Source organism: Microbacterium azadirachtae, from assembly GCF_000956545.1.
Lineage (GTDB): Bacteria > Actinomycetota > Actinomycetes > Actinomycetales > Microbacteriaceae > Microbacterium > Microbacterium azadirachtae.
Genome location: NZ_JYIT01000064.1, coordinates 1 through 56798, shown reverse-complemented (window position 1 = coordinate 56798; position 56798 = coordinate 1). Strand labels below are relative to the sequence as shown.

56 protein-coding genes, 1 tRNA gene and 1 rRNA gene (1 of these 58 running past the window's edge) are annotated in these 56798 nt (G+C 69.5%); 27 read left to right on the top strand and 31 right to left on the bottom strand.

What is annotated here, in order from left to right:
• The 20 genes from RL72_RS05210 to RL72_RS05115 all read left to right on the top strand — a co-directional run.
• Positions 1 to 127, top strand: partial view of a DUF2637 domain-containing protein gene (locus RL72_RS05210; protein ID WP_052674200.1) — the end only. The gene continues 632 nt to the left of window position 1, outside the view; 127 of the gene's 759 nt are visible here — the last part of the coding sequence; its start codon lies off the left edge, out of view; the stop codon is at positions 125 to 127.
• 547 nt (positions 128 to 674) lie between these two features.
• Positions 675 to 1553 carry a hypothetical protein gene (locus tag RL72_RS05200; RefSeq protein WP_082072089.1) on the top strand — a complete coding sequence of 293 codons (879 nt, stop codon included), beginning with the start codon at positions 675 to 677 and terminating at the stop codon, positions 1551 to 1553.
• The gene (locus tag RL72_RS05195) at positions 1540 to 2655 is read left to right on the top strand and encodes a ParB N-terminal domain-containing protein (protein WP_045249755.1); all 1116 of its coding nucleotides are present in this window, start codon (positions 1540 to 1542) and stop codon (positions 2653 to 2655) included. The genes RL72_RS05200 and RL72_RS05195 overlap by 14 nt, the downstream gene beginning before the upstream one ends.
• Before the next feature lie 115 nt (positions 2656 to 2770).
• Positions 2771 to 3373 carry a hypothetical protein gene (locus RL72_RS05190; RefSeq protein WP_045249754.1) on the top strand — a complete coding sequence of 201 codons (603 nt, stop codon included), beginning with the start codon at positions 2771 to 2773 and terminating at the stop codon, positions 3371 to 3373.
• Between the two features lie 13 nt (positions 3374 to 3386).
• The gene (locus RL72_RS05185; protein ID WP_045249753.1) at positions 3387 to 4556 is read left to right on the top strand and encodes a M23 family metallopeptidase; all 1170 of its coding nucleotides are present in this window, start codon (positions 3387 to 3389) and stop codon (positions 4554 to 4556) included.
• Complete coding sequence (locus tag RL72_RS05180; protein WP_045249752.1) at positions 4553 to 4819, top strand: DUF6112 family protein; 267 nt, start codon at positions 4553 to 4555, stop codon at positions 4817 to 4819. The genes RL72_RS05185 and RL72_RS05180 overlap by 4 nt, the downstream gene beginning before the upstream one ends.
• A gap of 90 nt (positions 4820 to 4909) precedes the next feature.
• Positions 4910 to 5182: a DUF6112 family protein gene (locus tag RL72_RS05175; RefSeq protein ID WP_045249751.1), complete on the top strand. Its 273-nt coding sequence runs from the start codon at positions 4910 to 4912 to the stop codon at positions 5180 to 5182.
• Between the two features lie 18 nt (positions 5183 to 5200).
• Positions 5201 to 6526: a TrbL/VirB6 family protein gene (locus RL72_RS05170; RefSeq protein WP_045249750.1), complete on the top strand. Its 1326-nt coding sequence runs from the start codon at positions 5201 to 5203 to the stop codon at positions 6524 to 6526.
• A gap of 3 nt (positions 6527 to 6529) precedes the next feature.
• A complete protein-coding gene (locus RL72_RS05165; RefSeq protein WP_045249749.1) occupies positions 6530 to 7996 on the top strand; it encodes an SCO6880 family protein in 1467 nt (488 codons plus the stop codon).
• Between the two features lie 63 nt (positions 7997 to 8059).
• Complete coding sequence (locus RL72_RS05160; protein ID WP_045249748.1) at positions 8060 to 8872, top strand: hypothetical protein; 813 nt, start codon at positions 8060 to 8062, stop codon at positions 8870 to 8872.
• On the top strand, positions 8869 to 10362 hold the full coding sequence (locus tag RL72_RS05155) for an ATP-binding protein (protein ID WP_045249747.1): 1494 nt from the start codon (positions 8869 to 8871) through the stop codon (positions 10360 to 10362). Before RL72_RS05160 ends, RL72_RS05155 begins: the two co-directional genes overlap by 4 nt.
• A gap of 35 nt (positions 10363 to 10397) precedes the next feature.
• On the top strand, positions 10398 to 11396 hold the full coding sequence (locus RL72_RS05150; protein WP_156156707.1) for a zinc-ribbon domain-containing protein: 999 nt from the start codon (positions 10398 to 10400) through the stop codon (positions 11394 to 11396).
• 550 nt (positions 11397 to 11946) lie between these two features.
• Positions 11947 to 14133, top strand: a complete 2187-nt coding sequence (locus RL72_RS05145) for an LPXTG cell wall anchor domain-containing protein (RefSeq protein ID WP_248700385.1) — start codon at positions 11947 to 11949, stop codon at positions 14131 to 14133.
• Between the two features lie 131 nt (positions 14134 to 14264).
• Positions 14265 to 15266, top strand: coding sequence for a DNA processing protein DprA (locus tag RL72_RS05140; protein ID WP_045249745.1), 1002 nt, complete (start codon positions 14265 to 14267; stop codon positions 15264 to 15266).
• Between the two features lie 71 nt (positions 15267 to 15337).
• Complete coding sequence (locus tag RL72_RS05135) at positions 15338 to 15901, top strand: hypothetical protein (protein ID WP_052674198.1); 564 nt, start codon at positions 15338 to 15340, stop codon at positions 15899 to 15901.
• A complete protein-coding gene (locus RL72_RS05130; protein ID WP_045249744.1) occupies positions 15898 to 17703 on the top strand; it encodes a TraM recognition domain-containing protein in 1806 nt (601 codons plus the stop codon). The genes RL72_RS05135 and RL72_RS05130 overlap by 4 nt, the downstream gene beginning before the upstream one ends.
• Positions 17704 to 17739: 36 nt before the next feature.
• Positions 17740 to 18189, top strand: a complete 450-nt coding sequence (locus tag RL72_RS05125; RefSeq protein ID WP_045249743.1) for a single-stranded DNA-binding protein — start codon at positions 17740 to 17742, stop codon at positions 18187 to 18189.
• Between the two features lie 98 nt (positions 18190 to 18287).
• The gene (locus tag RL72_RS05120; RefSeq protein WP_248700386.1) at positions 18288 to 18800 is read left to right on the top strand and encodes a hypothetical protein; all 513 of its coding nucleotides are present in this window, start codon (positions 18288 to 18290) and stop codon (positions 18798 to 18800) included.
• Positions 18790 to 18984: a helix-turn-helix transcriptional regulator gene (locus RL72_RS19420; protein WP_428838619.1), complete on the top strand. Its 195-nt coding sequence runs from the start codon at positions 18790 to 18792 to the stop codon at positions 18982 to 18984. Before RL72_RS05120 ends, RL72_RS19420 begins: the two co-directional genes overlap by 11 nt.
• Positions 18977 to 20173: a tyrosine-type recombinase/integrase gene (locus RL72_RS05115; protein WP_045249742.1), complete on the top strand. Its 1197-nt coding sequence runs from the start codon at positions 18977 to 18979 to the stop codon at positions 20171 to 20173. The genes RL72_RS19420 and RL72_RS05115 overlap by 8 nt, the downstream gene beginning before the upstream one ends.
• A gap of 180 nt (positions 20174 to 20353) precedes the next feature.
• On the opposite strand, the gene RL72_RS05110 is transcribed toward RL72_RS05115, so the two are convergent.
• Positions 20354 to 20427, bottom strand: a tRNA-Pro gene (locus RL72_RS05110).
• Between the two features lie 120 nt (positions 20428 to 20547).
• On the opposite strand from RL72_RS05110, the gene RL72_RS05105 reads away from it, so the two are divergent.
• The 4 genes from RL72_RS05105 (at position 20548) to RL72_RS05090 (ending at position 23710) form a co-directional block, all read left to right on the top strand.
• Positions 20548 to 21132: a GNAT family N-acetyltransferase gene (locus tag RL72_RS05105; RefSeq protein ID WP_045249741.1), complete on the top strand. Its 585-nt coding sequence runs from the start codon at positions 20548 to 20550 to the stop codon at positions 21130 to 21132.
• Between the two features lie 58 nt (positions 21133 to 21190).
• Complete coding sequence (locus tag RL72_RS05100) at positions 21191 to 21907, top strand: lysoplasmalogenase family protein (protein WP_045249740.1); 717 nt, start codon at positions 21191 to 21193, stop codon at positions 21905 to 21907.
• Positions 21904 to 22287, top strand: coding sequence for an RNA-binding S4 domain-containing protein (locus tag RL72_RS05095; protein ID WP_045249739.1), 384 nt, complete (start codon positions 21904 to 21906; stop codon positions 22285 to 22287). Before RL72_RS05100 ends, RL72_RS05095 begins: the two co-directional genes overlap by 4 nt.
• A 64-nt stretch (positions 22288 to 22351) precedes the next feature.
• A complete protein-coding gene (locus tag RL72_RS05090) occupies positions 22352 to 23710 on the top strand; it encodes an HNH endonuclease signature motif containing protein (protein WP_045249738.1) in 1359 nt (452 codons plus the stop codon).
• 38 nt (positions 23711 to 23748) lie between these two features.
• On the opposite strand, the gene RL72_RS05085 is transcribed toward RL72_RS05090, so the two are convergent.
• Positions 23749 to 24726, bottom strand: coding sequence for an NUDIX domain-containing protein (locus RL72_RS05085; RefSeq protein ID WP_045249737.1), 978 nt, complete (start codon positions 24724 to 24726; stop codon positions 23749 to 23751).
• Between the two features lie 114 nt (positions 24727 to 24840).
• Here RL72_RS05085 and RL72_RS05080 point away from each other — a divergent pair, with 114 nt between their 5' ends.
• The gene (locus tag RL72_RS05080; RefSeq protein ID WP_045249736.1) at positions 24841 to 25275 is read left to right on the top strand and encodes a GNAT family N-acetyltransferase; all 435 of its coding nucleotides are present in this window, start codon (positions 24841 to 24843) and stop codon (positions 25273 to 25275) included.
• Positions 25276 to 25294: 19 nt separating this feature from the next.
• On the opposite strand, the gene der is transcribed toward RL72_RS05080, so the two are convergent.
• The 22 genes from der to RL72_RS04970 all read right to left on the bottom strand — a co-directional run bounded on the left by der (position 25295) and on the right by RL72_RS04970 (position 49066).
• Entirely contained in the window at positions 25295 to 26815 is a 1521-nt protein-coding gene (gene der, locus RL72_RS05075) for a ribosome biogenesis GTPase Der (RefSeq protein WP_045249735.1), read from the bottom strand.
• A complete protein-coding gene (gene cmk / locus RL72_RS05070) occupies positions 26808 to 27530 on the bottom strand; it encodes a (d)CMP kinase (RefSeq protein WP_045249734.1) in 723 nt (240 codons plus the stop codon). Before cmk ends, der begins: the two co-directional genes overlap by 8 nt.
• Complete coding sequence (locus RL72_RS05065; protein ID WP_045249733.1) at positions 27523 to 28644, bottom strand: prephenate dehydrogenase; 1122 nt, start codon at positions 28642 to 28644, stop codon at positions 27523 to 27525. Before RL72_RS05065 ends, cmk begins: the two co-directional genes overlap by 8 nt.
• Entirely contained in the window at positions 28641 to 29459 is an 819-nt protein-coding gene (locus RL72_RS05060) for a pseudouridine synthase (RefSeq protein ID WP_045249732.1), read from the bottom strand. Before RL72_RS05060 ends, RL72_RS05065 begins: the two co-directional genes overlap by 4 nt.
• Positions 29459 to 30085 carry an SMC-Scp complex subunit ScpB gene (scpB, locus tag RL72_RS05055; protein ID WP_045249731.1) on the bottom strand — a complete coding sequence of 209 codons (627 nt, stop codon included), beginning with the start codon at positions 30083 to 30085 and terminating at the stop codon, positions 29459 to 29461. Before scpB ends, RL72_RS05060 begins: the two co-directional genes overlap by 1 nt.
• Complete coding sequence (locus RL72_RS05050; RefSeq protein ID WP_045249730.1) at positions 30075 to 30950, bottom strand: segregation and condensation protein A; 876 nt, start codon at positions 30948 to 30950, stop codon at positions 30075 to 30077. The genes scpB and RL72_RS05050 overlap by 11 nt, the downstream gene beginning before the upstream one ends.
• Complete coding sequence (locus RL72_RS05045) at positions 30934 to 31797, bottom strand: ParA family protein (protein WP_045249729.1); 864 nt, start codon at positions 31795 to 31797, stop codon at positions 30934 to 30936. Before RL72_RS05045 ends, RL72_RS05050 begins: the two co-directional genes overlap by 17 nt.
• 31 nt (positions 31798 to 31828) lie before the next feature.
• Positions 31829 to 32551 (bottom strand): gamma-glutamyl-gamma-aminobutyrate hydrolase family protein, encoded by a 723-nt coding sequence (locus RL72_RS05040; RefSeq protein WP_052674202.1) that lies wholly within the window; start codon positions 32549 to 32551, stop codon positions 31829 to 31831.
• Between the two features lie 22 nt (positions 32552 to 32573).
• Positions 32574 to 33353, bottom strand: coding sequence for a 3-oxoacyl-ACP reductase (locus RL72_RS05035; protein WP_045249727.1), 780 nt, complete (start codon positions 33351 to 33353; stop codon positions 32574 to 32576).
• Positions 33354 to 33386: 33 nt separating this feature from the next.
• Positions 33387 to 34790 carry an aldehyde dehydrogenase family protein gene (locus RL72_RS05030; RefSeq protein ID WP_045249726.1) on the bottom strand — a complete coding sequence of 468 codons (1404 nt, stop codon included), beginning with the start codon at positions 34788 to 34790 and terminating at the stop codon, positions 33387 to 33389.
• Positions 34791 to 34824: 34 nt separating this feature from the next.
• Positions 34825 to 36216 (bottom strand): glutamine synthetase family protein, encoded by a 1392-nt coding sequence (locus tag RL72_RS05025; RefSeq protein ID WP_248700383.1) that lies wholly within the window; start codon positions 36214 to 36216, stop codon positions 34825 to 34827.
• Positions 36217 to 36230: 14 nt separating this feature from the next.
• Positions 36231 to 36953 carry a FadR/GntR family transcriptional regulator gene (locus RL72_RS05020; RefSeq protein WP_052674197.1) on the bottom strand — a complete coding sequence of 241 codons (723 nt, stop codon included), beginning with the start codon at positions 36951 to 36953 and terminating at the stop codon, positions 36231 to 36233.
• A gap of 7 nt (positions 36954 to 36960) precedes the next feature.
• Complete coding sequence (locus tag RL72_RS05015) at positions 36961 to 38508, bottom strand: amino acid permease (protein ID WP_045249725.1); 1548 nt, start codon at positions 38506 to 38508, stop codon at positions 36961 to 36963.
• A 134-nt stretch (positions 38509 to 38642) separates the two neighbouring features.
• Positions 38643 to 39545 (bottom strand): site-specific tyrosine recombinase XerD, encoded by a 903-nt coding sequence (xerD, locus tag RL72_RS05010; protein ID WP_045249724.1) that lies wholly within the window; start codon positions 39543 to 39545, stop codon positions 38643 to 38645.
• A 17-nt stretch (positions 39546 to 39562) separates the two neighbouring features.
• Entirely contained in the window at positions 39563 to 40159 is a 597-nt protein-coding gene (locus tag RL72_RS05005) for an NUDIX domain-containing protein (protein ID WP_045249723.1), read from the bottom strand.
• A 1-nt stretch (position 40160) separates the two neighbouring features.
• Positions 40161 to 41846: a CTP synthase gene (gene pyrG, locus RL72_RS05000; protein ID WP_045249722.1), complete on the bottom strand. Its 1686-nt coding sequence runs from the start codon at positions 41844 to 41846 to the stop codon at positions 40161 to 40163.
• Positions 41847 to 41872: 26 nt separating this feature from the next.
• Positions 41873 to 42811, bottom strand: coding sequence for a carbohydrate kinase family protein (locus tag RL72_RS04995; RefSeq protein WP_045249721.1), 939 nt, complete (start codon positions 42809 to 42811; stop codon positions 41873 to 41875).
• Positions 42808 to 44271: a glycoside hydrolase family 32 protein gene (locus RL72_RS04990; protein ID WP_248700382.1), complete on the bottom strand. Its 1464-nt coding sequence runs from the start codon at positions 44269 to 44271 to the stop codon at positions 42808 to 42810. Before RL72_RS04990 ends, RL72_RS04995 begins: the two co-directional genes overlap by 4 nt.
• Before the next feature lie 26 nt (positions 44272 to 44297).
• A complete protein-coding gene (locus tag RL72_RS04985; protein WP_045249719.1) occupies positions 44298 to 45710 on the bottom strand; it encodes a glycoside hydrolase family 32 protein in 1413 nt (470 codons plus the stop codon).
• An 88-nt stretch (positions 45711 to 45798) separates the two neighbouring features.
• A complete protein-coding gene (locus RL72_RS04980; protein ID WP_045249718.1) occupies positions 45799 to 46686 on the bottom strand; it encodes a carbohydrate ABC transporter permease in 888 nt (295 codons plus the stop codon).
• Entirely contained in the window at positions 46683 to 47540 is an 858-nt protein-coding gene (locus RL72_RS04975) for a carbohydrate ABC transporter permease (RefSeq protein ID WP_045249717.1), read from the bottom strand. Before RL72_RS04975 ends, RL72_RS04980 begins: the two co-directional genes overlap by 4 nt.
• A 113-nt stretch (positions 47541 to 47653) precedes the next feature.
• Positions 47654 to 49066, bottom strand: coding sequence for an ABC transporter substrate-binding protein (locus RL72_RS04970; protein ID WP_052674196.1), 1413 nt, complete (start codon positions 49064 to 49066; stop codon positions 47654 to 47656).
• A gap of 181 nt (positions 49067 to 49247) precedes the next feature.
• On the opposite strand from RL72_RS04970, the gene RL72_RS04965 reads away from it, so the two are divergent.
• Positions 49248 to 50267 carry a LacI family DNA-binding transcriptional regulator gene (locus RL72_RS04965; RefSeq protein ID WP_045249715.1) on the top strand — a complete coding sequence of 340 codons (1020 nt, stop codon included), beginning with the start codon at positions 49248 to 49250 and terminating at the stop codon, positions 50265 to 50267.
• A gap of 28 nt (positions 50268 to 50295) precedes the next feature.
• On the opposite strand, the gene recN is transcribed toward RL72_RS04965, so the two are convergent.
• The 6 genes from recN to RL72_RS19730 are packed head-to-tail and all read right to left on the bottom strand — an operon-like array spanning position 50296 to position 55680.
• A complete protein-coding gene (recN, locus tag RL72_RS04960; RefSeq protein WP_045249714.1) occupies positions 50296 to 51981 on the bottom strand; it encodes a DNA repair protein RecN in 1686 nt (561 codons plus the stop codon).
• Entirely contained in the window at positions 51978 to 52901 is a 924-nt protein-coding gene (locus RL72_RS04955) for an NAD kinase (RefSeq protein WP_045249713.1), read from the bottom strand. Before RL72_RS04955 ends, recN begins: the two co-directional genes overlap by 4 nt.
• On the bottom strand, positions 52898 to 53698 hold the full coding sequence (locus RL72_RS04950) for a TlyA family RNA methyltransferase (RefSeq protein ID WP_045249712.1): 801 nt from the start codon (positions 53696 to 53698) through the stop codon (positions 52898 to 52900). Before RL72_RS04950 ends, RL72_RS04955 begins: the two co-directional genes overlap by 4 nt.
• Positions 53695 to 53859: a hypothetical protein gene (locus tag RL72_RS20035; protein WP_169748211.1), complete on the bottom strand. Its 165-nt coding sequence runs from the start codon at positions 53857 to 53859 to the stop codon at positions 53695 to 53697. The genes RL72_RS04950 and RL72_RS20035 overlap by 4 nt, the downstream gene beginning before the upstream one ends.
• Before the next feature lie 37 nt (positions 53860 to 53896).
• On the bottom strand, positions 53897 to 54928 hold the full coding sequence (locus tag RL72_RS04945; protein ID WP_045249711.1) for an HAD-IIA family hydrolase: 1032 nt from the start codon (positions 54926 to 54928) through the stop codon (positions 53897 to 53899).
• A complete protein-coding gene (locus RL72_RS19730) occupies positions 54925 to 55680 on the bottom strand; it encodes a hypothetical protein (protein ID WP_248700381.1) in 756 nt (251 codons plus the stop codon). The genes RL72_RS04945 and RL72_RS19730 overlap by 4 nt, the downstream gene beginning before the upstream one ends.
• On the opposite strand from RL72_RS19730, the gene RL72_RS19725 reads away from it, so the two are divergent.
• A complete protein-coding gene (locus tag RL72_RS19725) occupies positions 55669 to 56670 on the top strand; it encodes a hypothetical protein (RefSeq protein WP_156156706.1) in 1002 nt (333 codons plus the stop codon). The two genes, RL72_RS19730 and RL72_RS19725, sit on opposite strands and share 12 nt — an antisense overlap.
• A 45-nt stretch (positions 56671 to 56715) precedes the next feature.
• On the opposite strand, the gene rrf is transcribed toward RL72_RS19725, so the two are convergent.
• Positions 56716 to 56798: ribosomal RNA gene (gene rrf, locus RL72_RS19080) — 5S ribosomal RNA — on the bottom strand; the annotation flags it as partial.

The window sequence follows — 56798 nt, the reverse complement described above, 5'->3', positions numbered from 1 at the left end:
CCTCGGCGTGCACCCCTCGACCATCGGCCGCTGGTTCACGAACCAGACCATACGCGAGCCGGAACCCACGATGACACACGCGCCAAACCGAGACCTCGAGAATGGGAGACCCACAAATGGACGCTGAGCATGAGGATGCCTCTGAGGGCCGGGGCGGGCCGTGGTCGCGGTTGCACCCAGCGCTCGCCACGGCGATGGACGCTGGACGCGCCGAAACAATCGAACTACACGAGCCAAGCACGGCCGTCGACCTGGAGCGGTCGATGCTCGCCGTCCAGAGCGACCCGACCGTCACTGCGGATCCCGCTGAGTTCGCGGCTGACGCGGTTGCGGAGGCACGTCGGCGGACGCAGGTGCGGTGGGCGCGGCCGACGGATCTCGCGATGCAGGCCGGTGCTCGAGCGACCGGATGGGGACTCGATCTGCGCGCCGAACTCGGGCAACGACTCCAAGACGCCACACGCGACAGTCAGCGCCTCCATAGGCGAGGAGACCGGAAGCGGTGGCACCTGGATCTGTCAGTCTCGGGGCGGCACCGGCAGTCACGTCAGGAGCCGGCGCGTTTGGGGATGGACCTGAGGTGATCCGTTGTGAGCGCAACCACTCCCCTCGCACGGGAACTGCCCGCCCCTGGGAGCCTCCTGTGCACCTTCCCTGTAGGAGGTGCCATCACCATGACGAAGACCAACACCAGAATCCCCGACCAGAAGTCCCAGACATCCGGGGCCCGGCGGGGGTTCGAGCATTCCGAAGGCCTGCGGACACCGCTGATCCGACTGCACGAGGAAGGCCGCTGGGCGTGGCGGCACGACCCCGAAGTCGCCGCGCTCATGCGCCACGCTGCTAGGAAGTATGCGGCGCTCGCACGCCGACACGGATTGGATCCGTGGGAGGCCGCGGCGGCGGCGTTCGATGCGATGCGCACCGGCTCCGTCCGCCGCGCCGAGGACCCATGGGCGGTCATCACCCGGGCCGTGCAGGTCACCTGCATCGCCGAAGAACGCGCCAACGGGCTGCTCTGCTCCGTCCACCAAGCACGACGCCCGAAGTATTCGGCACATCACGATGCGGAACGCTTCTCCGACCGGGAGACCCCACTCACCGACTACCACCCCGCATTCCGCACCATTGCCGCATCCGCCGTTGACGGAGACGAGGAGAACGAGACAGTCAGTCGGGTCGAGGCCGCGGTCTCGGAATGTGTGACCTTGTTCCGATGCCTCGGGTGGCCCTTGGAGATGGCGCGGTCCGGCATCGAGTACATCGTGGCACGCCTGGCGGAGTCTTCGTCGCGGATGTCGGCGTTCGAGTCGCTGCGGCGCGACTATCACGCTCGCGCGTTCCTCGATCTGCCACCCGCGTCGTGGCTGACGATGCTGCGGGTCGTGCTGGGGAGCCCGGACCCGAACCTCGCCCACACGCGCGCATCCCGCGGGATCCTGCACCGGCTCGTGAGCGGCGAACCCCTCGAAGCGCTGCTGCTCGACGCAGGGCTGGTAGCCGAGGTGTTGCGGGCGGTGCCAGCGGGTGGTGAGTATCGTGGCTGCCAGTAGTCCCGGACACATCGAGCTGGAACGGTCCCTCGATTCCATCCAGATCGGCAAGCGACATCGCACCGATCTCGGCGACCTGGACTCGCTGATGGAGTCCATCGAGCGTGAGGGTTTGTTGCAGCCAATCACGGTCACTCCGGACGGGGTATTGGTGTGCGGGCGACGCCGGTTGGAGGCTCTGCGTCGACTCGGCCGGCGCACGACGAACGTGTGGGTGCGGTCGGGGATCACGGACCGGCTGAGCCAACTTCTCGCGGAGCAGAACGACAACGCGCTGCACAAGCCGCTCAGTCTGATTGAGGCGGAATCGCTGTACCGAGAGTTGAAGGTTGTGGTGGCCGAGGACGCCGCCCGCCGGCAGGAGGCCTCCCGGTTCGGCAGCGCCGTGCGGGAGGGTCGGGATTCTGCGGGAGTCTCCGGTGCCGTCGATTCGACGGCACCGCGTTCGGCCGGTGAAGCCCGGGTGCAGGCGGCCCGGATGGTGACCGGGCGCGGCTCGCAGACGATGCTGGAACAGATCGGCCGGTTGAAGGATCTCGCGAACGACGATTCCCGCCCCGACCACATCCACGTCCAGGCCGCCGAAGAGCTTGCCCGGATCGAGGCGGGCGGGAAAGTGCACGGCGCGCACCTGCGCATGAACGCCGCGCTATCCCTCGACGAACTCGACCGGATCGCCGCCGACCCCGCCCAGTCCGAGCTCGTGCGGACCCAGGCCGCCGCGTCCGCTGCCCAGGTGCGCGGCGCGGGTGCGGCCGATACGAGGGCGACGGAGCTCGCGGCTCTCGCCGCGGATGCGATCGCGCGCGTCACCGCGGAGAACCGCGCCAAGACCAAGCGTTCCGCCCTAAAGCCGGCGCGCCCGGCGTTGTCGTCGGTGGTGTTGCCGCCGCGGGCGTTCGTCGCCTTGTGGGCGGACATGCAGGGCTGGACGGCTCGATACGACGCGGACAACATCGCCACGTCGCTGACCGCGGTCGAGTGGGAGCAGGCGGAGACGGTGCTGGCGGAGACGATCGCGTTCTTCACGCGCATCCGCGACGCACGCAACCAGGCCGACGCCTCACCTCAACCCGCCGCCGCTGACGTGCGGACGGCCTGACCGGCGGGAACAGTCGGCGCACCTGCCGAGTATCGATCCGCTTCGATCTCGGGAGGCCCTCATCCGTCACATCTCTGAGCCCGGCGAGAAGTCACGTCGCCTCCCCGTCGTTCTCATGGCGACGGGCGCCGTACTGCTCGTCTTCGTCGGCGTCGGCATCTACGGCCTGCTCCGCGGCCCCGACACTCCAACGCCCGCCCCATCACCCGAGAGCTCAACGCCAGTCACGCCGGACACGACGCACGCCTCTGCGCCTATCGAAGCCGAGACCGAGCCAGAGCGATTCGCACGCACGATCGCGATGCGCCTGTTCGCCTGGGACACGGCGGCCGGGCGTGATGTGGATGAGTTCAAGCAGCCGCTGATTGATGTCGCCGACCCCGAGGAGGCGCCGGGGCTCGTTGCGGATCTGCGCGGCTATTACCCGGATCGGGAGATCTGGGCGAAGCTCCGCGACGCGCACACACGGCAATGGCTCACCATCGACACCCTCACCATCCCGCCCACTTGGTCGGCCGTCACCGAGCAGGCGCGAGGCCTGATTCCGCCTGGGGCTGCCGCATTCACGATCACTGGGACCCGGCATCGGGCCGGCATCTGGGAGGGGCAGGCGGTCGCGGACGCGCATCCGGTGTCGTTCACGATCTTCATCGCCTGCCCGACAGATGGTGCTTGCCGGCTGCTACGGCTCTCGGCCGTCGACCAGCCGATGCCGTGACCGAGATGCGCTGATGGTGAAGAAGCTGCTCATCCTCGTTCTGGTGCTGTTCTGTGTTGGGCCGTCGGCCGCGGTCGTGACAGTCGCGGCGTTCGCTGGCCCGCTCGGGTTCTGCACCACCGGGTCCCTGACCGTGGCCGAGATCCCTGACGAGCTGACCACTGCGACGGCGGACGGCGTATCGGTGACGCTCGAGAAACGGCAGCTCACCCACGCGGCCACGATCATCACTACCGGGGCGAGCATTCCCGGGGTCGGGCTGGCCGGGGTCCGGGTCGCGCTCATGGCCGCCCTCACCGAGTCTCGGCTGCGGATGCTCGCCAACACGAGCACATACCCGGAGTCCGGGTCGTTTCCGAATGATGGGAACGGGTCCGATCACGACTCGCTGGGCCTGTTCCAGATGCGGCCCGCGGCCGGCTGGGGCACCGTCGCCGAACTCATGGACCCGACCTATCAGGCGCGGGCGTTCTTCGGCGGGACGGACGGCCCGAACTACCCCTCCCCGCGCGGACTGCTCGACATCCCCGGCTGGCAACAACTCGACCCCGGATCGGCCGTGCAGGCAGTCGAGGTGTCGGCGTTCCCGGACCGGTACCGGAACTGGCAGCCCGTCGCCGACGCGATCCTCGCCGCTCTCACCAAACCCGCCCCCGGCGGCAACTCAATGGACCCGGGGCCGGTGCCGGAGAGCTCGCGGATCGTGTTCCCGCTCCCCGCCGGCTCCTACACGAACACCGACAGTTTCGGGTGGCGCACCGACCCCTTCACCGGGGAGCGTGCGTTCCACTCCGGCAGCGACCTCGCCGCCCCGGCCGGCACCCCGATCTACGCGATCGCCTATGGCCGTGTGACGGTCGCGGAGTACACCGGCGGGTGGGGCGGGCTCATCGTGATCGAGCACACCGTCAACGGCGCACGGGTCGCGTCCTACTACGCCCACATGTGGGACGACGGCATCTTCGTCACGGGCGGGGAGACCGTCACCGCGGGGCAGCACATCGGCGATGTCGGCTCCTCCGGCCGCTCCACCGGCCCACACTTGCATGTCGAGATCCGCCCCGGCGGGCAAGGCCAGCCGCCGGTGAACGCCGTCGACTGGCTCACCGCACACGGGGCCCAGCCCGGCGACGGCACCAGCGCACCGGCGGGATGCCGAACCCAGGTCGGAGGCAGATCATGAACGTCTTCCCGGACTTCGGGGCGGTCGGCGCGTCCGGTGAACTCGCGAGCGTGATCGGGGCGCTGCTCACGATCATCCTCATCGCCGCCGTACTCACCCTGATCGTCTCCGCGATCTTCTGGGCGATCGCCTCCTCAACCGGGAGCCCGTACGCGGCGCAGAAAGCCCGCGTCGGGGTGTTCGTCGCGATCGGCACCGCGGCACTCGCCGGCGCCGGCATCACCTGGACGAACTTCCTCCTCACCCTCGGGGACCACATCTAACCCGACCTGCGACACCGGTCCCTGCTTCGGCGTGGTGTGTGCACCTGTCTGGTGGACGAGCCGCGTCCGCTTCCAGGCAGGAGGACAGTCGTGATCGATATCGACCCGAACAGCAACGGGCTTCCCGGGATCGCGCAACTGCGCGACATCGTCGGCGCAGTGATGACCGTCGGCCTCATCCTCTCCGTGCTCGCGCTCATCATCTCCGCGATCGTCTGGGGCTTCGGTGCCAACAGCAGCAACCCGCACCTCGCGTCCCGCGGGAAGACCGGCGTGCTGGTGTCCTGCGGTGCCGCGATCCTCTGCGGTGCGGCGGTAACGCTCATCAACTTCTTCTGGACCGTCGGCCAGGCCGTCAACTAACTGGGGCGCTGATTCAGGGTGAGTATCTGCGACGTTCCCGGCATCTCGACCGTCTGCACCGCGATCGGCGACGGCCCCGCCGGCGTGTTCTTCGGCTGGATCGCGTCCGCGATGGGCCTCGCCGTGTCAACGCTGTTCCGGGGCATGTGGGACGTGTTCTCCACCACGACCGCCGTCGATATCGCCTCCGACGGGTACGTGAAGGTGTACAACATCCTCTTCGGGATCGCCGTGTTCATCACACTGTTGTTCTTCTGCTTCCAACTCATCACCGGCCTCGCCCGCCGCGACCCGACCGTCCTCACCCGCGCCGCCCTCGGGCTCGCGAAGTCGGTGCTCGGCTCCTTCGTCCTCATCACCCTCACCGCGCTGCTCTTGGAGATCACGGACCAGCTCTGCGTCGGGATCATCCAGGCCACCGGGCAAACCATTCAAAGCATCGGTGACCGGCTCGCGCTCCTGATCGCCGCCGTCACCGTCACCACGGTGGCCGGCGGGGCGGGGGCGTTGCTGACGATCTTCCTCGCGGGCCTCATGATCGCCGCGATCTTCATCCTCTGGTTCTCTCTCCTCATCCGCAAAGCCCTCCTCCTTGTCGCGATCGTGTTCGGGCCGATCGCGCTCGCCGGTCTCACCTGGGAATCGGCGCGCGGCTGGTTCGGGAAATGGGCGACCTTCGTAGTCGCCCTGATCGCGTCGAAACTCGTCGTGGTCGTGATCTTCCTCATCGCCACCGCACAAGTCTCGGCACCGATCAGCATCGATCTGAAGTCGCTGTCGGAACCGATCGCGGGCATCGTGCTGCTGTTCATCGCCGCGTTCGCCCCCTACATGGCATACAAGTTCTTGTCGTTCGTGGGGTTCGACATGTACCAGGCGGCGTCGATGGAGCAGGAAGCGAAGAACGCCCTCAACCGTCCCATCCCGCTCCCGTCCAAGCCCAGCGGCCCGGCCCCGAAGCAGGTGCTCGACAGCCCGGAGCCCGGCTCGGGCGGCACGCCCCCGGCACCGGTACCCGCGGTACCCGCCGCGACCAAAGGGGCCGCTGGCGGTGGTGCGGGCGGGAGCGCTGCGGCGGGCGGCGGCGCCGCCGGCAGCACCGCCGCTGCGGGGCCCGCGGCCGCGGTCGTCGCGGGCGCGCTGGTGGTGAAGGAGGCTGCGACGGCTGGGCCGAAGCTCGGTGGCGCTTTCGGCAGCGCCGCGGACAGCCATGCGGACGCCGCGTCCGAACAGGGAGCCCCGCCGCCGCACGGTGCGGCGCCGGTGCTGCAGCCGCCCGCCGTGCTCCCGCCGCCATCTCGACCGTCCGGTGGCTCCGCGCCCGTCCCGCGGGTGAAGGAGTGACCGATGACCGCCACCAGTACGGGTGAGCCGTCGTTCGAACTGCGGCCGGTGCAATTCTCCCGCCTCACGCGCCGCGGCATCCTCCTCGGCCTCTCGCTCCCACAGCTCATCGTCCTCGCCACCGCGCTGATCATCATCGTGGTTGGTCTGTACACGAACGGCGGTGCCGGGCTCGCCTGGTCATCCCCAGCCTGGACGCTGCTCGTCACGATCGCCTGGGTACCTATCGGCGGCCGGAAGATCATCGAATGGGTACCCATCACCCTCCGGTGGATGCTCCGCACCCGGGCGAAGCAAACCACGTACCGGCGGAGGGTCGTGAAGCCGCGCCCCGCCGGCACCCTCGCCCTCCCCGGGGATCTCGCAGCTTTGCGGGAGTGGGAGGACCCGGAGACGGGGGCGACGATGATCCATGACCCGCACGCGCAGACCCTCACCGCGATCTGCGGGGTATCGCACCCCGCGTTCGTGCTCCTCGACCCGGGCGAGCAGCAGCGCCGCGTCACCGGCTGGGGCAGAGTCCTCGCCGCCGCCTGCCGCTCCGGCAGGATCGCACGCATCCAAGTACAAGAACGCACCCTCCCCGACTCCGGCAGCGGACTTGCGGAATGGTGGCGCGAGCACGGCCGCGACGACGATTCCTGGGCTGCGACCACCTACCGGGAGCTCATCGAACGCGCCGGCCCCGCCGGGGAACGGCACGCGACCACGATCTCCCTCGCCCTCGACATGCGCGCCGCCGTCCGGCAGATCCACTCCGCCGGCGGCGGGATGAAAGGCGCGGCAGCGGTGCTCAGGCAGGAGATGCAGTGGTTCCAGACCGCTCTGCGCTCCGCCGAACTGCACCTGACCGGCTGGCTCACCCCCGGGGATGTCGCGCTGATCCTCCGCACCGCCTACGACCCCGCCGCAGGCCCCGCACTCGAACGCCACGGGGACCTCGGCCGCGACCTCGCCACGGCTGGCCCGGTCGCCGTCACCGAGACCTGGGACCGGCTCCGCTCGGACAGTGCGCATCACGCGGTGCTGTGGATCAGCGAATGGCCAAGGGCACAGACGCTCCCAGGGTTTCTCGCCCCGGTGATCCTCACCGGCGGAGTGCTGCGTTCGTTGTCGTTGCACTATCTGCCGGTGCGGGCGGATCAGGCCGCACGGGATCTGCGGAAGAAGAAGACCGAGATGATCGCCGACGCCGCCCAACGCCGCAAGATCGGCCAAGTCGAAGACACCCAAGCGACCGCCGAATACCAGGACGTGCTGCAGCAGGAATCCGAACTCACCGCCGGCCACGGCGTACTCCGCGTCGTCGGCCTCGTCTCGATCTCCGCCCCCACCATCGGCGAACTGGACGCGGCCGTGTCCCAGGTGGAGCAGGCCGCGATCCAAGCCTCCTGCGAAACCCGCCGCCTCGTCGGCCAACAAGCACAAGCATTCACCGCCGCCGCACTGCCCCTCTGCCGCACCATCTGAGCTCGGCGACCGCGGGTGCACCTGGCTCGTACCCCGTAGTCCTGATCGTGAAGGAGCCCTGTCATGCCGACCTTCGATGATGCCCCCGCTGATGCCGCCGAGATGTCGGAGGCTATGCGCGGACTCGCACACGCCACCCGTCGCGTCGACCGGCCCGAGCAGGTGTACCCGGTGCTCGGTGATCTGCTCGGCTCCGTGCGGTCTCTCGAACAGATCCTCGGCCAGCTCGCGACCGCGCACGACACCCTCAGCGACCGGGCGACCGACGACGCCGGGGACGGGCCCTCCGGACGCAGCGATGCCACCGCCACCGCAACCGAACTCCGCGCCGCAGCAGCGCTGATCAGTCAGGCTGAACGCCGCCTCGATGCGGGCATGGGTGCGGCCGGACGCATCGCCTGGCACCCCGAACCCGTACCGGGCGTGCGGCGGGAGTTCATCAACGTCGTGTTCCTGCAAGGTGAGGAAGCCGACCAGATCATCGACATCATCACTCTCCACGGTGCTGATCAGGCAATCGAGCAGCTGGCGGGGTACGACTTCGGAGACGAGACTGTGGAGGCCGCGCTCGAGAACGGGTACGTCTACGACCAGCCGCCTGTCGGACAGCTCGACAAGACCGCAACCCGAGACGCGTACACGCTCGTCTACAACCCGTTCGTGGGCCACGTCGGCCTCTACCGGCAACGCGACGCCCTACCCGATCCTGTGCTCATCGGCCTCGAAGACCCGCCCCGGCACGCCGCCCCCAGCACGACAACGGAGCCGGCGGCAACTCAGGGTGCGGAGCGCTCCCGGCGGGAACGACTCGACACCCCGGCAGTGAACCGACCATCCATCGGGAATCACTCCGCCTGGCGCGGTCTCGGCCGATGACCAGCGACCAGGAAGACGCCGAGACGGGCGAACTGCACACCTCGGTGCTCGTCGGCCCGCAGGGCGAACCCCGCAAGCAGCGGCGAGCCCGTGAGCAGGCCGCCGCACGCATCCGCACCGAGGCCCGCACCACAGCGCGGCGAGCGGCGAAGGCAGCGTCTGACGCGGAAAGGGAAGCGCGGCGCGGCACCGACTATCTCCCTCGTGCCGGTGAGGACGGCGCGGCAGCGTTGCGGACACCCGGACGGCTCCGGCTATCCCGGCATCAGGACACCAGTGCGACGCTCTCGGGGCACTATCCGTTCCTCGCCGAAGGCGGCCTCGGCTCCGCCGGCACGTTCATCGGCCAGGACCTCTATTCCGGCGGCTCGTTCGTGTACGACCCGTGGGAGCTGTACCGGCAGGGGGTCATCACCGCCCCGAACCTCATCCTCGCTGGAATCGTCGGTTCCGGGAAGTCCTCCCTCGCGAAAGCGCTCTACACGCGGGCGCTGCCGTTCGGGCGGCGCGTCTACGTGCCCGGTGATCCGAAAGGCGAACACACCGCGGTCGCCCACGCCGTCGGCGGACGCGCGATCGTCCTCGGCCCCTCACTCCCGACCCGGCTCAACCCGCTCGACGAGGGCTACCGTGCCGCACACGTCCCCGACGCGGACTGGGCAGCACAAGTCGCCGCGCGGCGGCGCGATCTCATCGGCGCACTCACCGAAACCGTGCTCGACCGCCGACTCACCCCAGTCGAGCACACCGCGATCGACCTCGCCCTCGCCGACGCCGTCCGATCCTCCGAAGTGCCCATCCTGCCGATGGTCGTCGACCGCATCCTCTCCCCCTCCACCGCAGATGATTCCGACGGGCGGCTCACCGAAGACGGCCGCATGGTCGGGCACGCGCTACGCCGCCTCGTCGCCGGCGACCTCTCCGGCCTCTTCGACGGCCCCTCCACCGAGAAGTTCGACCCCACCCTCCCAATGCTCTCCCTCGACCTGTCCCGCGTCGCGGAGAACTCTGCGCTACTCGCGGTGCTGATGACCTGCTCGGCAGCCTGGATGGAAGCCGCCCTCCAAGACCCCTCCGGCGGGCAACGGTTCGTGATCTACGACGAAGCCTGGCGACTCATGTCCCACCCCGCGCTCCTCGCCCGAATGGACGCGCAATGGAGACTCGCCCGCCACTACGGACTCGCGAACCTCCTCATCTTCCACAAACTCACCGACCTCGAAAACGTCGGCGACCAGGGCTCACGCATGCGCGCCCTCGCATCCTCGCTCCTCGCGAACGCGGAAACGCGAATCGTGTACCGGCAAGAGTCCGACCAACTCGGCGTCACCGCACAAACCCTCGGCCTCACCGGCACCGAACGCTCACTCCTGCCCGGCCTCGGAATCGGCCAAGGGCTGTGGAAGATCAAGGACCGCAGCTTCGTCGTGCAACACCAGCTCCACCCCGCCGAACTTGAACTGTTCGACACTCGGGCTCGGATGCTCTAGAAAGTAACGTCGGTGACTTATGCCATCCTGATGCCGTGATCGAACGGCCCATTGACTTCACGCGACCGCGCCGGATGAAGTGTGGCGCGTGTACCCACGAATGGGACGCGACTGTCGACTGGCTGGACCGCTTCGACCAAGGCAAAGAGGGCTGCCCAGCATGCGGCACGGACTGCCGAGGCGAGGACCGTCCCGATTTCACCGCCGCTCCCGATGATCAGGCACACGACGAGGCCGCAACTCGCGACTTGACCTGGTATCACTCATCGACGCACGCAGTATGGCCCGATCGTGACTTCGACGCCGCCTCTGATCTGACGGAAGAGACCAGGCACCGCATGGAATCGATGGGTTCTCGCCCAGGGGCCGTTGAACGATGGGCCGCACGCCAGAAGTCGAAGGCCCTGCATGTCGGCACGTACGAGGCCGCCATCGAGAACATGTTCCGCCGCATCGACGACGAAGACGGATCAGCGGATCAGTTCTTTCTACACCGGGTGCGGCTCCGCCAGGACTGCATGATCGAGCCGGGTGTGCATCCTGAGCCCACCGATTTCGTTGGCAACGCCTACCTCGCCGAGGTGTGCGAACCAGGCGTGAACGTACTCCGCTACGTGAACGTCCACGAGGACGCCTCGCGAATATCCCTCGCCCTCGACATCAACGCGATCGATGCCGTACAGAGCATCCCGATTCCGCTCCACATCGCCCGAGACGAAGCATGGATCATCGACGCGACGAAACGCCTGAACCATGCGAACCTGCGACCACCCGAGCCCATGGCTTCCAGGCCCCAACGGTTCCGGCCGCGGACGATTCCCGCGTTGATATCCGAAGGGCGCCAGCTCGTCACGGAAGTTGGAGCAGAACTGCCGGTGAACTTGCGAGATCGGCTCGATCTGGAGATCGACGCAGAGAGCTTCACGTCCGATCCCCACGCCTTCGCAGCACGACTGCTGGGCATTGTGCGGCTCGTGCTGGATCCTGAGCCGGTCCTGGCCGTTCTCGACGCTCAAGACTGGCGCACCGTGTAGCGCACTCGCGCGAACCGGTGGGTGCACCTGACTGGTGCCGTCGTCGCTCTGGCGATGGTCTCCATTCCTCGTCAGGAAGGCCATGCGAATGTCCAGCACCTCTCTCGTTCCACCAGATACGTCGCCGCCCCCGGCCCGCGCCACGGCCCGAGTGGCGGCAGCCGCCACAGCGCTGCTTCTGCTGCTCTGCAGTTTGTTGTTCCCGTCTTCAGCTCAGGCTGCGGATCATGGTCCCGGGTTCGGTGAGGGGCTGACGTTCATCGGCGCGTATGTTTCGCACAGCCGGCAGGCGTACTGCATGGATCTCGACGCAACTCCGCCCGGTGAGGGCACACAGGCACCCACGCTCACGACAGCTTTGGACGGGCTTACTCGACAGCAGTTGGCGGAACTGAACTATGTGATGGGGCGTTGGGGCGATTCCGCGGATCCAACGATCACCGCGGCAGTGCAGCTGTACGTGTGGTGGGTCGCGGACGCACCGACCTTTGCGAGTCGGGGCGGTGATCCTCACTTCTTCGGTCTGATCCCGGACGGGTCCCGTGACCAGGTGACCGCGAATCTCGCGATGATGCGCGAGGCGGCCCCTCGCGACGCGGTCATCGATCCGTCGATCAACATCAGCGTGGCAATGGTGGAGCAGTATCGAGGGACGGTGACGGTGCAGGGTGCGCCGGCGTCGTTGACGGGGAAGGTGACGCTGACGGGCGGGACCTTCGAGGACGGAACGACGCAGAAGATCCTCGGCGCTGGGGACTATCCGGTGATCGGGACTCCCCCGCCTGGCGCCCCCGAGTACCGCATCGGTGCGTCGATCACGACGGACGCTGTCGGGTACGGGGCCGGAGTGGATCTGTTCTACACGCCAGGCGCGCAACGCATCCTTGGAACCGCAACGTTCGCCCCGCTGACCGCAACCGCCGAGTCTCCGGCGATCCCGCTGGACTTCCAGCCGGTCATCGAAACGCAGGTGTCGTCGAAGTTCGTGCAGGCCGGCACCCCGTTCACCGACCAGCTCACGGTCACGGTCACAAAGCACTCATGGATCACGGTGAACGGCAGCCCGGTGCCGGTGCTCGCCGAGGGCACCCTGTACGGTCCGTTCGACGCGCAGCCGGCCGAAGCGAACGCACCCCCGGGAGGTGCTCCCGTGCTCGGTACCGAGTCGCTGACGCTCACGCATCCCGGCGCCTACGTGTCGCCGGGGACGCTCGTGGCACCGTCGTCGGGGTTCTACACGTGGGTGTGGAGCATCGACAAGCAGAAGCAGGGCGAGAACGTGAAGTACCTCACCGATTCGTTCACCGACCGATTCGGACATGTCGCGGAAACGTCGGTGGCGCCGTTCCAGCCGGAGGCGGTGTCGAAGGCGAACGAGCGTCTCGTGAAGCCTGGCGATGCCGTGACGGACACGATCACGGTGTCCTCGACGAACGGGGCGTGGCTGAAGCAGAACGGGGCCCCGATCCCGGTCATCTTCGAGGGCACCGCCTACCAGGTGCCCGGCACCCTCCCGCCCGTCCAGGGCGGGGAGATCCCCGAAGACGCGGCGCCGGTGGGCTCGGTGCAGGTCGTCACGGAAGGCCCCGGCACTTACACGTCGCCCGCGGTGACGCTGCCGGATGCGGGGTTCGTGACCTGGGTGTGGGAGGTCAGGAAGAGCTCGCAGCCGGAATGGGTGCGCCCGTTCCTCGCCGCCGACTGGCGCGACGACTACGGCATCAACGTCGAAACCCACAGCGTGCGGTGGCCGATCTCGATCACGTCGGAAGTGCGCGAGTACAACGTGCACAAGAGCGGGCGGGCGTTCGACCGCATCACCGTCACCGGGTTCCCCGACAACCATCCCGACTTCACCGGCGACGGCTACTGGGGTCCGGACGCGAAGGAGTTGACGCACACCGTCTACGGCCCCTTCGCCACCGATACGGAGCTGACGTCGGATCTGCCCCTCGAGGATGCTCCGGTGCTGACGACGGTCACGACGCCCGCGAAGAACGGGGTCTACGACATCGGCTACACCGATGAGGATGCGATCCGGCCTGCGAAGCCCGGCTACTACGTGATCGTCACCTCGTTCGAGGGCGATGATCGGGTGCACCCGTTCGTGAGCTCGCCGACGGATATCTGGGAACGCTTCTTCGTCCCCGGCCCGGAGCAGCCGGTGTCGGTGGTGACGCAGGCACAGGAATCCGCGTTCGTAGGCGACCCGTTCTCGGACACCGCGCTCGTGCAGGGCACGGACATCCCGAAGGGCGCATACCTGATGTTCCGCGCCTACGGCCTCCAGCCGCCCGCCGACGCCCCGGTGTGCGAGGTGCCGTTCTTCGCCTCGGCGAAGGTCCCGGTCACGCAGGCCGGCCACTACCGCTCCGGCGAGACGACGGTGAAGAAGCCGGGGAACGTGTACTGGGTCGAGACCCTGTACGACCAGGACGGGAAGGTGATCGCGGCCGGGAAGTGCGGTGCGCCAGGTGAGACGACCGTCGTGGCCGAGCGCCCACCGGGAACCCCGCCGACGCCCCCGGTTCCGCAGCCTCCATTGCCGAAGCCGCCGACGTCCCTGGCGGAGACGGGTAGCGACGGGTGGATGAGCTTCGTCTGGGGCGGGATCGCGGCAGCGCTCCTCGCGACCGGCGGAACGCTCTGGTTCGGGCGCAAGCTCGCGCTCTACCGGGAGCGCAACGGCTACGTCAGGGAGGAGGACACCGGTATCGATGACCTGATGAACGAGTAAGCGCACCCCCAATACGACGGGCGGAACCGCGCAGCCCCTTCCCCCGGAGGGCCGGCCCGGTTCCGCCCGTTCTCGTATGCCCGCCCGGCGCACCTGCCCCCTGAGAAACAGTTTCAGGGAGGGCAGAGGTCATGCAGGACAGCGACGATGCACGCGCGCGGATGGAGATCGCCGCGCTCACCGAACCCTGGCATACCGTCACCGGTCAACTGCTCCGGATCATCGGCCCCGCCGAGACCCTCGCGCTGCTCCGGAACCCGCGCATTCCGCTTCCCGCCCAGGTCGACCCGGTGCTGGGGACTCAGTGGCGAGAGGCGACCGCGGCTCGGCTGTTCGATGGTCTCGCCGACCAGGTGGCCCGCCTCACCGACCAGCATCAGCTCCGCGTCCTCACGCCCGGCCGGGCGGGGTGGCCGGCGTCGTTCGCGGATCTCGGTGACCGGGCCCCGGTGATGCTGTGGGCGAAGGGGAATCCCGAGCTGCTCACCTCTTCACTGTCGTCACGGGTGACGTTTACCGGGGCGCGCGCTTCTTCCTCGTATGGGGAGCACGTCACGCGGGAACTCGTGTCGGATCTCTTGCGGGGGCCGCGGATCGTCGTCGCGGGCGGCGCGTACGGGATCGATGCCGCCGCGCACCGTGCTGCCCTCGCTGCCCGCTCCGCTTCCACGATCGCCGTCCTCGCCGGCGGCCTGGATCGCCCCTACCCGTCCGGGCACGCGGAACTCTTCGGAGACATCGTCGATGCCGGCGGAATCCAGATCAGCGAGACGCCACCGGCGACGGCGCCGACCAAGTGGCGATTCATCGCCCGCGCCCGCCTCCTCGCAGCCCTCGGCGGCGCGAGCATCATCCCCGAGGCTGGATACCGGTCCGGGTCGCTGCTCGTAGCCGCCCGCGCGGCCGAGCTTGGACGCCCCGTCGGCACTATCCCCGGCCCCATCACCTCCGCCGCATCATCCGGCTGTCACCGGCTGCTGCGGGAAGGCCTCGCCGAGGTCATCACCCACGCAGGCGACATCACCGAACTCCTCGACCCCGCCCCACCATCGTTCCTCAGCCCTGCAATCCAAGAAGTCGCCCGCCGAGCCGCACCGGATGCAGGTAAGACCGCTCGCCGCGCCGCCCTCTGAACCACCCATGGCCGCACGCCCGTGACCGAGCGACGGTGCGGTGTCCCTCTGTGATCTCGAAGGAGAACAGCATGTCGAAGCGCGCCCGCGCGCAAGCCGATACGTCCGTGGTGGTGATGGTGCGGATGGTCGTCCAGGATGACGGCACCTTGCACGTCACCGTCGATGGTGCCCCGTATCTTCCAGCGGAGTTCGCGCCACCGTGGCGACGCGCTTCCTACCCGCACATCGTCGATGCAATCAGCGATGGGCGGCCCGGGCAGACGCTCCGCCTCGACGTGATCGAAACCGACGGCAGGGTCATCACCGACTACCGCGTCCCACCCAAGCCGCGACGTACGGCCGCGCCACCAGCGCCGACTCCCGTGCCGGCGCAGCAACACGTCAATCAGACCGTCGAGGCCGCACAGCGCCAGTCCGAGCCGGTGCGACCGAGACTGGCAGAGTTCACCGGGTCCGGATTCGTGCCCGGTGAGGACGTGGCCGTGGCAATCGTGATCGCACACACCGAGACCGGCCCGGACGGGATCTCCCGCACGCTGATCGATGCCCGCTACCTCGATCACGCGCCGACACGAGAGGTGATCCTGCTCGGCCGGATCTCCGGCACCATCTGCATCGGCCAACCCACATGAGCAGTCCGATCCGGCCGACCGGGACGCTCGGCGACGAACTCACCAACGCCGCCCTCGTCCTCCTCGCCGGCCTTGGCCTGATCGCTGTGCTCCTCCATGCCGCGGGGAACATCGCCGCGTTCGTCACCGGGATCCCGCAACCGGAAGCCGGCCTCGGTGCCGGCGCCGGAGTGCTGCTGCGGCCAGGTGATCCCGCTGACGCCCTCGACGCTCCCGGACTCAACCCTGTCGTGTATTGGCTGATCGCCGGGGCGCTGATCCTCGGCGCCGGGGCTGCCGCCTGGTGGGTCTGGATCCTGCTTCGCCATCACTCGCGGCGGCAGGTGATGGACCCGTACCGGATCGCCGGGATCGCGACCCGCGCCGAAGTCACGCATGCCGGTTCGCCGCGGGCGCTGCTTGCCCGGGCAGGAAACCTGCGCCCTTCCCTCGACCAGCCGGAGCCGGCGGATGTCGGGTATCGGATCGGGGCCTCCCGCGGGATCGAGGTGTGGGCGTCGGTCGAGGACTCGATCTTGCTGATCGGGCCGCCCCGCTCTGGGAAGGGCGTCCACATCGTCATCAACACGATCCTCAGCGCGCCCGGCGCGGTCATCACGACCAGCACCCGGCCTGACAATGTGACCGCGACGATCCGTGCCCGTCAGAAGGTTGGCCCGGTCGCGGTGTTCGACCCGCAGCACCTGGCCGATGGCATCCCGGCGGGGCTGCGCTGGTCGCCTGTCCGCGGCTGCGCGGACCCGCTGACTGCGATGATCCGCGCGTCGGGGTTGGCTTCTGCGACCGGGCTCGGGAAAGGCGGCGTTGAAGGCGGTGACTTCTGGGAAGCGAAGACCCGCGTCGCCCTCCAATGCCTGCTCCACGCCGCCGCCCTCGACCATCGACAGCCAGCCGACCTGTTCCGGTGGACGCTCGACCCCGCCGCCGCCGGCGATGCCGTCTCGATCCTCGCCGCGCACCCGATGGCGGCCGGCGGCTGGGCAGAAGCGCTGCAGGCGATGATCGACGCCGACCCGCGAACCCGGGACTCGATCTGGCAAGGCGTCTCCCTCGCACTCGCTGCCCTCGCGGACCCGCGCGTGCTCAACGCCGTGACACCCGCCCCGGACGAGGTGTTCGACCCTGAGGTGTTTCTGGAACAGCGCGGCACGCTGTATCTCCTCGCGACCGCCGCAGGTGCGAACAACAGTGCACCCCTGGTGGCGGCACTCATCGAAGACGTGGTGGAAGCCGCACGCCGGCTCGCGGCACGCAGTCCGGGCGCCCGGCTCGACCCGCCGCTGCTGCTCGCGCTCGACGAGGTCGCGAACCTGTCCCCGCTACCCTCGTTGCCGACGCTCATGGCCGAAGGCGGCGGGACCGGGATCACGACCATGCCCGTCCTGCAATCCCTCGCCCAAGCCCGGGAGCGGTGGTCCGAGAACGCGGCGCACGCGATCTGGGATGCCGCGATCGTGAAGATCGTCCTCGGCGGCGCCTCCAACAGCCGCGACCTCCAAGACCTCTCAACCCTCATCGGGGAACGCGACGAAATCACCGACTCCACGACCGTCGGCGACCACGGCTCCCGTTCCGCGCAACGCTCCATCCGCCGGGTCCCGATCATGCCGCCCGACACGATCCGCCGGCTCCCGTTCGGCACCGGACTCGTGCTCCTCCGCGCGGCACCCCCGATCGTCACACGGTTGCGTCGCTGGACCGAGCGCACGGACAGTGCGCAGCTCGTCGCTGACCGTGCCGAGGTCGAAGCGCAGTTGCATTACCGCGGGTTCGCGGGCGACGGCGGCGCACCTACGGAGTAGAACCGCGACCGGCGCGGCGCAGGCAGGAGAAATGCGATGGACATGCGATCCAAGACCTCAGTAGCCGGGTACCTCGCCGGAACCCCGCAGTTGAAGCGGCTGCAGAACGGACTACTGCTGTTCGTGACCCAGCTCGGCCAGAAGCAATACCAGCGCCAGGACGACGGCACCTTCACGCTCACGGGCACCGCCTATGTCGGGCTCACCGTTCTGGGTACCCGAGCCGAGACCGCCTTCGAGCTGTTCACCGAGGGCGACGATGTGATCGCGCTCGGCGAGTTCCACTCCCGGACGTTCGAGCGTCGCGGAGAGAGCGTCGATCAGATCCAGTTCCGTGCCGACAAGCTTCTCTTCGATACCTCGCATCCGCGCTACACGGTAACGCGAAGCCCTCGCCCGGTCGACGCCGCGCCTACGCTGCCCGCATCGTCCCCGTCGGCGGCGGTCGAGTTTCGTGCTCCGGCCGCGATGGTGCTGGGGCGGTGACCAGCGTGAGCGAGATCCCGCCGCCTCCGACGCCCAGCGACGAGCCCGAGGCAGAGTTCGATCCCGAGATCGAGGAAGACGACCTGTACGACCAGCTCATGGCCGGCACCGCGCTCCCGGAGCCACCGCGCCCGATCAACTGGAATCTCCTCTCCTCGGGCGACGCCGAAGCGGAATGGTTGGCGCTGAACCAGTGGGTTGACTGGCTCCGCCGCACCTACGGTCTGCCTGCGTCGGTCGTGCCTCCGTTCTGGCACCGGCACCCCGAGCTGGTATGGGAGTTCTCGGCTCTGCATCTGTACTGGATCGCGAGCTACGACCCCGACCAATCGGCCTCCGGGCCGATCGCCTGGCACACCGACTTCGCGGCGACCCGCGACCGGCTCCGCGAATGGGTCGCTACCTGCGGCACCCGGATCGACCGCGACCGCCCGACACGGCAGACCATCTGGCCGGGCGAGGACCCGCAGGGACCGATCGAAGACGAGACGATCACGGATCGCGCAGAGGACTTCATCGACTTCGTGGCGGCGGACGTGCAGGCGCGTCAGGAGATCGAAGACGAGTTCCTCCGTGCACAGCGGTCAGCCGATGATGTTCGTGACGACTGATGCCGTCGAACCGCTCTGGAATTCCCGCGAAGCCGCCGAGTTCCTGAACGTCTCACAAGCAACGCTCTCCCGATGGCGCAGCCAGCAGGAGGGGCCACCGTTCGTGCGGGTCGGTGGCGTCGCCCGCTACAACCCGCCGACAGTACGCGCCTGGGTTCTGGAATGCGAGGCCGACCATGGCTGACCCGCGCAAGCACCAGATGCCGCCGCTCGGCGTGAAGCTCACCGAGAGCACCGAAAAGCGAGGAACCGGGCTGCTCGCGCGCGTACGCTGGACCGATCCTCACACCAAGAAGCGTCCCAGCCGATCGGAGTTCGTCGCGACCTCGGAAGAAGCGGAAGCCTTCTTCGAGAAGATGCGGCAGTCCACCGAGACAGGCGCGAACACCCTCATCACGCTCAAGGACTATGTGGATTCCATCGGCGACCGGTGGCAGCGCGGTCTCGACCCCACGTCCACCGTTGAAGGCTATGACGTCGGTCTGCGACTACGCGTGCTGCCCGCCCTGGGGCATCTGAAAGTCAGCAGGATCAGCACCGGCCTGATCGACCGCACGATCGACCGCTGGGAAACCGAACACGGGCCATCGACGGTGAAGAACAGCATCGCCCCTCTCGTGCGCGTCCTTGATGTCGCAGTACGCGACGAGGTGATTCCTTCCAATCCGGCGCGCACACGCGCACGCCGGACATATGGCAAGGACGACAACCGTCAGACCGGTGGTTTCCGAGTGCTCGCTATCCCGGATCTCGACACGCTGAATCGGCTGGCAGAGGGTTGCGGCGAGATTCATCAAAGCTACTCCGACCACGTCATGCTCTGTGCGCTGCTCTCGGCAAGAGGATCAGAAGTCGCTGGCTTGCGAGTCGGGGATATCGACTGGGCCAACCGGGTCGTGACGATCGAACGACAGACCTACCCTGGCAAAGGAGGGCTGGTCACGAAAGAGACCAAAGGCCGTAGAACGCGCTACGCACCGATCCTCGACACGCTCGAACCGATCTTGATCAGGCTCTCTGCAGGCAAGGAACCTGACGAGCCGCTATTGCGCGGGCCACGACGCGGGGTTATCACAACCGCAACATTGCGCGACGCCACCAACTGGGATGCGCTCGTCACCAATCTCGGTCTCGAGAACCTGAAACGCCACGGTCTCCGTCACACCGGAGCAACCTGGCTCGCGGACTCCGGCGTCCCATTGCACGTGCTGCAGCGCATCCTCGGCCACGCCTCGATCGAGACCACCAAGGGCTACCTTCATCCGGATCACCGGCACCTGAATGAGGCCGCACAGCTCGCCAACCAGTTCCTCGCCAAACCAACGCGCAGGCGCAGGAAGGAGAACCCTCAGCACCCTTCACCACGTCTCTGAACTGGTTCACTCGCTCGTCTCGGCAACGAGGCGGGCAGTGTGCTGCCAGAAAATTGGCCCACTAAATCTTCACTTTTTGGCCCACTAGGCTGGCTAAGCTGCGAGGAACACCCAGCCCCGCACTTACGCGGGAAGAACAAAAGCCCTGATGAGAAGGCAATTTCTCATCAGGGCTTGCGGTCGGGCTGACAGGATTTGAACCTGCGACCCCTTGACCCCCAGTCAAGTGCGCTACCAAGCTGCGCCACAGCCCGTGGACGACCGCGCCGGAGCGCGGGCAACTCCCCCATCGTAGCCGACTCCCGGGGGCTCCGCGAACCGGTGCAGTCCCGGGCGCGGCGCGGATGTCGGCGGCCGCGCGTAGGGTCGACGGCATGACCACGATCACGACGAAGGCAGCGACGCCCACGGAGTGGGATGACGTGCAGCGGGCCCTCACCGGAGGAGGCGACGGCGCCTCCTGCCAGTGCGTCTGGCCGTTGCTGCGCAACAAGGACTGGAACGCCACGACCAAGGAGCAGCGCGTCGAGATCCTGCGCGACGAGATCACGAACGGTCCCCCGCCGGGCATCGTCGCGTACGTCGACGGCGAGGCCGCAGGCTGGATCCGCATCGGTCCGCGCCCCGCGCAGGCGCGTCTGGCGTACACGCGTGCGATCGCCGCGGCCACGCAGGAGCCGTTCGAGGACGGCAGCGTCTGGGCCGTCACCTGCTTCTCGGTGCGGCGCGACCATCGCGGCAAGGGGCTCAACGCGGCACTGCTCGCAGCCGCCGTCGAGTACGCGCGCGATGCGGGCGCGCGTCTCGTCGAGGGCTACCCGGTCGACACCGCCGCGGTGAAGGTGTCGTCGAACGACCTGTTCCACGGACCACTGTCCACGTTCGTGGGCGCCGGCTTCTCGGTCGTCGGCGAACTGCGCTCAGGGCGCCCGCTGGTCGCTCTGGATCTCGCCTCCTGACCGACGCGTGGATCCGGATCCGTCCGAGCGCAAGGCACCACGCTCCTACGATGGAGGGATGCAGAGCCGCACCCGACTTCGCGCCCTGTGGCCGTTCATCCCGTACTTGGGGATGTCGCTGATCCACGTCGCCTCGAACGCGATGCACGGGCCGCTGACGACGCCCACGAAGGCGCTGCTGATGCCGCTGCTCGCCCTGCCGGTGCTGCTGGCGTGGAAAACCCTCGCCCCGCGCGCGGCCGTGATGCTGCTGCTCGCGGCGCTGTTCTTCTCATGGCTCGGCGACGAGGCCGGGCTGTTCTTCCCCTTCGCCCCGGAGCTGCCGCTGATGCTGGGGTTCTTCGGGCTCGCCCACATCGCCTACATCGCGCTCTTCCTGCGTCATCTGCGCGTGCGACGCCTCCCGCTGTGGACCGTGGTCTTCGTGCTCTGGTGGCTGCTGATGATCATGGTGCTCGGGCCGCACACCGGGTCGCTGCTCGCGGCCGTCGGCGCCTACGGCGTCGTGCTCGCCGGAACTGCAGCGACGTCGGCACGCTGCGGATCGATGATCGCGTGGGGCGGCGCCTTCTTCCTCTCCAGCGACACGATCCTCGCCTTCCGGCTGTTCCTCCCCGATGCCATGCCGGACTGGACCAGCCCCGCGGTGATGGTCACCTACACGATCGGCCAGGGTCTGATCGTGGCGGGTGCTCTCCGCGCTCTCCGCCACGGCGGGGACGCCGTCGACACCCGGCTCCCCGCCGCCGACGGCACCCGGGAGGCGATCGCATGAACGCCGAGCCCTGGGCGAACGGCCCCGTCCGCATCGACAGCTGGCTGTGGGCGGTGCGCGTGTTCAAGACCCGCTCCGCGGCGACCACCGCCTGCCGTGCCGGACACGTGCGCCTCAACGGGGACCGCGTGAAGGCGGCGCAGACCGTGAAGATCGGCGACGAGCTGCGGATCCGGATCAGCGGCTTCGACCGCATCCTGATCGTGCGGCAGACGCTCGTGAAGCGCGTGGGCGCTCCGTTGGCCGCCGTCGCGGCCGAGGACCGCACGCCGCCACGCGACCCCGTCGCCGCGGCAGGCCTGCGGGACCGCGGGGCGGGTCGGCCGACCAAGCGGGAACGGCGCGACATCGATCGTCTCCGCGGCCGCGAATCTCCCTGACCACGGCTGGCGAGTTATCCACAGGGCATCCCACACTTTCGAACGCATGTTCTAAGCTTGCGGTATGCCACGACACACTCGCCCACCGGTCGCAGACCGCACCGTGCTGCTGGACGCGTGGGTGGCGAAGCGGGCCCGGATCGCCCGCCTCGAGGCGGAGGCAGCGGATCTGCTCGCCACACGAGCGGCGCTGTTCGATCAGGATGTCGCGGAACACCCCGTGCATCGAGACATGGCGCGCCGTTCGATGATCGCCGAGTACGCCGCAGCCGGTCACATCGGATCCGGCGCCGTGGAGAGCGCGTTCGCCGATGCCGAGGCACTGTCGATGCACTTCCCCGGTGTGCATGACGCGCTGCGGCGCGGAACGATCGCGGTGCAGCACGTACGGGCGATCCTGTCGGCATCCGATCCGGTCCGCGATGCGGTACGCAATCGGCGCATCGACGCGGCGGCGTTCGTGACCTACGAGCAGGCATGCCTCGCCGTAGCGGAGCGGGACTCCCCAACGCGCACCCGAGTGACCGCCCGGCAGATCGCCGCGGTCATCGCGGGAGGATCGCTGAGCGAGCGGCACCGCAGGGCCCTCGACGAACGCTGCGTGACCGTACGCCCCCTGGACGAGGGCATGGCTCTGCTCACGGCTGTGCTGCCCGAGGTGTATGCGGTCGCCATCAAGGACCGGCTGCGCCGTGTCGCCAAAGCGATCACCGGGACATCGCGGGACAGGGCTCCGGGTAAGGCCTCGGCATCGCCTTCCCCCGATGCGGCTTCCATGATCCCTGACGGCGCCGATCGCGAGGAACGGTCGGCCTCTGACGAGCTCTTCCCCGCAACAGGCGGTCGCACCGGAGCGCAGCTCGAGGCGGACGCGCTCGTCGACCTGCTTCTCGCCGCCGATCCCTCGGACGTGCTCGGCGCAGGCCCGGACTCGATCCGCGCCACGGTGCAGGTCACCGTTGCGGCGACAACGCTGACCGGCGAGGACGAGCGGCTCGCCGAGCTCGACGGGCACGGCCCGCTGCTTCCCGACATCGCCCGGGAATTCGCACGAACCGTTACCGGGTGGAACCGGTTGTTCCTGGACCCGGAGGGAGTCATCACCGCGGTCGACCGCTACACGCCGACGGAGGCGATGAAAAGACTCCTCCGGGCGCGGGACCAGCGCTGCCGGTTCCCCGGGTGCCCGATCCCCGTCACGCGATGCGAGATCGACCACAACCACGACTACGCGAAGGGCGGGCGGACCGAGCCATCGAACCTCGCGGACTTCTGTCCGAGCCACCATCCGCTCAAGCATCCGGATCTGCACGAGGTCCTGCGCTGGACGGCGCATCAGCTCCCCGACGGCGCCGTGCGCTGGACCAGCCCACTCGGCCGCAGCTATGACGACCACCCGCCGCGACGGGTCATGTTCACATGACCGCGCTCACCCGACGGGCTGAACGCCGGCCGACTTGCTCAGTTCCCGGCGGTCGGCACCGACGATTCCGCGACGGGCACCTGGTCGAGCTGATCGAGCAGCCACCGCACGGGGCGCACTTCGGCGGGGTCTCCGTCACCCGGCAGCGCCTCGATCCGTTCGGTCAGGCCGCGATCGCTCGTGACCGCGAACACCCGGTCCCCGGCCGCGACGTGCTCTGCCACGACCGCGACGATGCTGTCGTCGCCCGCCGCCGGCGCCCGGACGATCTCCACGGCGCACGCCACGTCGTCGCGATCCTCGGGATCGGCGACGTCCCTGGCCGCCCCCTCGGTGACCAGCACCACGCGCGGGTGCCAGCGCGTGGAGTCGAGGGCGACGCGCGACGCCTCGACCCCGCGCTGGGCCCAGACGTCGAGACGGTCGCGCAGTCTCGCGGTCGCGCCCGCGCGATCTTTCCACCAGCCGTCGGGAACGGATCCGACCACGTTCGCCGCATCGACCACCACGACGGGGCGTACGGTCAGCAGCGCACGCAGCTCGGGCCACGCCGACGCGAAACCGGGGTGGAGCGGCCGGGCGTCGACCTCGTCGACGGGCACCCACTCGAGCGCAAGGCTCTCGGGATCGCTGATCACCGGCTCGAACGGCACCACCACGTCGGCGACGACGGTCGTGTAGCTCCAGATGCCGAGCTCCATCACGCTCTCGAACCGCGCCCGCACGGCGCCGTCGGGAACACCGGCCTCCTCCTGCGCCTCTCGGATCGCCCCCTCGCGCGCGGACTCGTCGGCGTGCTTCGCGCCGCCCGGGAGCGCCCAGGTCCCGCCGTGGTGGGACCAGGCGACCCGGTGCTGCAGCAGGACTCCGCGGTCGGGATCGTAGGCGAGCAGACCCGCCGCGCCGAACCGCCCCCAGTAGCGCTCTCCCGTCGGCGACACCACCCAGGCGTCACCCGAATCGAGCGGCCCGAACGGGCGCCGGGGTTCGCCGGGAGCGGGGGGAACGATCGTCACTCTTCCAGCCTTTCACACGCCGTCGAGCGGTGGCCGAGTGCGACGGCAAGTTGCAGACACGACGCCGACGGCTCGCGGCGGCCGGGCGCCCCGGCCCTTGCAAGAATGGTGCACATGAGCGCAGCCCAGGAATCCGACGCCTACGAACTCGACGACGACCCGACGCGGATCCAGGTCGACGCGGTGTGGGAGTGGCTCTCGACCGAGGCGTACTGGGGTCGGTGGCGCACCCGCGCCGACGTGGAGACACAGATCGCGAACGCGTGGCGGGTGGTCGGCGTGTACCGCACCGACACCGGCGAGCAGGTCGGTTTCGCCCGCGCCGTCTCGGATGGTGTCGGCTTCGCCTACGTCGCCGACGTCTACGTGCTCGACGAGCACCGCGGCCACGGTCTGGGCAAGCGCCTGATGCAGCTCATGATCGATGACGGTCCCGGTGCGGACATGCGCTGGACACTGTTCACGAGCGATGCCCACGGCCTGTACCGGCAGTACGGGTTCACCGAACCCGATCGCACCGCGATGGTGCGCCCGGCCCGCATCGCCTGAGCGACGCGGGCCGCGTGCCTCAGCGCTGCCGGCGCTCGCGCACCCGCATGTTGATCACGATGGGCGTGCCCTCGAAGTCGTACAGCTCGCGCAGGCGCCGCTGGATGAACCGGCGGTAGCCCGGGTCCAGGAAGCCGGTCGTGAACAGCACGAATGTCGGCGGTCGCGTCGACGCCTGGGTGCCGAACAGGATCCGCGGCTGCTTGCCGCCGCGCAGCGGGTGCGGGTGGGCGGCCACGAGCTCGGTGAGGAAGGCGTTGAACTTGCCGGTGGGGATGCGGCGGTCCCAGTTCTCCAGCGCGGTCTCCAGCGCCGGCACGAGCTTGTCCAGGTGACGGCCCGTCTTGGCCGAGATGTTCACGCGGGGCGCCCAGGCGACGTGCGCCAGGTCCTGCTCGATCTCGCGCTCCAGGTACCGCCGGCGGTCCTGGTTCTCCATGTCGTCGTCGAACAGGCGGTCCCACTTGTTGAACGCCAGCACGAGCGCCCGGCCCGATTCGAGCACCAGGTCGATGATGTTGAGGTCCTGCACGCTGATCGGCTGGCTCACGTCGAGCACGACCACAGCGACCTCGGCCTTCTCCAGCGCGGCCGAAGTGCGCAGCGACGCGTAGAAGTCCGCGCCCTGCTGCAGGTGCACGCGGCGGCGGATGCCGGCGGTGTCGACGAAGCGCCACATCTTGCCGCCGAGCTCGACGATCTCGTCCACCGGGTCGCGGGTGGTGCCGGCGAGATCGTTGACGACCACGCGCTCCTCCCCCGCCGCCTTGTTCAGGAGGGACGACTTGCCCACGTTCGGACGCCCCAGGATCGCGACGCGACGAGGTCCGCCGATCTCCTGCTTCGCCACCGCGGAGACCTCGGGGAGCTTCTCCATGATCGCGTCGAGCAGGTCCGCGACTCCGCGACCATGGATCGCGGACACCGGGTACGGCTCTCCGAGACCGAGGTTCCACAGAGCTGCGGCCTCGGGCTCCTGCCGGGCGTCGTCGATCTTGTTCGCGACCAGGAACACCGGCTTGCCGCTCTTGCGCAGCAGCCTCACGACGTGCTCGTCGGTCGAGGTGGCCCCGACCATCGCGTCGACGACGAAGAGCACGACGTCGCTGAGGTCGATCGCGACCTCAGCCTGCGCGGCGACCGAGCGGTCGATGCCCTTCGCGTCCGGCTCCCAGCCGCCGGTGTCGACCAGCGTGAAGCGGCGGTCCATCCACTCGGCCTTGTACGTGACGCGGTCGCGGGTCACCCCCGGGGTGTCCTCCACCACTGCTTCGCGGCGGCCCAGGATGCGGTTCACCAGCGCGGACTTGCCGACGTTGGGCCGGCCGACGATCGCGACCACCGGCAGCGCCGGCAGGATCTCGATGCCGTCCTCGCCACCGACGAGGCCGGCCAGCAGCTCGGCGTCCTCGTCGTCCAGCTCGTAGTCCTCGAGGCCGGCGCGCAGAGTCGCGGCGCGCGACTCGACGAGCTCCTCGTCCATCGCGTCCAGCTTCTCGGCGAGGCGGTCCTCGCCGCCTTCGTACTCTTCGTCAGCCATGATCGGCTCCTCGCTGCGCCTCGGGCGCACATCTCTCGATCACCGCGATCACGGCGTCGATGGTCTGGTCGAAGTCGAGGTCGGTCGAATCCACGACCTCCACGCCCTCTGCGGCGGTGAGGAAGTCCACCACCGCGCTGTCCTTGGCGTCGCGCCGATGCAGCGCCGCCGCGACCGCGGCCGCGTCCTCCGCATCGAGCTCCGCCGCCCGCCGTGCGGCGCGCACCTCGGGCGCCGCCGTGAGCAGGATCCGCACCGGTGCGTCGGGGGCGACGACGGTCGTGATGTCGCGCCCCTCCACCACCACGGCGGGGTAGTCCGACTCTCGCACGATGCGTCGGAACGCGTCGTTCACCTGCACGCGGACGGCGGGCACGCGCGCGACGCCGCTCACCGCCCCCGACACCCGCGGCTCGCGGATCGCCGTCGTGACGTCCACATCGCCGACGTGCACGAGACGGTCATCGGGATCCAGTCCCTGACGGAAGGGGAAGTCCGCGGCAGCCGCGAGCACCGCGTCCTCGTCCGCGGTGTCCGCGCCACGGTCCAGAACGTGCCAGGCCAGTGCGCGATACGCGGCCCCCGTGTCGAGGAAGCCGTAGCCGAGGCGTCGCGCGACGGCCTTGGAGACGCTGGACTTCCCGGATCCAGCGGGTCCGTCGACCGCGACGATGAAGGGCGTCGAGGTCCCCGAGTTGGAGGTCGAGTCAGTCATCCGGCATGCTCGCAATCCGCCATCCCCTGGCCTCCAGTCCCTCGACCGCACCGCGCAGCGCCGCCGGGGCGACGCTGATCTCGGCGAGACCGAACTGCGCGCCGGGAGAGTGCTCCAGGCGCAGGTCCTCGACGTTGACCTCGAGCTCGCCGAGCTCGCCGAACAGGCGTCCGAGCTGGCCCGCGGTGTCGTCGATCATGACCACGAACGACTCGAATCGGCGGTTCTGGCCGTGCTTGCCCGGCAGTCGCTCGACGCCCTCGTTGCCGTGCCGGATGGTCTCGGCGACCGTGCGCCGGGAGCCCGCCCGGTCGGGATCGCGCAGCGCGTCCGCGACGTCGGCGAGGTCGGCGGCGAGCGCGTCGAGCACCGAAACGACGGGAGCGGCGTTCGCCCCGAGGATCTGCACCCACAACTCGGGCGCGGACGCGGCGATGCGCGTGGTGTCGCGCACTCCCTGTCCGGCGAGGCGGAGCGAGCCGTCCTCGGCGTCGGCGAGGCGCGCGGCGAGCAGGCTCGCGACGACCTGGGGCACGTGGGAGGTGAGCGCCACCGCACGGTCGTGCTCCTCCGGGGTCATCTCGAGCGGCATCGCCTCGAGATCGAGCGCGAGCCCTTCCACGAGAGCGAGATCCGCAGGACGCGTCTCCTCGTCGCGGCACACCACCCAGGGGCGGCCGATGAAGATGTCGGCGCGTGCGGAGATCGCTCCCCCGCGCTCGCGTCCGGCGAGCGGGTGGGATCCGATGTAGCGCGTCAGATCGACGCCGCGCTCGCGCAGCGCACGCAGCGGTTCGAGCTTGACGCTCGCGACATCCGTCACCACGGCGTCGGGGTAGCGCGACAGCTCGGCCTCGATCACGTCGGCCGTGACGTCCGGCGGCACGGCGACGACGACGAGCGCGGGGGCGTCGTCGTCCCGCGCTGCGCGACCCGCTCCGTAGTCGATGGCCAGGCGCAGCTGCGCCGGCGACGTGTCGGAGAGCGCGACATCGACGCCCTTCGCGGTGAGCGCGTGCCCGATGCTGGCGCCGAGCAGCCCCGCGCCGACGATCCGGACGGTTCCGGAAAGTCTCGCGGCACGCTCGAGGGGCGTCCTGCTCGTGTCGCTCACTCGTTCTCCTGTGCGTCTCCGCGCGGGCTCGTAGGATCTGAAGCGCCGCCCGCGGGGGATTCCTGGCGCGACAGGGTCAGAAGCGCGCCGAGTTCGATTTTAGTCAGTTCGCGCGACTTCCCCGCCGGGAGGGTTCCCAGGTGCAGCGGGCCGAACTGGCGGCGCACGAGTTCCGTGACCGGATGTCCGACAGCGGCGAGCATCCGGCGCACGATGCGGTTGCGTCCGGAGTGCAGGGTGAGCTCGACGAGGCTGGATCCGCCTCCGGCTGCCGAGCCCGCCGAGGCGTCCAGCAGGCGCGCCTTGTCGGCGGCGATGGGGCCGTCTTCGAGTTCGATCCCGCGTGTGAGCTTCGCGATGGTCTGCGGGGTGACCCGCCCGTCGACCTTCGCGATGTAGACCTTGGTCACGCCGAACGACGGGTGCGCGAGCACGTGCGCGAGGTCGCCGTCGTTCGTGAGGATGAGCAGGCCGCTGGTCTCCGCGTCCAGGCGTCCGACGTTGTAGAGGCGCTCCTCGTACTCCCGGGTGAAGCGGCGCAGATCCGGGCGCCCCTTCTCGTCCTTCATCGACGAGACCACGCCGGTGGGCTTGTTGAGCATCACGTAGCGCTTGCCGGTGTCCAGCTGCACCGCCGTGCCGTCGACGTCGACGAGGTCCTTCTCGGGGTCGATCCGGGTCCCCAGCTCCGTCACGACGGATCCGTTCACCCGGATCCGTCCTTCGACGATGTACTGCTCGATCACGCGTCGCGAGGCGACGCCCGCGTTCGCGAGCACCTTCTGCAGGCGCACGCCATCAGGAAGTTCGGTCATCATGCCCTTTCGGTGAATCCTTCCGAGCCGTCGTCGAGCAGCGGGGAGATCGGCGGCAGCTCGTCGAGCGAGTTGATGCCGAGGTTCTGCAGCAGCAGGTCGGTCGTGCCGTAGTTGATCGCGCCGGTCTCGGAGTCCTGGAAGAGCTCCGTGATGAGACCGCGTCCCACCAGCGTGCGCACCACGGAGTCGACGTTCACGGCCCGGATCGATGCGACCTGGCTGCGGGTCACGGGCTGCTTGTAGGCGATCACGGCGAGCGTCTCGAGCGCGGCCTGCGAGAGCCTTGCGGGCGCCTGGCCGCCGACGAAGTCCGCGACGAGGTCGTCGTAGTCCTCGCGCACGTACAGCCGCCAGCCGCCGCCGACCTCGCGCAGCTCGAAGCCGCGACGCGGCCCCTGGCCCCGGCCGTCGTACTCGTCGACGAGCGACTCGATCGCCTGCCGCACGGCGGGCACCGGTGCGCCCACGGCGGCGGCGAGCGAGACCAGGCTGTGCGGCTCCTCGATGATGAGCAGGATCGCCTCGAGGCGCTCGGTCAGGGGCGCCTCGGCGGTCGCCGCCCGGACCTCGTCCGTCGGCCCGTCCGTCACCGGCACGGCCCCTGTCGATCGGTCATCGGTCATAGTCGGCTCCCAACGTCGCCAGCATCTCGTCGGACCAGTGCTCCGCCGACCAGCGCAGGGTCAGCTCGCCGAGCGGCTCGAGCTGCTCGAAGCTGAGCGCGGCGTGGCGGTACAGCTCGAGCACGGACAGGAAACGCGCCACCACGATCCCGGGCTCGGTGGCGCCCGCGACGATCTCGCGGAAGGTGACGGACTCCGCGCTGCGCAGCAGGGTCACCACGATCGCCGCCTGCTCGCGGATGCTCACGAGCGGCGCGTGCAGGTGGTCCAGGCCGACGGTCGGGATCTCCTTCGGAGCGAACGCCAGCAGCGCGAGAGTGGCGAAGTCGGAGGCGGTCAGCGTCCAGACCAGCTCGGGGGTGCGCGCACGGTGCTTCTCGTCGAGGCGTACCGCGCGGGCGTGCCGCCGGTCCTCGTACTGGAGGCTGCGCGCGAACCACGCGGAGACCTCCTTGAACGCGCGGTACTGCAGCAGACGCGCGAACAGCAGATCCCTGGCCTCGAGGAGGGCGACGGATTCCGCATCGACCAGCTCGCCCTGCGGCAGGAGGCCGGCGACCTTCATGTCGAGCAGCGTCGCGGCGACGACCAGGAACTCGCTCGTCTCGTCGAGATCGGCCCCTGAGCCCGTCGAAGGGTCCGGGCCTAGCTCGCGCAGGTAGGCGATGAACTCGTCGGTCACCTTGCTCAGCGACACCTCGGTGATGTCCATCTCATGCTTCGAGATGAGGGTGAGGAGCAGGTCGAACGGCCCGTCGAAGTTCGAGAGGGACACCCGGAACCCGGTATCGGGCTCGAGTCCCGTCCCGCTGCCGGCGGCCGGCCCCTCGACAGGCTCAGGAGCCGCGTCAGGCGACGGCGCCACGCGCGACCAGCTCCCGGGCCAGTCGCAGGTACGCCTGTGCGGCGGGATGCTCCGGCGCGAACTCGGTGATCGGCACGCCCGACACCGAGGCGTCGGGGAACTTCACGGTGCGCCCGATCACGGTCTCCAGCACGTCGTCGCCGAACGCCTCGACGACCCGCTCCAGCACCTCGCGGGAGTGCAGCGTGCGCGCGTCGTACATGGTGGCGAGCAGGCCGTCGAGCTGGATCGACGGGTTGAGCCGGTCGCGCACCTTGTCGATGGTCTCGATGAGCAGGGCGACGCCGCGCAGCGCGAAGAACTCGCACTCCAGCGGGATCAGCACGCCGTGGGCCGCGGTGAGGGCGTTGACCGTCAGCAGCCCGAGCGAGGGCTGGCAGTCGATGAGGATGACGTCATACTCCCCCGCCACCTGGCGCAGCACGCGCGAGAGGATGGTCTCCCGGGCGACCTCGTTCACCAGGTGTACCTCGGCCGCGGAGAGGTCGATGTTGGCCGGGATGAGGTCGAGGCCCTCGACGCCCGTGTGCACGATCGCGTCGTGCGCGTCGCGCTTGGTGTCCAGCAGCAGGTCGTAGACCGTGGGGATGTCGTGCGTCGGGATCCCGAGACCGGCGGAGAGCGCGCCCTGCGGGTCGAAGTCCACCGCGAGCACCTTGCGTCCGTATTCGGCGAGCGACGCCGCCAGGTTGATCGACGTGGTCGTCTTGCCGACGCCGCCCTTCTGGTTGCAGAGCGCGATGATGCGCGCAGGGCCATGCGCCTTCAGCGGGGCGGGGATGGGGAATCCCTGGTAGGGACGGCCGGTCGGCCCGATCGGGGTGTCGTCCTTCGTCTTCTTCGCCACGTCTCTCCTGCTCGGTCGTGCTCGGACGAGTCTAGCCGTGCCCCCGGTTCCGCACGCGCTCCCGCGCCGCGGCGACCAATCCGTCGAACAGAGCGGGGTCGTCGTGCGTCTCGGGATGCCACTGCACCCCGACCGCGAACCGATCCCCCTCCCCCTCGATCGCCTGGAGCACGCCGTCCGTGTCGTGGGCGACCGCACGATAGCCGGGGTGCTGCGCGACGGCCTGATGGTGGTGCACAGGGACCGTGAGCTCCGGCGCCACCAGCTCCGCGACCCGGCCCTCCGCGTCCACGCGCACCTCGGCCGTGCCGTACGAGGTCGGTCCGCCGGCGTGCCGGTCGTGCCCCACGACGTCGGGCAGGTGCTGCACGAGAGCACCGCCGGACGCCACGGCCATGAGCTGCATACCCCGGCAGATCCCGAGCAGCGGCAGCCGGATCCGCTCCGCCTCGGCCAGGAGCGCGAGCTCCCAGGCGTCGCGGTCGTCGTACCAGCGCACCACGCTCGGATCGGGCTGCTGGCCGTAGCGCTCGGGGTTCACATCGGCGCCCCCCGCGATGAGGATGCCGTCGAGCCGGGCGAGCACGGCGGCGGCCGCATCCGGGGCGGCGACCGGCGGCAGCAGGACGGGGATCCCGCCGGCGCGCTCGATCGAGCGCGCGTAGTCGCTCGGCAGCAGATCGGCCTCGACCTGCCGCCAGGTGCCCCAATCGGCGGCCTGGCGGTAGGTCGTGAGCCCGATGATCGGAGTCACGGTCCCCGAGCCCGTCGAAGCGTCAGTCAAAGTCCGAATCCAGCGGCGTGACGTACGCGTTCGAGAGCCCTCCGTCGACGAGGAAGTCCATCGCGGTGATGAAGCTCGACTCGTCGCTGCCGAGGAAGGCGACGGCGTTCGCGATCTCCTCCGGCTCGGCGAAGCGCCCCATCGGGACGTGCACGAGACGCCGCGCGGCGCGCTCCGGGTCCTTCGCGAACAGCTCCTGCAGCAGCGGCGTGTTCACCGGGCCGGGGCACAGCGCGTTCACGCGGATCCCCTTGCGGGCGAACTGCACGCCGAGCTCGCGGGTCATCGCGAGCACGCCGCCCTTCGACGCCGTGTACGAGATCTGCGAGGTCGCCGCGCCCATGATCGCCACGAACGACGCGGTGTTGATGATGGATCCGCTGCCCTGCTCCAGCATGTAGGGCAGCACCGCCTTGCAGCAGTAGTAGACGCTGGTGAGATTCACGTCCTGCACCAGGTTCCACGCCTCGATGCCGGTCTTCAGGATCGAGTCGTCCGAGGCGGGCGAGATCCCGGCGTTGTTGAAGGCGATGTCGATGCGGCCGTAGGTGTCGTGCGCGACCTTGAACAGGTTCTCGACCTCGGCCTGGTCGGTGACGTTCACCTTCACGAACGTACCGCCGAGCTCTTCCGCGATGCGCGGGCCGTTGGTCTCGTCGAGATCGCCGATCACGACCTTCGCACCCTCCGCGACGAACTTCTTCGCCGTCGCCAGTCCGATGCCGCTGCAGCCGCCGGTGATGACGCCGACCTTGCCTTCGAGCTTTCCCATTCCTGTGTTGCCTTTCGCTGTGTGGGGAGGGATTCAGTACGTCGTCGAGATGAAGACGTTCTTCACCTCGGAGAAGGAGTCCGGCGCGTCGGGTCCGAGCTCGCGCCCGAGTCCGGACTGCTTGAACCCGCCGAACGGGGTCCAGTAGCGCACCGAGGAGTGCGAGTTGATGGAGAGGTTCCCGCTCTCCACGCCGCGGGCGACGCGCAGGGCGCGGCCGATGTCCCGGCTGAAGATGGATCCGCTCAGTCCGTACTCGGTGTCGTTGGCCTTGGCGATCGCGTCGGCCTCGTCGCGGAACGGCATGACCGCGAGCACCGGGCCGAACAGCTCCTGGGACCAGACGGGGTCCGCGGCGTCCCGGGGCAGCACGACCGCGGGGGCGAGCCAGAATCCGCCGTCCCCGTCCGCGCCCGCACCGCTCTGGCCGCGGAACGCGATGTCAGCGCCGTCCAGGTGCGCGGCGACCGCATCGCGCTGCGCGGCCGAGACCATCGGTCCCATCTCCGCGTCCTCGGCGGTCGGATCCTTCACGCGGAAGCCCTCGACCGCGGGCTGCAACAGTTCGAGGAACCGCTCGTAGACCGTCTCCTGGACGAGGATCCGCGAGCGTGCGCAGCAGTCCTGGCCGGCGTTGTCGAGGCCGCCCCCGGGGGCCGCCGCAGCCGCGGCCTCCAGGTCCGCGTCGTCGAACACGATGTTCGCGTTCTTGCCGCCGAGCTCGAGCGTGAGGCGCTTGACCTGATCCGCGCAGCCGCGCATGATCCCCTTGCCGACCTCGGTCGACCCGGTGAAGCACACCTTGCGCACGAGCGGGTTGGTGACGAAGCGATCGCCGACCACGCTGCCCTTGCCGGTGATCACGGTGAACACGCCCTCGGGGAGGCCCGCTTCGAGGGCGAGCTCGCCCAGGCGCATCGCGGTGAGCGGGGTGAGCTCGGCCGGCTTGAGCACCACCGTGTTGCCTGCGGCGAGCGCGGGGGCGAACCCCCAGCCGGCGATCGGCATCGGGAAGTTCCAGGGCACGATGATGCCGACCACGCCGAGCGGCTCGTGGAAGGTCACGTCGATGCCACCGGGCACGGGGATCTGCTTGCCGAAGTGCCGCTCCGGGCTCGCACTGTAGTAGTTCAGCACGTCGCGCACGTTGCCGGCCTCCCAGCGGGCGTTGCCGATCGTGTGGCCCGCGTTGGCCACCTCGAGCGCGGCGAGCTCGTCGATGTGCGCCTCCACGACCGCGGCGAACGACCGCAGCAGCCGCGCCCTCTCCCCCGGCGCGACCGCGCGCCAGGCAGGGTAGGCGCGATGAGCGCGCGCGATCGCCGCATCGGTCTCGCCCAGATCGGCGAGACCCACGTCCGCCACGGGGCGGCCCGTCGCCGGGTTGAGGACGGTGAAGGCGCCGCCCGCGCCGAATCGAGAAGAAGGGATCCTCATGCCCACAGCCTTTCGAAGTCTCCGATGAACGCGTTCACAGCCGCTCGAAGCCGCGGCGCAGCTCCCAGTCGGTGACGGCCGCGTCGAAGGCGGCGATCTCCACGTCGGCATAGTTCACGTAGTGCTGCACGACGTCCTCGCCGAACACCTCGTTCGCGATCGCGGACTGGGCGAGGGCCTCACGCGCCTCGTGCATCGTCGACGGCACCGTCGGCGCCCCGGACTCGTAGGCGTTGCCCCGGGTCTCCGGCTCGAGCGCGAGCTCGTGCTCGATGCCGTAGAGGCCGCCGGCGAGCATCGCCGCGAGGCCCAGGTACGGGTTCATGTCGCCGCCCGGGAGGCGGTTCTCCATGCGGGCGCCCGCCCCCTTCCCGACCAGGCGCACCGAGCTCGTGCGGTTGTCGATGCCCCAGGCGATCGCGGTCGGGGCGAACGACCCCTTCACGAAGCGCTTGTAGGAGTTGATGTTGGGCGCGTAGAAGAGCGTGAAGTCCCGCATCGTCGCCAGGACCCCGGCGATGAAGTGGTCGTAGAGGGCGGAGCGGGTTCCGCGCTCCGCATCCCAGAACACGAGCGCGTCGTCGTCCTTGCCGCGCAGCGACATGTGCACGTGGCAGGAGTTGCCCTCGCGCTGGTTCGGCTTGGCCATGAAGGTGATCGACTGCCCGTGCTGGCGTGCGATGTCCTTCGACGCGGTCTTGTAGTAGGCGTGGTTGTCCGCCGTGGTGATGACCTCGTCGTAGAGGAACGCGATCTCGTGCTGACCGAAGTTGCACTCCCCCTTGGCCGACTCCACGTTCAGGCCGGAGGCATACATGGTGTTGCGGATCTCCCGCAGCAGCGGCTCGACGAGCGTGGAGCCGAGGATCGAGTAGTCGACGTTGTAGCGGTTGGCCGGCTCCAGGTCGCGGTAGCCGCTGTCCCAGGCGCGGTCGTAGGGGGTGTTGAAGATCACGAACTCGAGCTCCGTGCCGGCGAGGGCCTTCCAGCCGTGCGCGGCGGCCCGCTGGGTCTGCGCGCGCAGGATCTCGCGCGGCGACACCCGCACAGGGTCTCCGCCGGTGCCCGCGAGGTCGCACTGGATCATCACGGTGCCGGGGCGGTGGGGCATCGGCCGGATGGTCGCGAGGTCGAGCTCGAACTCCATGTCGCCGTAGCCGTCCGCCCACGAGGCGTGCGCATAGCCGTCGACCGTGTTCATGTCGACGTCGACGGCGAGCAGGTAGTTGCAGCCCTCGGTGCCGTGTCCGAGCACCGAGTCGAGGAAGAAGCGGGCGTGCAGGAGCTTGCCCTGCAGGCGCCCCTGCATGTCGGTGAACGCGAGGATCACGGTGTCGACGGATCCGTCCCGGATGCTCCCGCGCAGCTGCTCGACGGTGAGCATGCGGTCGTTGCGGGCAGGGGTGCTCAGATCGGAGGTGGTCATTGCGGCGGTGTCCTTTACTTCAGAAGGCCCTTGAGGAGTGCAGCGGTGGCATCGCAGTGCGCGGTCATGATGTCGCGCGCGCGGTCGGCGTCGCCGTCCAGGATCGCGGCGACGATCGCGCGATGCTCGGTCTCGGAGTGGTCGATGTTCGTCTTGAGGAAGGGGATCTCGGCGAGCAGCTGATGGATCCGCACCTGCACCTCGCTGCAGCTGCGGGAGAGCTCGTCGGATCCGCACACGGTGGCGATCGCCAGGTGCAGCCGGGCATCGGCCTGCCGGTAGTCGGACGGGGTCTGCGCGGCCGCGAGGTCGGCGAGGCTGTCGTCGAGCAGAGCACGCTGCGCCTCGTCCAGCGGCGTCAGCGCCGCCCGGTACGCGGCACCGGGTTCGATGACGGAGCGGAACACGATCACGTCGTCGATCTCGGCCCGGCGGGGCGGAGTCTGGTCCGTCGGCCACTGCTCCGTGGCCGGCTGGACGACCGTGCCCCCTCCGCGCCCCCGGGTCGTGGCGACGAGCCCGGCGGCGCGGAGGGCGCTGATGGCCTCTCTCAGGGTGGCTCGGGAGACGTTGAGCTTCTCGGCGAGCTCGCGCTCGCCCGGAAGCTTCGTCCCCACCCGGAAGATCCCGAGCCGGATCGCCGATCCCAGCTGCTCCACGCAGCTCTCGAAGGCCATGTGGCCCCGGACCGGGTGCAGCGCGGCATCCACCAGAGGAGAGTCCATCGTGTCGGTCATTCGGGGATCATTCCTCCAGCAGCTGCTCGGGCGCCACCGTGAGGTGCTCGGCCTCGACGCTCGAAGCCATGAAGTCGCGCTTTCCGTAAGCGAACCACAGGACCGCCGCGAGCAGCGCCACCACGACGACCGCGATGGGCGCGTAGTTGAACGTGTCGATGGTGATCGGGTTCACCGGCGGGAGCACGAACAGGATGATGATGATCACGACCCAGACCACGGCGATCCAGCCGACGATCCCGCTCCAGCGTCCGAGGTTCCACGGCCCGGGCACGAAGCTCTTGTCGAGGCGGCGCAGGAAGACCGGGGTGACGTACGCGATGTAGAGCCCGATGACCGCGATCGACGTCACGGCGAGGTAGGCCGTCAGATTCCACATCGCGGGAACGGTCAGGATGATCGAGAGCGCGACGCAGAGCCAGATCGAGTTCGTCGGCGTCCCGGTGCGCGGGTTCACCTTGGCCCACAGACGCGAGCCGGGGATCGCGTTGTCGCGGGAGAACGCGTAGCTCATCCGAGAGTTCGCGGTGACCGAGGCCATGCCGCAGAAGAACTGGGCGCCGCACACGATGAACAGCAGGAACTTCGCCATCGTCGGATTGTTCAGCGCGTCGAGGAAGATCTGGGCGGGAGGAAGGCCGGTCGCGCTGCCGAGCAGCTTGTCGATGCCCTTGTCCGACGAGTCCTGGATGGCCGCGGTGATCGAGTAGAGCAGGATCCAGCCGCCGACGATCGAGATCACGACGCTCATCACGATGCCCTTGGGCGCCGCGATCGAGGCGTTCTTCGTCTCCTCCGCGACGTGCGCCGAGGCGTCGTACCCGGTGTACGTGTACTGCGCCATCAGCAGACCCATCAGGAACACGTACGGCGCGAACGACCAGCCCGTCCCGTTGTAGAAGCCGGTGAAGGTCCAGCCGACCGACTGGTGCTGCGTGGGCATGATCCACAGCGCCGCGACGATGATGAGCACGCCGACGATGTGCCACCAGGCGGAGACGTTCGAGAGGAGGCTCACGAGGTTGACGCCGAAGGTGTTGAGCAGACCATGGATCACGATCAGCACGACGAAGAGCCCGAAGGTGTTGAACGGGTTGACCTCGACTCCCCAGACCAGGTTCGCGAACGCCATCATCGTGGTCGCCGCGCCGAAGTCGATCGCGGCGGTGACCGCGACCTCGCCGAGGAAGTTGAACCAGCCGACCGTCCAGGCCCACTGGCGCTTGTTCCGCTTCGCGAGCCGTCCGGCCCAGAAGTAGAGACCGCCGGCCGTCGGGTACTTCGAGCACACCTCGGCCATCGCGAGCGCGACCATGAGCACGAAGACGCCGACGAGCGGCCAGCCGATGTTGATGGCGGACGGGCCGCCGGACTTCAGGGCGATCGCGTACGAGGTGATGCATCCCGCGAGGATCGAGATGATCGAGAAGGAGACGGCGAAGTTGCTGAACCCCGACATCCCCCGATGCAGTTCCTGCTTGTAGCCCAGGGCGGCCAGGGCTGCGGCGTCGTCGTCGATCGGGTGTGAGTCGGGCGCCTTTGTCGATTCGCTCATGGAGTGCTGCCTGCTTTCAGTGGAGGGAGCGTGTGCAGCGATTCTGGCGACTCGACTCCTTCACTGTCAATGGTCTGACTTCAAACCTTTTGAGATGTCACACGCCGGAAACACGCGGGACCTCCCCCGACACGTCAGCGCGCCCGGGGATGCGCGGTCACGTACACGTCACGGAGCGTGTCCACAGACACGTGGGTGTAGATCTGCGTCGTCGCGACCGAGGCGTGCCCGAGCAGCTCCTGCACGACGCGCACGTCGGCGCCGCCCTGGAGCAGGTGCGTGGCGAACGAGTGCCGCAGTGTATGCGGCGAGATCTCCGTCGTGATCTGCGCCCGCTCGGCCGCGGCGCGGATGATCAGCCATGCGCTCTGTCGGCTGAGCGGCGCCCCCCTGGCGCCGAGGAACAGCTTCGCCGAGGCGCGCCCCGAGCTCGCCAGAGCAGGACGCACCCGGGTGAGGTAGGCGTCCACCGCCGCCCGCGCGAACGATCCCACGGGAACGATGCGCTCCTTGGATCCCTTGCCGCGCAGGCGCAGCACATCGCCGTGCGCCAGGTCGTCGACGTCCAGCGAGATCGCTTCGGAGACGCGGGCGCCGGTCGCGTAGAGCAGCTCGAGCAGCGCCCGATCGCGGATCCCGATCGGCTCGTCCGCCGAGGGCGCGGCGAGCAGACGCTCGACCTGGTCGATCGTGAGGGCCTTGGGCAGACGGCGGGGCTGCTTGGGCGGGCGCAGCCGCGCACTGGGGTCCGCCACGGCGACGCCCTCCCGCGCGAGGAAGCGGTGCCAGCCCCGCACCGAGGACTGCAGGCGCGCGAGGCTCGACGCCGCCGGCGGCGGCTCGGCGCTCGCGCGCTCCGCGGCGAAGGCGGCGACGACCTCCGGGGTGATCGCCTCGGTGTCGTCGATGCCCTGCTCGCCGAGCCACGCCAGGTAGCCGCCGAGGTCTCGACGATAGGCGGCGAGGGTGTGCTCGGCAAGGCCGCGCTCGATCGTCACATGCCGCAGGTACGCGTCGAGCGCGCGGTCGAGCTGCACCTCAGGCCTCCCGCACGTCAGGCCTCGCGGCGGGCCCGTCCCGACGACAGGCGCCGTTCCGCGGCCAGCACACCGACCGCGAGGATCCCGTTGTGCAGGCGCCCCGCCACGACCGCATCCGCGGCCTCGGCGAGCGGCACCCAGGCGAGGCGGATGTCCGCCTCCTCGTCGGTGCGCGCGAACGCCTCGTCGGCCGCGGCCAGCCCCGTCGCCAGGTAGATGTGGATGATCTCCGAGTTGCTGCCGGGCGTCGTGTACGTCGACACGAGCGGCTCCCAGCCCGACGCCGTCAGGTCGGCCTCCTCGGCGAGCTCCCGGCGCGCGGCGGCCATGGGATCCTCGCCGACGACATCGAGCAGTCCTGCCGGCAGCTCCCAGTCGCGCTCGCGGATCGGATGCCGGTACTGCTGGATCAGCAGCACCCGCCCTTCCTCGTCCATCGCGACGACCGCGACGGCTCCGCTGTGATCGATGTACTGCCGCACGATCTCGCCGTCACCGTACCGGACTCGGTCCTCACGCACGCTCCACACCGCGCCGCGGTAGACCTCGCGGCTCTCGAGCACCTCGGGCTCGAACGTCTCGTCCTGCGGCGCGGTGCCGGAGTCGCTCACGTCAGCTCTCGTCGTCGAACAGCTCGCTGGAACGGTGCCGCTCGATCGCGGCGCCCACGAGGCCCCGGAACAGCGGGTGCGGCTCGGTCGGCCGCGAGCGCAGCTCCGGATGCGCCTGGGTGGCGATGTAGAACGGGTGCACGTCGCGCGGCAGCTCCACGTACTCGACCAGGTCGAGCTCAGGGTTGAGGCCCGAGAACGAGAGTCCGGCGTCGGAGAGACGGCCGCGGTAGGCGTTGTTCACCTCGTAGCGGTGACGGTGACGCTCGGACGCCTCGGACGCGCCGTAGAGCTCGGCCGCGAGCGAGCCCTCGCCGAGCGCCGCCCTGTACAGGCCCAGGCGCATGGTGCCGCCGAGGTCGCCCCCGTCGAGGATCTCGACCTGCTCGGCCATCGTCGCGATGACCGGCTCGGCGGTGTCCGGGTCGAACTCGCTGGAGGACGCGCCCTCGATGCCGGCGACGTTTCGCGCGTACTCGATGACCATGCACTGCAGTCCCAGGCACAGGCCGAGGGCGGGGATGCCCTGCTCGCGGGCGAAGCGCAGCGCGCCGAGCTTGCCCTCGATGCCGCGGATGCCGAAGCCGCCGGGCACGCAGATGCCGTCCACGTCGGCGAGCGCCTTCGCGGCGCCCTCAGGCGTCTCGCAGGAGTCGGACGGGATCCAGCGGATCTTCACCGCGACCTCATGGGCGAAGCCGCCGGCCTTGAGCGCCTCGGTGACCGAGAGGTACGCGTCGGGCAGATCGATGTACTTGCCGACGAGACCGATCGTGACCTCGTGCTTCGGGTTGTGCACCGCCTGGAGCACCTTCTGCCAGCGCGACCAGTCCACGTCGTCGGCCTTGGTGAGGCCGAGGGCGTCCACGATGTAGTCGTCGAGCCCCTGGTCGTGCAGCATCGTCGGGATGTCGTAGATGCTCGGCACGTCGACCGCGTTCACGACGGCGTCCTCGTCGACGTCGCACATGAGGGCGATCTTGCGCTTGTTCGACTCGGTGACGGGGCGGTCGCTGCGCAGCACGAGCGCGTCGGGCTGGATCCCGATCGATCGGAGGGCTGCGACGGAGTGCTGGGTCGGCTTGGTCTTCTGCTCGCCGGACGCGCCCATGAAGGGCACGAGCGAGACGTGCACGAAGAACACGTTCTTGCGGCCGAGCTCGTGACGGATCTGGCGGGCCGACTCGATGAACGGCTGCGACTCGATGTCGCCGACGGTGCCGCCGATCTCGGTGATGATGACGTCCGGCTTCGGCGTCTCGTCGGCCTGCAGGCGCATGCGGCGCTTGATCTCGTCGGTGATGTGCGGGATCACCTGCACGGTGTCGCCGAGGTACTCGCCGCGGCGCTCCTTGGCGATGACCTGCGAGTAGATCTGGCCGGTGGTGACGTTGGCGGCCTGGCTGAGCTCGATGTCGAGGAAGCGCTCGTAGTGGCCGATGTCGAGGTCGGTCTCCGCGCCGTCGTCCGTGACGAAGACCTCGCCGTGCTGGAACGGGTTCATCGTGCCCGGATCCACGTTCAGATAGGGATCCAGCTTCTGCATCACGACGCGCAGTCCGCGGGCGGTGAGCAGGTTGCCGAGGCTGGCCGCCGTCAGCCCCTTGCCCAACGAGGAAACGACACCGCCCGTCACGAAGATGTGCTTGGTGGTGTCGTTGTCTGTCCGCGCGGCTGAGTTCTGCATCACGGGCTTTTATCCTATCAGCCGGATCAGCGGCCGTCACCGTCGGACACGGCGCGCGTCGCGTCGAGACGTTCCTCGAGCTCGGCCGGGCGCGGCGGGTTGGCACCGGCGCGCGACACCGTGATCGCGCCGGACACGAGCGCCGTGTCCAGCGCCGCGACGACGTCCTCCGCCGGGATCGGCGCGCCGTCCACGAGCAGGCGGTCCGTGCCGTCGCGCAGCAGGCCGAACAGCAACCCGGACATGAACGCGTCGCCGGCGCCGATCGTGTCGACGACGTCCACTCTCACGGCGGGACGCTCGTACCGCACGCCGTCGACGAGCGCCACGGCTCCCTGCGCGCCGCGCGTGATCACGACGAAGCGCGTGCCGCCTTCGGCGAGCGCGTCCAGGACGTCCTCGAGGCTCGCGCCGGGCCGCAGCCACGCGGCGTCCTCGTCGCTGAGCTTGACGACCTGCGAGGCCGCGGCGAGCTCGAAGACCCGCCGGCGTGCGGCGTCCGCCGGGCCGATGACGTCGGCGCGGATGTTCGGGTCGAACGATCTCAGCGTGCCCGCGGGCGCGTCGCGGTAGGCCGCGAGCAGAGCGCTCGAACCCGGCTCGCGCAGCGCGCCGATCGATCCGGTGTGCACGAGGGCGAGCTCGTCCAGTTCCGGCACCGCGATCTCGCCGGCCAGCGCGAAGTCGTACTCGGCACTGCCGTCCTCGGCGATCGTCGCGGTCGCCGTCCACGACGGACCGTCGACGAGCGTGTGCGCCCCGACGCCGACGCGGTCCTCCGCGAGGTGCGCACGGATCAGATCCCCGTACGCGTCGTCGCCGATCCTGGCGTGCAGCACCGGCGGCCGGCCGAGCCGTGCGAGGCCGACGGCCACGTTCATCGGCGACCCGCCCGCATGGGCCCCACCACCGACGACGATGTCGACGAGCGCCTCCCCGATCACCGCGATCCGCGCCTGGTTCATGCCTGGAGCCCCTCTCCCGCCTCGACGACGAGTTCGTCGATCCGCACACTACCGCTCACCGCGCGCACCTCGAAGCGCGAGCACGTCCGGTCGGCGAGTCTGTCCGTGAGCACGGCGGTCCCGTCATCGGCGAAGACCTCGATCGACCCGTGGTCCAGCCAGAGCATGGCGTCGAGTCCGCCCGGCTGCAGGGGCAGGTGCTCTACGCTGCCGAACGCTTCCGGGAGCCCCGCGGCGCCGACCCGGCGATCCAGGGAGAGCTCCCCGTCGCGCACGCGCAGGATCGCGATCGGTGCGGCGCCGTCGCCGAGGCGCAGCTCGGCGGAGGCGCCGTCGTCCAGCCGGAGCCGCAGCCGGATCCGCGCCACCGGAGGCGCATCGAGGATCCGCGGCGCACCCGGCCGCACCTCGGCACCCGTGATCGCCACGATCGGCACCACCGCGGGGCCGACCGGGTCCTGACGCAGCCGGATCCGCCCGCCCGCGGTCACGAGCGACAGCCGTCGCGCCAGCGTCATCGCTCCGCGCTGCGGCTCGGGCCCTGCGGGCGGCATCGCCCCGGCGTACTCCCAGTTGCTCATCCAGGCGATGAGCGTCCGCTCGTCGTCCGGGAGTCCCGAGAACGTGACTCCCGCGTAGCAGTCCCGGCCGTAGTCGATCCAGTCCAGGGCCGCCAGCTCGGCGGCGCCCGTCTCGTCTCCCGGAGCGACGTCCGGGACCGGGGCGTCGGGGACGAAGCGCACGCCGTCGAAGGAGCCGATGACGTACATCGTCCCCGACCCGCCGGCCAGGCCGCCGGGGTTCATGCTGATGATCAGCACCCAGCGCACGTCGTCCGGATCGCCGTCCACCGCCAGCGGGAACAGGTCTGGGCACTCCCACACCCCGAGAGCCGTGCCGCGCGGCCCGTAGTCGGACAGGAACTCCCAGTGCCGCAGATCCGCCGAGCGGTAGAGCACGACCTTGCGCTCGACCGCTTCGACGGCCACCATCACCCAGTACTCGCCCGCGGCGCCCGTGTAGCGGAACACCTTGGGGTCGCGGAAGTCGGCCGAACCGCGGTCCAGGACAGGATTGCCGGCGTGCATCGCCCAGGTCTCTCCGCCGTCCGCGCTCGAGGCGATCCCCTGCGACTGATGTCCGCCCGTCTGATCAGCGAGCGTGAACACGGCGATCAGGGGCGGTTGGCCGTCGACGCCGAGGCCGCTGGTGTCGCGCGCGTCGAACACCGCGGAACCCGAGAAGATCTCGTGCTCCGAGGTGTACCGCAGCGCGACGGGGTGCTCCTCCCACCGCACGAGATCCCGGCTCGAGGCGTGACCCCAGCTCATGTATCCGTGCTCGGCGCCGTTCGGGTTGTACTGGAAGTACAGGTGGTAGCGACCGTCGTGGAAGATCAGGCCGTTGGGATCGTTCAGCCAGTTGCGGGCCGAGGAGAAGTGGATGAGCGGACGTGTCACGGGCGAGGCCTCCAGCGCGGATGTCGTCATGGGCGCGTGCGGATCTCGAGGGACACCAGGTCGGCGGCCCCTCCGTTGACGAACACCCCGACGCGCTCCCCGGCCCGCCGATACAGGCGGGTGCTCAGCGCCACGCGGCGGTCGACGACCGCGACGAGGATGTCGCCGGAAACGACGACCTCGACCCGATGCCGGCCCGCCGGCAGCGGGCAGGGACGCTCGAGCACGAACGGCACGTCGCCGGAGATCTGCCACTGCTCGTCGCCGGTGCGGGTGCGGGGCCAGCGATCGAACACCACCCGGTGGCGACGCGGCTCGAGCCGGATCGCTCCCGCCTCCTCGCCGTCGGCCGTGGCGCGGAGCAGGATCCCGACCTCCTCTGTTCCGTCGGCGATGTCGAACTCGGCGGTCAGCAGGCAGGTGTCGGGGAGGTCGAGGTCGCCGATGCTCTGCACGAAGCGGTCCGTGCCGTCCAGACGCGCGGGCACCGGCACGCCGGAGGCCACGGGCACGGTGAAGGATCCGAGGAACTCGTCCGGCAGGTGGAACGCCAGGCTGCCGTCCGCACGCTGCGTCGCCTCGAGGGTCGACATCGTCCCGGCCCACTGCCATGCTCCGCCGTCGGCGTGGCCCTCCCGGGTGGCGATCCAGCCGACGAAGAAGCGGCGTCCGTCGCGCTCGACCGTCTTGGCCGCGTAGAACGAGCGGGCGTCGACCGTGTCGTCGTCCGGCGCGAGCCACGGCCCGTCCAGGGAGCGCGCGATCCGGTAGCGCGTGCAGAACGCGTCGGAGAACTCCGAGTACACCAGGTACCACCACTCGCCCCACCGGAACACGTCCGGGCACTCGTGGGCGATGTATCGACGCGGGTCCCAGAGGGGCTCGATGGGGAGCCACGAATCGAGATCCGTCGAGGTGAGCTGCGCGATCGTGCCGCGCCGGCGCTCCGGCCCGTCGGAGTGCCGGGCGGCGACCAGCATCCGCCAGCGGTCGCCGTCGCGGAACACGAACGGATCGCGCCAGTCCCCCGTCTCGTACCCCTCGGGGGCGCCCACCGTGAGCTCCGGATGCTTGATCCATCCCTCCAGTCCGGTGGTGCTGACGGCATGCGCGACCAGCTGCAGCGGGCGCCCGTCGGCGCCCCGCCGCGTCGGGTTCTGGGCGGTGGAGAACAGGTGCGCGACCCCGTCGTCGTCGATCACCACGGATCCGGTGTAGACGTTGAAGTCCTCGGCGTCCGGGCCGCCGCTGGGCACCGCGAGACCGCGATCCTCGAAGTGCACGAAGTCGGTCGTCGTGACGAGATGCCACGGCATGCCGGTCTTCGGCACTTCTCTGTCGTCGAAGAGGTACCAGAGGTGGAAGACGCCATCACGCTGGAACGGGATGACATCTCCGACCCAGCCTCCGTCGGGACGGAAGAAGACGGTGTCGGTCATCGGGACTGCTCCGTTTCGGGTGGTCGGGAAGGGACGAGCGCGCCCCGGGCGGGGCGCCTCGATCGTGTCGGGGACGAGAGCGGGGGTGCTAGCGGGACGAGCCCGCGGTCACGCCCGCGATGAAGTAGCGCTGGGCGACGATGAACAGCAGCACGCTCGGGATCATCGAGAGCACCACGCCGGCGAGGACGACCGAGATCGATCCGGTGCCCAGGTTCCCCTGCAGGCCGACCAGGCCGAGCGGCAGGGTGAAGGTGCTCTGATCCTGCAGGAAGATCAGGGGCCGGTAGAACTCGGCCCAGAACCCCGAGAAGTTCAGGATCGCGAGCGTCGAGATCGCCGGCGCCGCCATCCGCGCGTACACGTGGAAGAACACGCCGAACTGCGTCGCACCGTCGATCCGCGCGGCCTCGCCGAGCTCCCTGGGCATCTGCATGAAGTACTGCCGCATCAGGAACGTGCCGAAGGCGCTGCCCAGCGCCGGGACGATCAGGGAACCGAGACCGTCCTGGAGGCCCAGCGACTTCACGATGAGGAACACCGGGATGATGATCGTCTGCAGCGGCACCATCATGGTCGCCAGGAACGCCCCGAAGATCACGTTCTTGCCGGGGAACGAGATCATCGCGAACGCGTACCCGCTCAGCGTGCAGGTGATCGTCTGACCGACAACGATCAGCAGCGTCACGATCGTGCTGTTCAGGAAGAACTGCCCGATCGGGATCTGGTCGAACACCGCCGCGTAGTTGCTGAAGTCGGCGTCGAACGGGATCCACTGCGGCGGATTGTCGAACGCCTGCGACGGCGAGCGCAACGATGTCGTCACCGTCCACAGCAGAGGACCGAGGGCGAACACGGCGGCGACGATCAGGGCGATCAGGCCGGCGATCTTGCCGAGACTCCAGAAGCGGGCTCCGGGGCCGCCGCTCCGGGGCCGCCGGCGGCGGCCCGTCACGATCAGGGATGTCGCGCTCATTGGTAGAACACCAGCTTCCGGGAGGCGAGGAACTGGATCCCGGTGATCGCGAGGATCAGCAGGAGGAGGATGATCGCGATCGCCGAGGAGTAGCCGAACTGCAGATTCTGGAACCCGGTCTGGTACATCGAGATGGTCGCGGTCGTGGTGGCCGTGCCCGGCCCGCCCTTGGTCATGATGAAGGGCTGGTCGAACAGCTGCATCGCGTTGATGAACGCGATCACCGCGGCGAAGAGGATCGTGGGGCTGATCAACGGGATCTTGATCCGGAACAGCGTGCGCAGCGGGCCTGCGCCGTCGATCGACGACGCCTCGAGCACGTCCGTCGGCACCGCCATGAGGGCCGAGACGAACAGCACGAAGGTGAAGCCGACCTGCTGCCAGACCACGATCAGCACGATCGTCACCTGCGCACCGAAGGGGCTGGTCAGCCACGGCACGCCCGACATCCCGAGGAGGCCGAGGTAGTAGTTGATCGCGCCGAACTTCGCGTCGAACAGGTAGCCCATGAAGATCGCGACAGCCGCCGTCGAGGCGAGCAGCGGCAGGTAGAACGCCGTGCGGAAGAACGTCCTGCCGAAGGTGGATGTCCGCTGGTTCACGAGGACCGCCAGGAAGAGTCCGATCGTGAGCTGCAGGGCGACGATCGCGATCGCCATGACGATCGTGACACCGAAGGACTGCAGCACGGGAGCGTCCGTGAAGAACCTCCGGTAGTTCTCCAGCCCCGCCCAGGTGGGCGGGGAGATGACGTCCCAGTGGAAGAACGACAGGCCGAGCGAAGCGAGGATCGGGATGAACGTGAACACCGTCACGAACAGCATCGACAGCGCGATCATCGCGTAGCCGAACATCCCCTCCCTCCGGGCCGCCCGCCGCGCACCGGGGCGGCGGACGGGCCGAGGAGGCTTCACCTCGCGCGACGAGACACGCAGGACCGCGTGCGGGGCGGAGACGGGGGCGGACATCAGCTGCCCTTCGCCACCTTCTCCAGGTCCGACTGCATCGCGTCGAGCGCGGCCTTCGCGTTCCCGGAGGAGATCGCCTCGGTCGTGCGCTGGTTGAGCGAGGTCGCGAGGGCGTTGTAGTACGAGGGCGCCGAGATCGGGACGGAGCCGTCGAGCTGGTCGTAGAACACCTGCCAGTTCTTCGGACCGGTGCTCGCGTAGCGTTCGGCGGTCATCAGCGACTTGCGTCCCGTGGTGGTGATGTTGCCCGGGAACATGATGTCGAAGGTCTCGGCCTCGATCATCATCTTGATGACCTCCCACGCGGCGTCCTTCTTCTTCGACGACTCGAAGATCGAGTACCCGCCCGTGCCGAAGAGCGACTTGTTGCTCTTCCACGTCGGGAAGGCCTGCACCTCGAAGCTGCCGTCCTTCATGCCTGCGTTGTGCAGACCCCCGGCCCAGAACCCGCCGCCGATCGTCATGCCGATGCGGCCGGACGAGAACAGCCCCTGCAGGGTGCCGCCGCCGCCCACGTCGGGCGAGGGCGAGTAGCCGGCCTTCTGCAGATCGATGACGTACTGGAGGGCCTCGATCGCGGCGTCGGAGTTCGCCGTCGGCGCCCCCCACTTCCATCCGCCCTTGCGGCCCTCGATGCTCTTGTCGCCGGCTTCGTACGCCTTGCTCCACAGCCAGTCGCCGCCGCCGTACTTGCCCTCTTCGATGAGGTTGCCGTCGTTGGCGTAGAGGAACGAGGTCCAACTGCCCCAGAGGCGCACCACCCAGTCGAACGGCAGGATGTCGCCGCCCAGCTTCGAGATCTTCTCCGCCGTGGAGTGGAAATCGTCGATCGTCCAGCCCGCGGCGGGGGCCGCGGCGCCCGCCTTCTGCAGCACGTCGGAGTTGTAGAACATGCTCCCCGCGTTGAAGCTGTCCGGCATGTTGTAGAGATGCCCGTCGACCATCATGGCCTCGATGAGCGCCGGATGGATGTCGTTGAAGTAGCTCGACTTCAGCGTCGACATGTCCTTGGTGACGTAGCTGTCCAGCGGGGTGATCAGCTTCTTGCCGACCATCAGCTGCAGGCCCTCGGTGGCGACGCTCACGATGTCGGGCGCCTGACCCGACGCGATGAGGGTGAGGACCTTGGCGAGGAAGTCGTTCCAGTCCTTGCCGTTGATCGCGCTGACCTTCAGCGAGAGATCCTTGTCGATCTTCTTGACCTTGGGCTGGAGGGCGTTCTGCAGGGTGGTGGCCGACTTCTGATCGCCGAAGTACAGCATCGTCAGGGTGCCGCTCTGAGACCCGCCGCCGGAGGGGGCGCAGCCCGTCAGACCCGCACCCATCCCCAGCAGTGCGGCGCTCGCGAGGCCGTAGCCTCCGAGCCGCAGAAGATCACGGCGGCCCATCACAGGCCCGAACTCTCGTGCCATCAACTTCTCCTCTCTGAGAGTGAATCGGCTTGCGCCTCATGCGCAGATCAATGGGTGGTGAACCGATTTATCCGACGGTAACACTCCCCCGAGAAGCCGCGCAAGCAGTGTTGCTAAATTAATTCACCAAATCGCATGGATCCGCTAGATTGGGAGGACGCACGGGAGAGGAGGGCTGCCGATGTCCACGGCACCGAGACCGACGCTCGCCGATGTCGCCCGGCTCTCCGGCCTGTCGAAGACGGCGGTCAGCCTCATCCTCAACGATCGCCCGTCCCGGCTCTCCGACGACGCGGTGGAGCGCGTCCGCACCGCTGCGGCACAGCTGGGCTACAAGCCGAATCCGGCCGCGCAGAGCCTGCGCTCGGGCAAGACCCGCTCGATCGGGTTCATCTCCGACCAGGTCACCATCACCCGCTTCGCCTCCGCGATGGTGCGCGGCACGCTTCGCGCCGCCCGGGAGCTGGATCACACCGTGCTCATCACGGAGACCGGCGACGACCCCAGCCAGCTGGCCGCAGCGTTCGACGAGCTCATCGACCGGCGGGTCGACGGCGTGATCGTCGGCCTGATGGCCGCCCGCATGGTCGACGTGCCCGCCGCTCCCCGAGGCATCCCCGTCGTGATCGTCAACGGCCGCACCCCCGACGACCTGCCCAGCGTGCTGCCGGACGAATACGCGGCGGGCCACGCGATGGCCTCCGTGCTGCTCGACGCCGGTCACGTGCGCGTCGGCTTCATCGGCGACATCCCGCATGTCGCCGGGGACCCGCGCCGGTCCGTCACGATCGCACGACGCCTCCAGGGCATCCGCGACGCGTTCGCCGAGCGCGGCGTCGCCGGTCCGGCCGAGGTCGTCGTCGAGAACTGGACGACGGCGATCGGCTTCGCGCACGCGCCGCAGATGCTGGACGCGCATCCGGACCTGACGGCGATCATCGCCGCGACCGACGGGGTGGCGTTCGGGATCTACCAGGCGCTGAACGAGCGCGGCCTGCGCATCCCGCACGACATCTCGGTCGTGTCGTTCGACGACGAGGATCTCGCCTCCCTGGTCCGTCCAGGGCTCACCACCGCTCGACTGCCTTACGAGCAGATGGCGCGTGTCGGCGTGGAGATGCTGCTCGGCGAGCGCGACCTGGCTCATGAGCTCCTCCCGATGCCCCTGATCATGCGGGAATCGGTGCGCGACCTGCGCTGACGCGCCGGGATCCGATCGCGGGTGGAGCTCAGTCCTCGCGCAGGGCGAGCAGCTCGCGGGCGTGCTCGAGAGCGGCATCCGAGTCGGTGAGCCCGGAGAGCAGGCGCGCCATCTCGGCTTCGCGGTCCTCCCCGTCCAGCCGGCGCACGCTCGACGCGGTGACCTGCCCGTCGTTCGCCTTCACCACGCTCAGGTGGTTGTTGGCGAACGCCGCCACCTGCGCCAAGTGCGTGACGGCGATGACCTGCGAGCTGCGTGCGAGGCGGGCGAGCCGCCGGCCCACCTCGATCGCGGCGGCGCCGCCGATGCCGGCATCCACCTCGTCGAAGACGAAGGTCGGCACCGGATCCGTTCCGGCGATGACGACCTCGATCGCGAGCATGACACGAGAGAGCTCGCCGCCCGACGCGCCCTTGGCCACCGAGCGCGGCTCGGCGCCGGGGTGCGGTGCAAGCAGGATCGCGACGTCGTCGCGGCCGTGCGCGCTCTCGGCGCCCTCGGTGACGGCGACCACGAGGCGAGCGTCCGGCATCGCGAGGGCGTGCAGCTCCTCCGTCACCGCCGCTCCCAGTCGCCCGGCCGCCTCTGTCCGCGTGGCCGTCAGCGCGGCCGCCGCCTCGTCGAGGGCCGCGCGGGCGGCGTCTCGTTCGGCCGTGAGCCGCTCGATGTGGTCGGAATCGTCGTCGAGCTCGGCGAGACGCGCCGAACCGGTGTTCCAGAGGTCGAGGGCGGCATCGAGAGTGCCGTGTGCGCGGACGAGCGCCGCGAGCGCCGAGCGGCGCTCCTCGACGGCAGCCAGCTCGTGCGGCCCCGACTCGTCCAGGTCGGCGAGGTATCCGCTCAGCTGCGCGGCGATGTCCGTCGCGCGATAGCCGATCTCGGCGATGCTCTCGGCGATCTCGGCGAGAGCCGGGTCGCTGGCACGCTCGAGTGCACGGCGAGCCTCCGCCGCGAGCGTGGACACGTCGTTCTCGCCGTCCTCGTCCGAGAGCGCGGACCGCGCGACGGCCGCGGCCTGACGCAGCTCCTCCGCATTGGCGAGACGCTCGGCGCGTTCGGCGAGCGCGTCGTCCTCCCCCGGCTGCGGATCCGTCGCCTCGATGAGCGCGAGGGCCTGGCGCAGCTCCTCGGCCTCGGCCTGGCGGCGCTCACGATTGCCCGCGATCTCGTCGAGCTGCGCGGAGAGCGAGCGCCAGCGCTCCCACGTCTCCTCGTACTCGGCGCGGACGACGGCGATCGCTGACCCCCCGAAGCGGTCGAGCGCGTCGCGCTGCGCCGCCGCGGACCGCAGACGCAGCTGCTCGGACTGCCCGTGCACGACGACGAGATCATCGGCCAGGTCGGCCAGCACGCCGGCCGGAGCGGCACGTCCGCCCACGCTCGCACGGCTGCGCCCCTCGGCGGTGAGCGTGCGGGACACGTACAGCTCGCCTCGATCGTCGTCGTAGGGCTCGAGCTCGCCACCGGCATCGGCGACCGTGTCCGCCACGGATCCGGTGCTCGGCACGATCCACACCCCGGCGACCGAGGCCTGCGCGGCCCCGGCACGGACGGCGCCGGAATCGGCGCGGGCACCCAGCAGCAGCCCCAGACCGGTCACGACCATCGTCTTGCCCGCGCCGGTCTCACCCGTGATCGCGGTGAATCCCGGACCGATCGGCAGCACCGCCTCGGCGATCACGCCCAGATCGCGCAGGCGCATCTCCTCGATCATGAGTCGGCTCCTCGCCAGCCGGAGACGGGCAGCTGGAACTTGCGCACCAGGCGGTCGGTGAACACGCTCGGGTGCAGCCGCGCGAGGCGGACCGGGCGCGACGACCGGCGCACGATGACCCTGGCGCCGCGGGGCAGATCGTGCGAGCGTCGGCCGTCGCACCAGAGGATCGCGTTGCCGTCGTTGCGGTCCAGGAGCTCGATCGCCACCGGGGCTCCCGGCGCGACGACGAGAGGGCGTGCGAAGAGGGCGTGAGCCGACAGCGGGACGACGGCGATGGCCTCGACCCCGGGCCAGATCACCGGTCCCCCGGCGGAGAAGTTGTAGGCGGTGGCGCCGGTGGGCGTGGAGACCACCATTCCGTCGCACCCGAAGCTCGTCAGGGGGCGGCCGTCGATCTCGACGACGACCTCGATCATCCGCTCCCGGCTGCTCTTCTCGACGGTGGCCTCGTTCAGCGCCCAGGTGCTGTAGACGACGGCGCCCTCGGCGTCCTTCACCCGCACGGCGAGAGCCATGCGCTCCTCGACGGAGTAGTCGCGATCGATGACGCGGGCGACGGCGGCGTCCATGTCGTCTCGCTCGATCTCCGCGAGGAAGCCGACGTGGCCCATGTTGATGCCGAGGATGGGCGCGGTCCCCTCGCGGACGAGCTCCGCGGCACGCAGGATCGTGCCGTCGCCGCCGAGCACGATGGCGAGCTCGATGTCCTCGACGGGCACACCGCCCTCGCCGGTCCGGTCCGCCAGCAGCTCGACGTCGCGGAAGAGCGGGTCCGCGGCCGCGAGTTCGTCGCGGTCCTCGGCGGAGAGCACGGGCGTCGCACCCGCGGCGCGCAGAGCGGCGACGACCCGGTGGGCCGCCTGCACCGTGTCGTCCCGGCGCGCGTGTGCGACGACGAGGATCCTGCGCTCGTTCATCGGCCTCCTGCCATGTGGTCGATCGTGCTCAACCATTCTGTCGGATTGCTCCCCTGCCCGCGGGCGAGATGCACCAGGTACTCTGCGTTGCCATGCGTCCCGAGGATGGGCGACGGCAGCAGACCGAGCACGCCGAAGCCCTGATCCCACGCGGTCCACAGCACGCGCGCGACCGCATCGGCGCGGATGGTCGGATTGGTCACGAGACCGCCGCGCACCGCGGTGCGCCCGACCTCGAACTGCGGCTTGATGAGCAGCACGACGTCGGCATCCTCGGCCGCGGTCGCCGCGACCGCCGGGAGCACCAGGTCGAGCGAGATGAACGAGAGGTCCCCGACCACCAGCGTCGGCCGCTGCGGCTCCCCCGTCGCCTCGGCCAGGAGACGCGCGTCCATGTGCCGGACGTTGAAGCCCTCGACGGCCACGACGCCCGGATCCGCGCGGACCACGGCGGCGAGCTGGTCATGTCCCACATCGACCGCGAGCACCCGCCGAGCGCCGCGTTCGCGCAGCACCTGGGTGAAGCCGCCGGTCGAGGCCCCCATGTCCAGGGCGAGGACGCCGTCGACCGCGATGCTGAATCCGTCCAGGGCGGCGATGAGCTTGTGCGCGCCGCGGCTGACGTAGTGATCGGCGCCTGCGACCTCCAGGACGTCACTGTCCTCGACCTTCATCGAGGCCTTCACGACCGGTGCGCCGTTGACGGTCACCAGACCGTCGCCGATGAGGGTCGCCGCGTGGGTGCGGGACCGGGCGAGCCCGCGTTCCGCGAGCGCGGCGTCCAGGCGGGCCGTCATCCGCGGTCGGAAGCGGTCTTCGGGGCGCTCTCCAGGCGCCGCGCGAGATCGTCGTGCAGCGCCTGATATGCGGCGGCGCGCGACTCCAGCGGCTGGCCCTCGATGAGGCGCAGCCGGCTCCAGAGCCCGTCCGCCGGGTCCGGTTCGGTGTTCTCGCTCACCTGACCAGCCTACGGGGGTCCGCTCGGTTCCGGCGGATTACGGGCGGTGGAACGGGTCCGCGTACAGCCGCTCGGGCACGCGGAAGCCGAAGATCTGCCGCCCTGTGCGCCAGATCGCCTCCGCTCCGGCGCGGACGAGATCGATGGGCCGGTCCCCCTCCCGGAGGATCGTGACGTCGACGCCGTCCACGCGCACCGCGGCGTCGCGCACGGTGACTGTATCGCCCGTGACCTTCACCTCGGGATACGGCTCGTGCAGTTCGCGCAGGTCGCCGAGGATGTAGGTCGGGCGCTGTCCCTCGGCCGCGGCGAGCACGTGCTTGGGGCGGTCGATGCCGGTGAGCACGAGCGCGGACTCGATCCCCGCACGGGACGCCCCGGCGATGTCGGTGTCGAGGCGGTCGCCGATGAACAGCGGATGCTTCGCGCCGAACCGGGCGACGGCCTCCTCGAAGATCGGCGTCTCGGGCTTTCCTGCGACCGTCGCGAGGCGACCGATGGCCGTGTGCACGGCCGACACCAGCGTCCCGTTGCCCGGGGCCACTCCGCGCGACTGCGGGATCGTCCAGTCCGTGTTGGTGGCGATCCACGGGATGCCGCCCTCGTTCTCCGGGACCTTCAACGCGAACGCCGCCTCAGCGAGATCGGACCAGCCCACCTCCGGCGCGAAGCCCTGGACGACGGCCGCCGGCGCGTCGTCGGCGCTGCGGGTCACCTCGAACCCCGCCTTGCGCACCTCGTGCACGAGGCCCTCCCCGCCCACGACCAGGATCGTGGACCCCGCGGGGATGAGACCGCTGACGAGTCGCATCGCCGCCTGCGGGCTGGTGACCACCTCGTCCGGAGCGACCGTGAGGCCGAGCTCGCTGAGGTGCGCGGCGACGGAGGCGTCGGTGCGCGAGGCGTTGTTGGTGATGTAGCCGAGACGACGCGTGGCCTCGACCTGCTTCAGGCTGTCGATCGCGTACGGGATCGCACCCGCTCCGGCGTAGACCACGCCGTCGAGGTCCGCGAGGACCACGTCGACGTCGGAGAGCGGCGTGCGGCGCGACCGGGTGAACAGACTCACTCGGCGCGCTCCGCGTCCTCCGCGTCATCGGACGCCGGCGCCGCGGGGTCGACGGGATCGGCCTCGGCGCGCTGCTCCTCCGCCACGCTGCCGTCCACCGCGCTGTCCTCCGTGGGATCCTCGGGTGCCGCGTCGTCGTCAGTCTCCGCGTCGTCGTCGGTCTGCGGGTCGTCGGGAAGATCCTCGTAGGCGTCTTCGATGATCATCTCGTCGTCGTCGCCGTGGCCGAGCGCCGCGGAGGCGACCTCGGCGCGCTCGCGCCAGAACGCCGCCTCGTCCGTGCGGCCGAGATCCTCAAGGACGGCCGCACGTGCGTCGAACAGCGCGGGACTCCACTCGAAGGCGAGGTCAGGGTTCAGCTCGGGGATCTCGAGCTCGCCCAGCGCCAGCTCGAGCTCACCGCGATCGAGACGCGCGCCCGACATCGCGATCGCGAGTGCGACGCGCGTCGGCGTCGGAAGCGCAGAGCGATCGACCGAACGCGCCTCCTCGAGCGCGCGATCGGGGCGGCCCATGCCCCGCTCGCTGTCGACGATGAGGGCGATCTGGTCGTCGTTCCCGGAGATGCGACGGTAGGTGCGCAGCTCGCGCAGAGCGAGCGCGAAGTCGCCCATCGCGTAGGCGGTGATCGCCACGGACTCACGCACCACCGCGACGCGACCGGCACGACGCGACGCCGCCAGCGCATGCTGATGCGCGCGCTCCGGGTCCTCGTCGATGAGCCGTGCTGCCATCGCAAGATGACGCGCCACCTGCTCGGCGTTCTCCTTGCTGAGAGTCTTCAGCTCATTACGGGCCGACGGGTGCAGATCACGTGCCGTGATCTCCTCGGGAAGTTCGGGGTCACGCGGACGGTCGCTCGCGTAGGTGTCGCGACGCGGACGATCGGAACGCTCGCCACCGCGGAACGGCCGGTCTCCATCCCGGCGAGGACGGTCGTCATTGCCGCGGAACGGCCGGTCCCCGTCACGACGCGGACGGTCGGACCGCTCGCCACCGCGGAACGGCCGGTCTCCATCCCGGCGGGGACGGTCGTCATTGCCACGGAACGGGCGATCCCCGTCCCGGCGGGGACGGTCATCATTGCTGCGGAACGGCCGGTCGCCGTCACGACGCGGACGATCGGAACGCTCGCCGGCGCCGCGGAACGGACGATCACCGTCGCGGCGGGGACGGTCGGACTGCTCGCCGGCACCACGGAACGGACGATCACCGTCACGGCGAGGACGATCGTCATTGCTGCGGAACGGCCGGTCGCCGTCACGACGCGGACGATCGGAACGCTCGCCGGCACCACGGAACGGGCGGTCCCCCTCACGGCGCGGACGGTCATCGTTGCTGCGGAACGGCCGGTCGCCGTCACGACGCGGACGATCGGAACGCTCGCCGGCACCACGGAACGGGCGGTCCCCCTCACGGCGCGGACGGTCATCGTTACTGCGGAACGGACGATCACCGTCACGACGCGGACGATCGGAACGCTCGCCGGCGCCACGGAACGGACGATCACCGTCACGGCGAGGACGATCGTCATTGCCGCGGAACGGCCGGTCGCCGTCACGACGCGGACGATCGTCATCACTGCGGAACCGGCGATCGCCATCCTGACGTGGACGGAACGTACGCTCGGAACGGTCGCCATCGACATAGCGGCGGGGACGCCCCGCACCGCCTTCCTTGCGGTCGCGCGAGGGCTTGCCGTCATCGGCCATGTCGTGACTCCTTCCGTTCGAGCATGTTAACGCAGAAAGGCCACCCTGCGTTGGGTGGCCTTTCTGTTAAAGGAAGTCCGGCGGTGTCCTACTCTCCCACAGGGTCCCCCCTGCAGTACCATCGGCGCTGTGAGGCTTAGCTTCCGGGTTCGGAATGT

Excerpts from the sequence above, each read along its gene's own strand:
- RL72_RS05200 (WP_082072089.1), top strand. The coding sequence starts at position 675 with ATGACGAAGACCAACACCAGAATCCCCGACCAGAAGTCCCAGACATCC.
- RL72_RS05190 (WP_045249754.1), top strand. The coding sequence starts at position 2,771 with ATGGCGACGGGCGCCGTACTGCTCGTCTTCGTCGGCGTCGGCATCTAC.
- RL72_RS05185 (WP_045249753.1), top strand. The coding sequence starts at position 3,387 with ATGGTGAAGAAGCTGCTCATCCTCGTTCTGGTGCTGTTCTGTGTTGGG.
- RL72_RS05180 (WP_045249752.1), top strand. The coding sequence starts at position 4,553 with ATGAACGTCTTCCCGGACTTCGGGGCGGTCGGCGCGTCCGGTGAACTC.
- RL72_RS05165 (WP_045249749.1), top strand. The coding sequence starts at position 6,530 with ATGACCGCCACCAGTACGGGTGAGCCGTCGTTCGAACTGCGGCCGGTG.
- RL72_RS05160 (WP_045249748.1), top strand. The coding sequence starts at position 8,060 with ATGCCGACCTTCGATGATGCCCCCGCTGATGCCGCCGAGATGTCGGAG.
- RL72_RS05155 (WP_045249747.1), top strand. The coding sequence starts at position 8,869 with ATGACCAGCGACCAGGAAGACGCCGAGACGGGCGAACTGCACACCTCG.
- RL72_RS05140 (WP_045249745.1), top strand. The coding sequence starts at position 14,265 with ATGCAGGACAGCGACGATGCACGCGCGCGGATGGAGATCGCCGCGCTC.
- RL72_RS05135 (WP_052674198.1), top strand. The coding sequence starts at position 15,338 with ATGTCGAAGCGCGCCCGCGCGCAAGCCGATACGTCCGTGGTGGTGATG.
- RL72_RS05130 (WP_045249744.1), top strand. The coding sequence starts at position 15,898 with ATGAGCAGTCCGATCCGGCCGACCGGGACGCTCGGCGACGAACTCACC.
- RL72_RS05125 (WP_045249743.1), top strand. The coding sequence starts at position 17,740 with ATGGACATGCGATCCAAGACCTCAGTAGCCGGGTACCTCGCCGGAACC.
- RL72_RS05120 (WP_248700386.1), top strand. The coding sequence starts at position 18,288 with ATGGCCGGCACCGCGCTCCCGGAGCCACCGCGCCCGATCAACTGGAAT.
- RL72_RS05115 (WP_045249742.1), top strand. The coding sequence starts at position 18,977 with ATGGCTGACCCGCGCAAGCACCAGATGCCGCCGCTCGGCGTGAAGCTC.
- RL72_RS05105 (WP_045249741.1), top strand. The coding sequence starts at position 20,548 with ATGACCACGATCACGACGAAGGCAGCGACGCCCACGGAGTGGGATGAC.
- RL72_RS05100 (WP_045249740.1), top strand. The coding sequence starts at position 21,191 with ATGCAGAGCCGCACCCGACTTCGCGCCCTGTGGCCGTTCATCCCGTAC.
- RL72_RS05095 (WP_045249739.1), top strand. The coding sequence starts at position 21,904 with ATGAACGCCGAGCCCTGGGCGAACGGCCCCGTCCGCATCGACAGCTGG.
- RL72_RS05090 (WP_045249738.1), top strand. The coding sequence starts at position 22,352 with ATGCCACGACACACTCGCCCACCGGTCGCAGACCGCACCGTGCTGCTG.
- RL72_RS05080 (WP_045249736.1), top strand. The coding sequence starts at position 24,841 with ATGAGCGCAGCCCAGGAATCCGACGCCTACGAACTCGACGACGACCCG.
- der (WP_045249735.1), bottom strand. The coding sequence starts at position 26,815 with ATGGCTGACGAAGAGTACGAAGGCGGCGAGGACCGCCTCGCCGAGAAG.
- cmk (WP_045249734.1), bottom strand. The coding sequence starts at position 27,530 with ATGACTGACTCGACCTCCAACTCGGGGACCTCGACGCCCTTCATCGTC.
- RL72_RS05060 (WP_045249732.1), bottom strand. The coding sequence starts at position 29,459 with ATGACCGAACTTCCTGATGGCGTGCGCCTGCAGAAGGTGCTCGCGAAC.
- scpB (WP_045249731.1), bottom strand. The coding sequence starts at position 30,085 with ATGACCGATGACCGATCGACAGGGGCCGTGCCGGTGACGGACGGGCCG.
- RL72_RS05035 (WP_045249727.1), bottom strand. The coding sequence starts at position 33,353 with ATGGGAAAGCTCGAAGGCAAGGTCGGCGTCATCACCGGCGGCTGCAGC.
- RL72_RS05030 (WP_045249726.1), bottom strand. The coding sequence starts at position 34,790 with ATGAGGATCCCTTCTTCTCGATTCGGCGCGGGCGGCGCCTTCACCGTC.
- RL72_RS05025 (WP_248700383.1), bottom strand. The coding sequence starts at position 36,216 with ATGACCACCTCCGATCTGAGCACCCCTGCCCGCAACGACCGCATGCTC.
- RL72_RS05020 (WP_052674197.1), bottom strand. The coding sequence starts at position 36,953 with ATGACCGACACGATGGACTCTCCTCTGGTGGATGCCGCGCTGCACCCG.
- RL72_RS05015 (WP_045249725.1), bottom strand. The coding sequence starts at position 38,508 with ATGAGCGAATCGACAAAGGCGCCCGACTCACACCCGATCGACGACGAC.
- pyrG (WP_045249722.1), bottom strand. The coding sequence starts at position 41,846 with ATGCAGAACTCAGCCGCGCGGACAGACAACGACACCACCAAGCACATC.
- RL72_RS04995 (WP_045249721.1), bottom strand. The coding sequence starts at position 42,811 with ATGAACCAGGCGCGGATCGCGGTGATCGGGGAGGCGCTCGTCGACATC.
- RL72_RS04985 (WP_045249719.1), bottom strand. The coding sequence starts at position 45,710 with ATGACCGACACCGTCTTCTTCCGTCCCGACGGAGGCTGGGTCGGAGAT.
- RL72_RS04980 (WP_045249718.1), bottom strand. The coding sequence starts at position 46,686 with ATGAGCGCGACATCCCTGATCGTGACGGGCCGCCGCCGGCGGCCCCGG.
- RL72_RS04975 (WP_045249717.1), bottom strand. The coding sequence starts at position 47,540 with ATGTTCGGCTACGCGATGATCGCGCTGTCGATGCTGTTCGTGACGGTG.
- RL72_RS04970 (WP_052674196.1), bottom strand. The coding sequence starts at position 49,066 with ATGGCACGAGAGTTCGGGCCTGTGATGGGCCGCCGTGATCTTCTGCGG.
- RL72_RS04965 (WP_045249715.1), top strand. The coding sequence starts at position 49,248 with ATGTCCACGGCACCGAGACCGACGCTCGCCGATGTCGCCCGGCTCTCC.
- recN (WP_045249714.1), bottom strand. The coding sequence starts at position 51,981 with ATGATCGAGGAGATGCGCCTGCGCGATCTGGGCGTGATCGCCGAGGCG.
- RL72_RS04955 (WP_045249713.1), bottom strand. The coding sequence starts at position 52,901 with ATGAACGAGCGCAGGATCCTCGTCGTCGCACACGCGCGCCGGGACGAC.
- RL72_RS04950 (WP_045249712.1), bottom strand. The coding sequence starts at position 53,698 with ATGACGGCCCGCCTGGACGCCGCGCTCGCGGAACGCGGGCTCGCCCGG.
- RL72_RS19725 (WP_156156706.1), top strand. The coding sequence starts at position 55,669 with ATGACGCGCCACCTGCTCGGCGTTCTCCTTGCTGAGAGTCTTCAGCTC.